This is a genomic window from Pseudomonas sp. BR20, assembly GCF_050780135.1.
GTDB lineage: Bacteria > Pseudomonadota > Gammaproteobacteria > Pseudomonadales > Pseudomonadaceae > Aquipseudomonas.
This window is the reverse complement of sequence record NZ_CP172012.1, coordinates 4,368,431-4,424,412: the sequence shown is the minus strand read 5'-3', so window position 1 is coordinate 4,424,412 and position 55,982 is coordinate 4,368,431. Positions and strand designations below refer to the sequence as shown.

Sequence of the window (55,982 nt, the reverse complement as noted above, 5' to 3'; positions counted from 1 at the left end):
CCCTCAGCGACCACAAGCGTGAAGACTTCGCCAAGTTCGAATCGAATATCCGCCTGGTGGACGAAGTGCTCGAGTGTCACCTGATCAGTGGTGGCTACGACTACCTGGTGCGTTTCATGACCCGCAGCATCCAGCATTACCAGGAAGTGGTTGAAAGCTTGCTGGACAAGAACATCGGTATCTCCAAGTACTTCAGCTATATCGTGATCAAGTCACCGGTGCTCAAGGATGGCGTGCCGTTGCGCAAGTTGCTGCGGCACTGACATACGCTCGCTTTCCTGTGGGAGGGGGCTTGCCCCCGATGGCCATAGGTATCTACACAACTTTGGCGCGGCCCTGAAGCTGTGGCGAGGGAGCTTGCTCCCGTGACGGCTCGGGAGCCGACGACTATCTAACGGATGCCCCACGACCTAAAGGTGGGAGCTGGCTTGCCTGCGATGCAGGCACCTCGGTACATCAGGTACACAGCTTTGCGCAGAACGTGGAAACGATCAAAGCTCACTGCTTTTGCACCTCAATTGGACACACCCACTCGTAGTCTTGGCTAAACGCCTCATCTCGACGCAACCCGCATAAAACACTTTTTTGGACCCTTAAACAGTGGTCTGCGCCGATCCGTGGGCGCAATTCGGCGCATACCGCAAAAGGGCCTGCGTTGTAATGCTTGCAGAGTGAGGGAGCGCAGGGCTGTGCGGTGTTTTCCAGCCGCGACAGCCTTGGGTTGAACACCACCAATCGGAGCGAAAAAAATGCGAATGAGCAACGCAAAAGCACTGTTGGGTTATGGGGCGTTCATGCTGGCAACCGCCAGCGAGGCGCATCAGATTTGGTACGAGCAACTTCCCGGCCAGCCCCTGGCCTTGTACTACGGGGAATATGACAAGAACGTGCTGGAGGTCACGCCGGGGGGAATGGACCGGTTCAGGCAACTCCAGGCGTGGTCGATGGCCGACCGGTCGGCACCGCTACAGCTGAGCCTGCAACGCCAGGCGTTCATGCTGGCTGAGCAGCCCAGTCCCGAGGATTCGTTGCTGGCGCAAGACCTGCACTATCCGATGTTCGATGTGCATGAAGGCACCAAGACCTTGAAAGCCGCTTGGACGCCGGCCACGCGTTGGGTCGGTGACCTGCGTGCCCGTAGCCCGGAGCTGATCCTGGATATCGTGCCCACCGGCGTTGCCGATGCGGGCCGTGCGCAGTTCCGGGTGTTCTTCGCGGGCAAGCCGCTGACGGGCCAGGAAGTGATGCTGGAAACCGCCTCCGGTGAAGTCTTCAAGCAGCGCAGCGATGCCGCCGGCAACGTCAGCTTCGAGCTGCCGTGGCAGGGGACTTACGTGGTGGCCGTCGAGTACCAGGACAACAGCCCTGGCGAGCGTCTTGATCTGGCGGGTAAACCCGAGCGGTTTGACGTCAAACGCTTCAGTTCGACGTTGTCGTTCCACCGCCAGCAAGGCCAGGCGCCGTTACCTCGCGCGCCGTCGCAACTGCCGGCATCGGAAGTCGCCAGGCTGAAAAAGTCAGCCTGATTCATTGCCTCCTTCATGAGTGATTGATATGACCCTTTCTTCAGGATTGGCCGGTCAGGCGGGCACTGTTGCGCCGACGCTTGCCCGCACGAACGTCACGGCGGCCACGCGCATGCTGGCTATCGATGCGCTGCGTGGTTTTGTGATGCTGTTGATGCTCATCGACCATGTGCGCGAAACCTTCTTGCTGCATCGGCAGGTCACCGACCCGATCGATGCCTTGAGTGTCACCCCGGACTTGTATTTCACCCGCATGCTCAGCGAGATCTGCGCCCCGGCGTTTATCTTTCTGACGGGCTTGTCGGCCTGGCTCTACAGCCAGAAACACAGCGCCCGCGAAACCTCGGTGTTTTTGCTCAAGCGCGGTCTGTTCCTGGTGTTCCTGGAAATCACCTTCGTGTGCTTTGCCTGGAACGCCGAGTTCCCACCCAAGACGTTGTGGCTGCAAGTGATCTGGTGTATCGGCCTGTGCATGATCGTGCTTGCCGGTTTGCTGCACTTCAAACGCGCCTGGCTGATCGTGCTGGGGGTGGCGATCGTTGCCGGGCATAACCTGCTCGATGGCGTGACAGTCGGGCCGGAGTCGCCGTTCTTCGTGCCCTGGTCGATCCTGCATCAGCGGGTGTTTATCGACATTACCGAATTCACCCGCGCCCGCACGACGTACCCGATATTGCCGTGGATCGGTGTGATCCTGCTGGGCTGGGGCATCGGTCCGTGGTTTGGCAAGGCGATGCCGTCGGCGGAGCGTATCTCCCGCCTGGTCAAGCTGGGTACAGGCTTGCTGGTCGCGTTTGTGTTTATCCGCTACCTCAACGTGTATGGCGAGAAACCCTGGGTGCAGACCGGTGATGCATTGCGCACCTTCATGAGCTTCATGAGCGCGAAGAAATACCCGCCGTCGCTGATGTTCCTGATGCCCACCCTGGGCCTGTCGCTGCTGTTGTTGGCACTGTTCGAGAAATGGCAGTCCCGCTGGGCTACCGCGACCCTGGCGATCTACGGTGGGGCGCCGATGTTTTTCTACTTGCTGCACCTCTACGTGCTCAAGGCCATGTACCTGGTCGCGCTGGCGATCTGGGGCGCTAACCAGGGCACGTACTACGGTTTTGACGACCTGCCGGTGGTGTGGTTGTGGAGCGTGATACTCGGGGTGTTGCTGTTCTTCCCGACGCGCTGGTTCGCCGGCCTCAAACAGCGTCGTCGCGACATCGCGATTCTCAAATACCTCTGACGGAACCAACGGTGTTCTGCGCCCTGCGGAACACCTTTGCCTGACACGTTCTGGAGTCAAACCGTGAAGATGCTATCGACCCGCACCCTGCTATTGGCACTGGGAGGGCAGAGCCTGCTCGCCTTCGCCGCCGAACAAGACACCGCCAAAGGCTTTATCGAGGACAGCCAGTGGAACCTGCTCAACCGCAGTGTCTACGACCGCCGCGACTACCAGCATGGCGCCCTGAGCAACGGCGCTCGCAACGCCTACAAACCTCGATCCCAGCGCAGCGACCTGGCGGAGGAATGGGCCTATGGCCTGATGGCTGACTACGCCTCGGGGTTCACCACCGGTACCCTGGGTTTTGGCCTGGATGCGCACGTTTATTCCGCCTGGCAACTGGACGGTGGCGGTGGACGTGCCGGGAAGGCACGGCTATTGGGGGTGGACAATGACGGCCACCCCAAGGACCAGTTCAGCCGCGGTGGTGCAGTTGCCAAACTGCGCTTTTCCTCAACCGAATTGCGCTATGGCGAGCAGCGGGTGAAAACCCCGGTGTTTGCCTCGTCCGACAGCCGCTTGCTGCCCGAAACCGCGACGGGATGGTTGTTGACCAGCCGCGAGTTGCCGGCCACCACCCTGTTCGCTGGGCACTTCAATGAGAGCACCGACCGCAACGCCAGCAGCCATGACCGAGGATTTGTCGTCAACTATTCCAACGGCAAGCAAGGCGATCGCTTTGACTTGGTGGGCATACGCAATACGGCAATCAAGGGGCTGAGCGCCAGCGTGTTCAGTGCTGTCTATGAAGACACCTGGCGCCAGCATTACCTGGGGGCGGTCTACACCCGGCCGCTGTTTCCCGGCCAGGCACTGACCGTTGACCTGAACCTGTATCGCACCCAGGACACCGGCAAGGCGCTGTCCGGGCGGATCGATAACACCACATGGAGCCTGCTCTCGACGTATCGGTTCGGTGCCCATAGTGTGGGCGTGGGCTATCAGAAAGTCAGTGGCGACACGCCGTTCGACTACGTGACGCGCGGAGCGATTTACCTGAGCAACGCCGTGGCGCTGTCCGATTTCAATGCCCCCCGGGAGGCCTCGTGGCAGGCGCGCTATGACTTGGACCTAACGGGCCATGGCATGCCCGGCCTGAGCCTGGCGGCGTTGTATGTACGCGGCAGTGGTATCGACGGCCGCCACATGGATCCTGGCGGCGGCTACTCATGGCTCGGATACGGTGATGGGGGCAAGCATTGGGAGCGTGACCTGCAAGCACGTTACGTGGTTCAGTCCGGTGTCGCGAAAAACCTCGCCTTTACCCTGCGCCACGCCGTGCACCGGGGCAATGCGGCCCAGGCGGAGTTGGATGCCAACCAGATCCGCCTGGCGGTCGAGTACCCGTTGGGCGGGCGCCTGCACTAGTCCGGCGTTATTCCTGCAACTGCAACGCCTGCTGCTTGAGCTGGCGTTTCTGCGCGAACGGCAGCTTTTCATCATCCCCATAGGGCGCGCTGTACCAGTTGCCATAGGTCGGGTTGGGCAGCAAAAACCAGCGCTGCCCCAGCCAGTTCACATAGGGTTCGACCGCCTTGCGCTGGGCCTCGAGGGTGTTGTGTTCGGCCTGGACGAAATCCCCCAGGGAATCACCGGCCATCAACAGCACGCGAGCCTGGCTGGCGACCCATTGGCGGCGGCAGTTCTTGCCGTAGCCGGCGCTTTCGCAGTGCCCGGTAGGCGTACTGGCGGCGAGCACCTGTTGATTGCTCTCTACCGGAAAACCGCGCAGGCGCAGGTTGGCCACAGTGGCCGCGACCTGGCTGTGTTCGCGGTTGGTCAGGTAGTAAACCGTGATGCCTTTTTGTTGCGCCGCTTGCAGGAACGCCACGGCACCGGGGAGGGCCTGGGCCTTGGCCTGGTCGACCCAGGTGTTCCAGCGGTCGTAGCCATACACCTGGTTATGGATGACGTCGCGGGCATTGAGCGGCACGTTGTCCAGCAGGGTTTCGTCAATATCCACCACCACTGCCGGTGGCAGGCCGCTCAGGTTGCGGGGCGGGAAGGGCAACGCGTCCCAGCTGGGATCGGCCAGCGCCACGTCGAGCTGGCGGGTGGCATCGGCGAAGACCTGGCGATAGATCAACTCGTGTTCGATGGAGGTCTGGGTCCAGAGTACCGCGTCGAGCTGGTCGTTGGCCGGCGGCGTTTGTTGGCAGCCTGCCAGCAGGCACAGGCTGGCGAAGATCAGGGGTCGCATGCAGAGGTCTCGCAGGGAAAGGGCGCGTGGGCGGCACCTTAGCCTAATCCCGCGTTGATGCACCACCGTCTTCAGCCTGGGCGCCGATGACTACTAAAACAGCCCGCCGTGCGTGATGCACGGCGGGCTGTTTTTTTACTGCGCTCTGTACTGGGGGCGCAGAGCCTCGTCAATCGTCCAGTGCGGTTGGCCGGGCCTGATGCACGTACCACCCACCCAGCGTTCGTGGCTGGCATGGTCGAGCCAGTACGCCTGCCCATTGAGCACTTCATGGCCCAAGGGCGTCAGCGCCAGCGGCCGACGCGGCCAGTCCAGATGCGTCTCGGTTTCCGTCAGCAACGGCTGCTCGCCATCGATCAACGGCCGCAACAGCGCATGAAACATCATGTCCCCCAGGAACGGCAGCGGGTCGCGCCTGGCCATCAGCTCGGCGAACACACGGCCAAATGGCAGCGCCCCGGCTTCGGCGAGGTAGGTCAGGGCCAGGCGTTCGGTCAGCGACAGGCCGTCCTGGGTGCCCGGCAGTTCCTGCAACTGACGCAACAGCGCCGGGGCCAGCAAGGGCAGGGCGGGGTGTTTACCATGGGCAAGCTTCGCCAACTTCGTCGGTGAGCTGTCGCAATAGGCCGACCAGGCCTGTTTGGCCAGTTGCACCGCATCGTCACCGATCAAGCGCCGCTGTGGCCATAGCCACGCCAATACATCGGGCGCCAGTTGGCCGATACCGATAAAGCGCTCGACACCGGGGATACGATCCACCTCGATCAGCTCCAGCTTGGGCGGTGCCTGCTCCAGGCCGGCCAGGGCACGGATCAGGAACAACTGGTCATAGGCGTCCGCCTCGCACCACAGCACGCTGTGCTCGGCGCTGCCCAAGGTGTGGAGCTGATCGTATTCATCGTCGACGCGGCGCGTGACGTCCGCTGCGGGCAGGGCAAAGGCCTGGCTGATGAAAGCGCTGCGCAGGGCGCGGAATTCTGCGGTGGGTACGTCGCGCACCGGGCCCATGCATAGCGGGTCGCTCAGCATGTGGAAGTGGCCCTTGAACCCGGCAATCTGAAGGCTATGGGCAATGTCATTGCCGCAGCGCCAGTGGGTGGTGCGTGCTTCGTCGCTGGCGGCAAAGTCGGGATGGCGGGCGGCGAAGTCAATGGCGTCGACATGGGCCTTGAGCTTGGGCCAACTGCTGAAACCCAGTTGCCTGGCGATCTCCCACTGAGCCTGGGACAGGGTGGCGCTGGGGTCCTGGGTTTTCAGCTGCCGCAACAATTCCTTGGCGCGCTTGCGCTGCTGCTCAAGGTTGAGACGGCCATCGGTGTTGGAGGATACAGGGCGTTGCGACATACGATCTCCTTGCACAAACCTTTTCCGCTTTAAGGTTGGGAGTCGTAGAAATGAGGTGGAGCTTGACTGTCTTGGGCGCAGCCCTTTCCGCGGAAGGTGGCGTAGAGAGCGCCAGGTGGGAAATATAGGCACTGCGGCGTTTGATTGCAAATCGGGCTTGGGATCAAAGCCGCACTCTTTTTTTGGGTTTGTACGGGATTAAATGTGGGAGGGGGATTTGCCCTCATGTCAGTCAGTGAAGACGTAGAAAGGGCCAAAAGTAACCTGTGGTGAGGGAACAGGCTCCCTCGCCACAGGTACGCTGTTCTGGATTATTTGTCCTTGCGTGCATCCATGGTTTTCTGGTGCTCGGCCAGGAACGGCTGCTCTGCCGGATCGAAGCGATCAATCCCGGCAGTAAAACGATGCCAGTACGGGTACAACGGTTGGCGCCGTGTCACCGCTTCAATGCGCGCGAACTGTTCTTCGGTGAGTTTCAACTCTGTGGCCGCCAGGTTGTCGCGCAGATGCGCTTCAGTGCGGGCGCCGACGATCAGGGAGGTAATCCCTGGACGGTCCTTGAGCCAGGCCAGGCAGGTGCGCGCCACCGACACGCCCTGTTCATCGCCCACGGCGGCGAGGGTCTCGATGATGTCCAGCGCACGTTCCTGGTCATGTACATAGGGTTCGGGCCAGCCGCTGCCCTGGCGGGTATTGGCCGGTGGCTGATGTCCGCGGCGGGTGGAGCCGGTCAGCAGGCCTTCGCCCATCGGCCCCCACACCAGAGTGCCCACGTGCTGGTCCAGGGCCAATGGCAGCAACTCGTACTCGGCCTCGCGGGATTCCGGCGTGTAGTAGATCTGCTGGGTGATGGGCTTGAGCATGCCGTGCAATTCGGCCTTGCCGAGGGTTTTCATCATCTGCCAGGCAGTAAAATTGCTGGTGCCGAAGTAACGGATTTTCCCCGACCCTACCAACAGCCGCAGGGCTTCGAGGGTTTCCTCGATGGGGGTCATGCCGTCCCAATTGTGCAATTGGTACAGGTCGATATGGTCAGTGCCCAGGCGCTTCAAACTGGCCTCGCAGGCGCGAATCAGGTGGTAGCGCGAAGAGCCTGAGTTATTCGGGTTTTTGTCCACCGGGCTGCGGCCCTTGGTGGCCAGCAGGATATCGTTGCGCTTGTCGCCCAGGGCTTTGCCGACGACTTCTTCGGCCAGCCCATGGGAGTAGAGGTCGGCGGTGTCGACCATATTCACCCCGGCGTCGAACGCGATATCGAACATGCGCCTGGCCTGGGGCACGTCTACCGACCCGCATTTTTCAAACTCGGCGCGACCGCCAAAGGGCACGGTGCCGAGGATGATTTCGGATACCAGCAGGCCCGAATGGCCCAGTTGTCGGTATTGCATGTAGTCTCCTACTTAACGTTGAACCTGAAGTTCTGAACGACGTGGGTGACGATAGTTTGAATTTTTTCATGAAAACTTCCCGCGCGGGCCTCACCATTACGCCCAACAGGTTTTAAGAGGAACACCGCGTCCATGCGCGCACTGATCGAGACCCACGCCCTCACAAGGCAGCCGATTTTTTGACGAAGAACGCGTTGGACCTGTCGGGTGGCGAGGCCTAGGTGGTCTCGCTGATCCGCACCCTGCAACTCAACCCCGAGGTGCTGCTGGACGAACCCACCACCGCCCTCGACCCCACGACCTCGACCAGGCCCGGCGCATGAGCGACATCCACTGGCAGATGAGTGCCGGGGTGTTGAGCGAGGCGGCCCAGCCGTGAACTATCAGAACCTCACCGCCCTGGACATGGGCATCGCTGCTTCGCTGATCCTGGTCAACGGTGCGCACCGCGGTGCAACTGTTGGCCATCGGTTACCTGCTGGGATGGGTGTTCGAGTTCGCCTACTGGTATGTGGTACTGCCGTTGATGTGCGCAATGACCCTGATCTCCGGGCTATCGGCGGCGGGGCGTGGGCGTCGCACGTACCGTGGGCAAAGGGTCGACAGCATCCTAGTTCTTGCAGGGATTGTTTGCAGAAAAATCCTACACTCAGGTCGCCACTTCGAGCTTGAAACTACCTATCCGTTCGGCTAGCTATTTGCCTGGGAAGTAATCTGTTAGCGTTCAAGTATTCTATGTCGAGGATAGGGGCTTCAGAATGGAGCTCGAAGATATTGGTGGTACGCCACTTGTAGAGTTGAAAACACTCTCGATAAATGGCAACAAGGTTTTTTCTAAGTGTGAGTTTTTGAATCCCTCAGGAAGTCACAAGGACAGGGCTTATCTAAATATTGTTAGCCGATTGGAAGAGACCGGCGTCATTTGGTCGGGCATGACCTTGATAGATTGTTCTACCGGGAATGGTGGAGCAGCACTTGCGTGGATCGGAAGGCTAAAAGGCTATAAGGTTAAAATCTTTATGCCGGAAGGTATGACTGAGGAACGGAAAGTTCAAATACGCTCTTATGGGGCTGAAATAGTTGAAACGCCAAGAGAAGGTTTTTTATCAGAAGCCGTACTTCGAGCCAAACGTTATCAAGCGGAGAACTCGGCGAGAGAAAGTTATTTTCTGGATCAGTCCAGCAATTTATTGAACAGGCAAAGTTGGAAGGTCTGTGGTGAAGAAATAGTACGGGACCTGAAGGTGCATGGCGTAGTACCTGATTTTTTTGTTTGCTCGATAGGCACGGGTGGAACGTTTTCTGGTATTGCTGAGGTCTTGAAGCGAGAGCACAGCGAAATTAGAACCGTAGGGCTTGAAGTCAATAATTCTGCTCCATTATTTGCAGAAAGGCATCACTTGGCTTTTGAACATCGACCTCATAACTTAATGGGGCTCGGTGCCGGAGTCTTGTCAGCTAATACAATCTCTGAACTCGTTGATGAGGTCCGAGTGATTGAAGGCTCAGACGCATGGGCTCGAATGAAGCTCTTTATTGACGAAGAAAAAATCCCAATTGGCCCGACCTGTGGTGCGAACTTGCTGGTCTGCGATGAGTTTGCACGAACCTTCCACAAAAAAAATACAGTCACCTTGTTTTTTGATAGTTCATGGAAGTACGCAAGTCGCTGGGATGGTGTTTATCCAGAATACAGTGAGGTGAATGATGTTACTTGAAGAGGTTTATAGGAATGCCAGAGTTGTGAACTCTGGTGCAGCATTGACTACCGTAAACGAGTTTACTGATCAGATTCCGGCATTAAGGCCGGAGGTATTAATGGAGGTGGCTCAAAAAATCGTTAGGCTCATAGATTTTAATGTTTCAAAAATTGTAACTGAAGAAGATAAAGGTGCTGCGCTTGCTACGACGGTCTCTTTGCTTACAGGTATTCCTATGGCAATGGCGAGATGGTATTCCTACAGTCTGGGGGATATCAATGAGCAGGTGGTTAATGTGCAGTCAGAGTATTTTCAAGGAAATATGTATCTTAATGGCGTTAATGCTGGTGATCGCGTAACTATTATTGATGATACGTTGAGTACTGGTGGTGCAGTGATTGCGTTGGTCAATGCAGTGAAAGGTGCTGGTGGCGAATTAGTGGACGTTATTTGTGCCGTTGAAAAGGTGGGGAATAATGGCGCTGAAAAGGTTAAAAAACAAACGGGTATTGATGTGAAAACCATTATGAAAATAGTGGTTAGAGACGAAGGTGTGAACGTGATTTCATAGGTCGGTATTTTTTCGGTTGATAGATATGCTTAGGGTGGGCGTAATAATTGGCTTGGTGTTTTGCTTGCTCAGTGCAGCATTCGATGTATATGTCGCTTATGTCACACAATCGATCAATACGCTGATCGTTGTTTTTTATTGTTTTGCAACGTCGGCAGTGTTTTTTATCGTGTGCGCACTGTATCGCGATGCAGGTTCTTTGGTTTCAAAGTTTAGATCCTGTTGGCCGTTTGTCTTTATCGTCAATATTGCAGTTCTACTCAACTGGGGAGGCCTGTTTTACGCGTTGCGTTATTTAGAGCCAGCAGTGGTCGGCGTCGCCTCAGTAGCCTGCGGCCCAGCCTTCACGTTGATTATCTCGCTGCTGACTAAACGCGGTGCTAAGGCTGCCTTCGCAGATACGCTGGTTTCATGTCTGGTGCTCACGTCGGTAGGGATCATGTTGTTCAATTCATTTGCCGGTGACAGCGGTGTGGTCGCTACTACCGTGGAGGAGCGACTGTTGGGTATTGGCAGCGTCATGGTTTGCGCGTTGGGTACCGTCATTTACACGGTTTTCTCCAAGGAGATGTTCGCTCGCCATTGGTCTGTCCATGAAATACTGGCTGTCAGGAGCGTGGCGATGATTGGTGTCTGCGTCATCGCAATTCCTGCTTCCGAGGTGAGTTTTTCGCTCGACCGCGAATTGATTCTGCCGATGGTGGTTCTGGTTGTGATCGGGCATTTGTTGCCGATTTACCTGATTCAGAAAACCATCTACTACCTCACACCCATCCATGTTTCCCTGGTTTTGCTGACACTTCCTGTCTTTGTACTGTTACTCCAATACCTGGATACCAGAGTGGAGTTTTCCATGGCCAGTGTGGTGGCGGTCAGCGTCATTGTGTTGTTGCTTTCGGGTCGGGCGATGTATGCAATCAGGAAGGAGGCAACATGATTAGAGTGGTCGTGGTTGATGGTTTCTCTTCGGGAAAATTTGTGGCGAAGCGGTTGAGTGAAAAGGGTTGTGTGCTCATGCATGTGGCGTCAACGGGAGCCTTGGAGAGTTACTACTACAAGGGCTTCGATCATTCGATTTATGAGCAGATGATTGTCAATAGCAATATGACGACTACCTTGGCGGGCGTCGAATGCTTCAAGCCTGACGTCATCATCGCCGGTGCAGAAACCGGTGTGCTCCTGGCTGACCTATTAAATGAAGGACTGCAACTGCCCTATCGTAATGACTTCGACAGGACCAATGCCCGCCGAAACAAGTACGACATGATTCAATGTGTTTCCCAGGCTCAGTTGCCCGCACCCCGACAGTTCGTTGCAGGCAGTTGGGCGTTGGCCGACGGCTGGATCAAAGACCATGGGCACTTTCCTGTCGTGGTAAAACCCCTCGACAGCGCAGGCGCCGATGGTGTGTTCATCTGCGCGGATAGGCAGGCCTGCGAGACTGCGGTGGGCAAGCTGTTGGGAGCAACGAATAAGCTGAGCCTGCCTAATACGCAGGTGCTGATTCAGGAGTACCTGGCGGGGACGGAATATGTGGTGAATATGGTTTCACTCAATGGTCAACAGCTTGTTACCGAGGTCGTGAGGTACCAAAAACAGCGCACAAAAGAGGGCGGCGTACTCTATGACATCGATGAATTGATCGGACCTGACTCATCGGTTTACCCGGTGCTGGTGGATTACACTCGGGCAGTGGTGCGGTGTCTGGGTATTCGCAACGGCCCCAGTCATGCAGAAGTCATGTTCACCGCAGAGGGGCCGAAACTGGTAGAAGTTGCTGCACGAACCGACGGTATTCTGCGTCCCGGTGTATCCAGGCAAACCACCGGTCTGGGGCAGATTGAAGCTGTGGTTTTATCCATCGCCGAGCCGGAGTTTTTTGCACAATTGCTGGCAAGGGAGGCCGACTATCCACTGTTGCAACATACCTATAATGTCTGCCTGATCAACCGTTCAAATGGCTGTTTCGATAAGGATCTATTTTTGAAAGAGCTGCTCAAACTTGAGTCTTTCTTCGATGCAGTTTTCTACGTCGAGAATGGACAACAAATGGGTGCGACGCAGGACGTGTTCAGTCAGCCGGGGACGGTGTATCTGGTTCATGTCGATCCTAAGGTGATCGCCGCAGATTACCTTAGGATTCGCGCACTTGAGGTCGAGGGGGGGTATCTGACCGAAAGCGGGTAGGCCTTACTCCACGTCCGCCACGCCAAAATCCAGCACCACCTTCATCGCCTGAGTCTTGTCCGCCGCCAGTTCAAACGCCTTCACCGCCTGCTCGAACGGCACCGTGTGGGAGATCACCGGGCGCACGTCGATGATCTGGCGATTGAGCAAGTCCACCGCCTGGGCAAATTCGCTGTGGAAGCGGAAGGTGCCGCGCAGGTCGATCTCGCGGCTGACCAGCAGGTTCAGCGGCAGCGACACCTCACCGCCCAAGCCGACAGTGACCAGCACGCCGCGCGGGGCGATGCAGTCCAGGCCGTTACGCAGGGCCTGGGCGCTGCCGGAGACTTCGAACATCACCTCGAAGTACCCCTTTTCGGCGGTGTAGCGCTTGAGCGCGTCGACGCCGTCGACGCCGTCGACGATGTTGTGGGTGCGCGTGGCGCCCATTTTTTCCGCGCAGGCCAGGGCGCTGGCGGACAGGTCCACCGCGACGATTTCAGCGGCACCGGCGGCGCGCAGGCTGCCGATCAGCAGGTTGCCGATGGGGCCGCAACCGGTCACCAGCACGCGCTTGCCGAACACTGCGCCGGCCCGTTGGATCGCATGCAACCCCACCGACAACGGCTCGGCCAGTGCACCTTCGGCGAGGCTGACGTGATCGGCCAGCACATGGGCCTGATGCGTCTCGATCACCAGGCTCTGGCGAAACGCGCCCTGGATATGCGGGAAGGGCATCGCGCTGCCGTAGAAGCGCATGTCCAGGCAATGGTTGGGCAGGCCTTGATGGCAATAACGGCAAGCGCCGCATGGACGCGACGGCGATACGGCAATGCGCTGGCCGACCTTGAATCGGCCGGCGTCCGCGCCCACGGCGTCGATCACTGCCGACACTTCATGGCCGAGCACCATCGGCTCGCGCAGGCGCACCGTGCCGAAGCCGCCGTGCTGGTAGTAGTGCAAGTCCGAGCCGCAGATACCGCCGCGGGCGATGCGCACGCGCAGTTGCTCGGGGCCCAGGGTGTGGGGTTCGTCCTGGGGGCTGACCCGCAGGTCTTTTGAGGCGTGGCAGACAATGGCGTGCATAAGGTTCTCCAGGGTTACAGCGACGCGGTGATGCCACCGTCGACATAGAGGATATGACCGTTGACGAAACTCGCGGCATCGCTGGCCAGGAACACCGCCGCACCGGCCAACTCGGCGACGTCGCCCCAGCGGCGGCTCGGCGTACGTTGCACCAGCCAGTCGCTGAACTCGGGGTTGGCCATCAGGTTGGCGTTCAACTCGGTCTTGAAGTAGCCGGGGCCGATACCGTTGACTGTCAACCCGTGCGGGCCCCAGTCGATGGCCATGCCCTTGGTGAGCATCTTCAACGCGCCTTTGCTCGCCGCATACGGCGCGATGCCGGGGCGGCCCAATTCGCTTTGCACCGAACAAATATTGATGATGCGCCCCCGCTTGCGCGGGATCATCGCGCGCGCCACAGCCTGGCCCACGAGGAAGGCGCTGTCGAGGTTGGTGCTGATCAGTTCGCGCCAGTGCTGCTCGCTGTAGTCTTCCAACGGCCCACGGCGCTGCATGCCCGCGTTGTTCACCAGGATGTCCAAGGGCCCGAGGCGTTCCTCGATAGCGGCCACGCCGGCTTGGATCGCCGCGCTGTCGGTCACATCGAACGCTTGGGTGTGCACCTCCAGGTCCTCAAGGGTCAGCACGGCGGCGGCGTCGCACAACGTGCTGCGGTTACGCCCGTTGAGCACCACCCGCGCACCGGCCTGGGCCAGGCCTCGGGCGATGGCCAGGCCGATACCGGCACTGGAGCCGGTGACCAGCGCCAGCCGGCCATCGAGGCGAAAGGTGTCTAGAACGCTTGGCATGGGCATATTTCTCCGGGCGCGCTTGTGATAATCAAAACGTTGGCTGATGGGCTTAACATCACGCCGGTATAGGGCGCAGGTCCAATGTTCATTTATGATCGGCTGATCAATATCTGTGATAACCGTGGAGGCTGGATGGAACTCAAGCACTTGCGCGCCTTTGTGGTACTGGCCCAGGAGCTGCATTTCGGCCGGGCGGCGGCGCAGTTGTCGATTGTGCAACCGGCGCTGAGCATGCAGATCAAGCTGCTCGAAAGTGGCCTGGGCGTACGCTTGCTGGACCGTAATCGCCACTCGGTGACCTTGACCGATGCCGGTCGGGTGTTCCTGCCCGAAGCCCAGGCGACCCTGCACCAGGCCGCGCGGGCGGCGGATGCAGCACGAGCCTCCAACCGGGGGGAAGTCGGCCGGGTGCGCCTGGGCTTTGTGTCGTCGGTATTGCCTCAACTGTTGCCCGAGTTGATCCGCACGGTGCATCAGCGCTACCCGCGGATCGAGCTGGAGCTCAAGGACATGCCCGGCCCTGATCAAGCCGCCGCGTTGAAAAATGGCCGCCTGGATTTCGGCTTGATGCGCCTGCCCGCCGCCTACCCTGGGGTGCAGACCCGCGTGGTGTTGCGCGAGCCGTTCTGCGTGGCCTTGCCGATGGATCATCCGTTGGCCACGCAGGATTCGATCCAGCCCGGTGACCTGCTCGACGTGCCGGTGTACATCCTCGCGCGGCGGTATGCGCCGGGGTTCTACGACGAATTTATCCAGGCCGTGGGCATCCCCCTGCAGATCGCGTCCGAACTGGGCGAGTTCACCACCATGCTCGCGCTGGTCTGCGCCGGGTTGGGCGTCGGTGTATTGCCACAGCAGGCCGCGCGGGCGTTGCCAGCCAATTGCGTGTCGCGGCCGCTGGTGTTGGGAGCGTTCCAGGCCAGCACGGGATTGGCCTGGACCGAGTTGGACAGCGCAGTGAAGACCACGCTGTTTACGCTGATCGTCGAATTGTTTGGCGAGTGATTGTTTCACCCGCTGAAATGCTGGATTGTAAAACCTGGTAATTCCAGTGATCGGCGCCGCATCAGGGCATTCAACTTGAGGTGATCACCATGAACCCCGTCGAACAATCCCCCTGGCATGCCGGCGAACGGCAGTTACAAGCAGCGGTCGGCGTGGCCGAGCGCATGGCCGTGGTCGGGCCCAAGGTGATACGCGATCACCTGCCGGAGCAGCATCGGGATTTCTATCCCTTGTTGCCGTACCTGGTGCTCGGCGTGGTGGATGAACAGGGGATTCCCTGGGCGACCCTGATTGAAGGCGCGCCGGGGTTCGTCCACTCTCCCGATCCTTATACTTTGCAGATAGACAGCCTGCCGTCTGCCAGCGACCCGGCCCGCGCGGCCTTGCACAAGGGCGCCGCAGTGGGCCTGCTCGGCATCGACCTGAACACCCGTCGCCGCAACCGTATGAACGGCCGTGTCGGCGCGCTCGATCACGATGGCCTGTCGGTCGACGTGGTGCAGAGCTACGGCAATTGCCCCAAATACATCCAACTGCGGCCGGTCGATGGGATCGCGCGTAAACCTGGCACCCAGGTCGAACGCCTGGGCAGCCTCGACGCCGCTGCCGAAAGCATGATCCGCAACGCCGACACCTTCTTCGTCGCCAGCTACGTCGAGGTCAACGATGAACGCTCGGTGGACGTTTCCCATCGCGGCGGCAACACCGGCTTCGTGCGCGTGGAGGGCAACGTGCTGACCATCCCGGATTTTGCCGGCAACCTGTTCTTCAACACCTTGGGCAACCTGGCGACCAACCCGGTGGCGGGGCTGTTGTTTATCGACTTTGAAACGGGGGATGTGCTGCAGATCGCCGGGCATACCTCGCTGATCCTCGACGGCCCTGAAGTCGCCCGCTTCGAAGGCGCGCAGCGGTTATGGACGGTGACCGTGGACCACGTGGTCCGCCGCCCGGCGGCGTTGGCGTTACGGTGGCAGTTCGCGGAGTTTTCGCCGTTCAGCCTGGCGATGGGAGGTTGGTAGCGTCAGCGTATTTATCCTGCTCGACGTAGCGCTGCCGCGCAGCAAACGGGGACCTCTGTGGCGAGCGGGCTTGTCCCGCGTTGGGCTGCGAAGCGCCCCTGATGAAGACGAATGCGGTGTATCAGGCACGCCTCTGCGCCTGGTTTTGGGGCTGCTGCGCAGCCCAACGCGGGACAAGCCCGCTCGCCACAGGAATGCGGTCGCCTGAAATTGTGTATGCAAGACTCACGACGTCAGGGTGAAATTTTAACCCTTTTAAATCAGTAAGTTATTTGAAGTTAAGAGCTGTCGAGCTTTAGCTCGACAGCTCCCACTGGGGCTCTGCTGTGCTGCTTGAGTTTGCGCTGTGTGATCAGGCCGCCGGGCATTCCCGGTTAAGGGCTTCATCCACCAATAACTGCGTAATCTCGATCATCTGCACCACTGCCAGCACCTGCCTGCGGTGGTGACTGTCAAGACGTTCGGCGCAGTCGTACGCGCAGACCGTGGCCGATTCAAGCATCTCGCTGGCGTTACTCAAGGCGGCTTCCGTACTCAGGCCGGGACGGGCGGTGAAGATGGCATCGGGGGGTATTTGCGGATTGTCATCCGAGGTGGATGGCGGGGGATTGGGTGTGACTTTCTTCATGGCGAAGCTCCTATGAATGAGCACCTCCATTTCGCTACCACACGAAGTCAGGAGGCGACTGTACACGGGGTGGTAGACCGGTCATAGAAACCCGGCAGGCCGAAGCCTCCCATGCACAGCCGCCACAAAGCAGCCCGCACAAAAAAACGCCCTTGAGCGTTTTGGGGTCTATGAAAGAACTGGGCTACCACACCCATTCGCTGAATTTGCAGCGACCCGCGAAGGTTAGCGGCGAGGTGGATCAGACGCAACCCGAAAGTTGCGTAAGAGCGGTCCCATGGGCCTGCTCATCGTCATCACCCAAAGCCCTCTCCTGGAGACGTAAGACTTTTAACGTTAGCCTTGCACTCCTACCGACAACAAGGACGCGTCATGCAACCCAAGGTCATCAATCCCAAGAGCGTATTCAACTCCTTGCAATACGGCTTCAGCCAAGCCATCGAAGTGCCTGATGGCCGGCGTATTCTGCTTTCCGGCCAGGTAGGTGTGGATGCCCAGGAGCGTACCGTGGGGCCAGGCATGGCCGAGCAAACCGCTACGGCGTTGGACAATATCGAAAAGATCCTGGCCGAGGTCGAGGGTGACTTGTCCCATGTGGTGATGCTGCGGCTGTATATCGTCGAATCCGCGCGTGATCAGCAGGAACTCATAGCCCGGGCGCTCCGTGAGCGCTTCCCCCATAACCCGCCGCCGTCGTCCTGGATTATTGTCAGTGGGCTTTCGTTGCCGGAGTGGTTGATCGAAATAGAGGCGGAGGCGGTGGTTCCACCGAAATAAGGCCACAAAAAGCCTGTTCACCCCAAAACCTGTTTGCCATGATCAAGCGGCTCACTGTCCCCACGCCCCGCCCAGCGCGGTACAAGCACACCTGATACGCAGCTATCAGCGTGACGCAGGGATAAACGCGACACTGCCCTCGTCACGCTTGTGAAACAGCCGCTCGCCATTGTCCGGCCGGGTCGTGATCACCTGATGATCCGCACCCAAATACGCCAGCGGCGTCGGATCGTCCTTGGAGAACTGCGCGACGATGATCGTACGTTGCGGGTCAAAGCCTTGGCCGCTGGTTTTTTCCAGCCAGGCCATGAAGGCGGCTGTGTCACCCTGGCGGGGAAAGTCCTGGGTCTCGGCGATGTAGTAGAACGGCTTGCCGCCATTTTGCAGGTACATCGGGACCTTGTTGTCGACTTCCACCAGCACCATCTGCCATTGGTTCCAGGGCGCGCTTTTCACGGCCTCGGCTTGCACATCTTCGGCGAAGCGGGTCACGCCGCCGTTGCCGTTAGACCAGGGATAGGCCACGCCGAGTATCAACAGCATGAGTGCGGCAGCGATCCCCAGACCCTTCTGCCAGCGCGGCCAGATGGCGGGCTTTTTCAACACGCGCTCGCTCAGCCACCACGCCGCCAGCAATTGGGCAAAGGGCACCAGCGGCAGCACGTAGTAGCTGCGCCGGCTGCCGCTGGCGGTGAAGAACACAAACAGCAGGCCCAGGCCCCACACCAGCCAGCGCGCGTTCGGCGCGGTGTGGCGCCAGTGGCGCACGGCCAGCCACAGGCCGAGCAACCAGCACGGAGTCCAGGGCAGCGTGTAGGCGGGCAGGTAGATCAGGTAGGTGTAGATCGGCCCCATATGGTCGAACGGGTCGAAGAAACGCACCACGTTTTCCCGGAACACCAACGCCAGGCCGCTCGCGCCATAGGTCGGTGCGCCGTAGACGTGCGACAGCACGAACGGCACCGCATACACCGCGGCGGCGATCAGCACGGCCAGCACCAGGCGCAGGTTGAGGTGGCGCTTGTAGCGTTGCTCGCCGAGCAGGTGCGGCAACAGCACGAGGCCGGGCAGCACAAAGCCGATCAGGCCCTTGAACAACGACGTCAGGGCCAGCAACAGGAAAAACACCGTGTAGCGCCACAGCCGCGTGTCGTCGGGGCCACGCCAATACCAGGCGACGGCCGCCAGCACGCCGCACACGGTGAGCACATCCGCCGTGGCCACGCGTGCCCAGAACAGGAAGTAGAACGTGGTGGCGAGCATCCAGCCGGCGATCAGCCCCGTGCCCTTGCGGAACAGGCGTTCGCCGATCAGGTACACCAGCCACACACTCAACCACGCGCCGATCACCGACGGCAGGCGCAACGACCAGGGACCAAGGCCCCCCATCAGGTGGGCCGCGCCGGTGATCAGCCAGTAGGAGGGCAGGGGTTTGTCGTAATACGGCAGGCCCTTGAGGTACGGGTCGAAATAGTCACCGCTCTGCAGCATCTGCAAGGCGATATTCGCCCAGCGGGTTTCCGGGCCCCACAGGTCACGCGCGCCCAGGCCGGTGAGCAGCAGCAGGGCCGAGACGCCCAGCAACAGCAGCAGGGCGCCGCGTTCGGTCTTGAAATAACCCGGCATCATGGCGCCTGCGGGTAGAGGATAAGTTCCAGGTAGCCCTTGTGATAGCGTTTGCCTCCGGGCGGCAATTGCCCGGCCTCGCGCATTTCACTGGTGCTGTTGACCCGCAGCAGCACGCCGACCGAGCCGTGCTGGCGTGCTTCTTTGAGCCAGCCCTGAACCTGTTCCAACTCCACTTTGCGTTTTACGGCACCAGCGTACTGCAAGCCGTAGCGCAACTCGCCTTCGGTGTCATACAGCACCACGTCGGCGCGTTGCAGGCGCCAGGCCAATGCGCTGGCGCTCTCCAGTTCATTGCTCAGCAGCGCGTGGGTGTGCTGCAACTCATCCAGATGCTCCAGCACAAATTGGTCGGGCATTTCGTTATCCGCGATCTGCGCCGGCATGCTCGCCGGCAGCAGGATCACCAGCAGGCCGATGCCCAGGGCCGGCATCGCCCACAACGTCAGCGGACGCAAGGCCTGCAGCAGGTTGGCAAGGATCCAGCCCAGCAGCACGATAAACGCCAGCGACAGGCTGAACATCTCGGCATGGCTGTTGCTGTACAGCGGCCTGGCGATTTGCAGGTAGATCAGGCCGATCATGGCGGCCATGCCGATCACGAAGTTGAACAGGCCATTGAGGCACAGGGCTTGGGTTTTGCCTTGGCTGACCAGATCGCTCAAGGTATGCCCCATCAGCAACGCCAGGGGCAGCAGGCACGGCATGATGTAGGTCGGCAGCTTGCCGTTGCTCAGGCTGAACAAGCCCAGGGGCAACAGCAGCCACAGGGCCAGGAAGGCGATCGCCGGGTGGCGCTTTTCTTTCCAGGCCTGGTGCAGGGTGTTGGGCAGCAGCCCGGCCCACGGCAGGCAAGCCACCGCCATGATCGGCAGGAAGAACCACCAGGGCCGCACGTGTTGCGCGTTGTCGGCGCTGAAACGGCGAATGTGCTCATTCCAGAAAAAGAAGCGCCAGAAGTCCGGTTCCTGAGTGTGGATCGCCAGTACCCAGGGCAAACAAACCAGCACGGCCACGCCGATTGCCAACGGGCCATACCGCAGCAGCTCGCCCAGGCGCCGTTGCCAGAGCATATAAGGCACGGCAATCAGTACCGGCAGCGCCCACGCCAGGAAACCCTTGGTCATGAACCCCATGGCACAGGCGAATCCCAGCACGGCCCAGGCGCCCAGACGGCTGCGCAGGGGGCTGCTGTCGAGGGCAAACCACAGCGCCACCAGGCTCAGGTTGACCCACAAGGTGAATTGCGGATCGAGGTTGGAGTACCCCGCTTGCCCGGCCACCAGGCCAAAGCTCAGGTAGAGCAGGGCGCAGGCGAAACTCTTGCGTGGGTCGTTCCACAAGCGGCGGGCGATCAGGTACGCAAGCAGCACGCTCAACCCAGTGGTCAGGGCCGAGGCGATGCGTACACCGAACAGGTTCTGGCCAAACACGGCCTGGCCCAAGGCGATCAGCCAGTAACCGGCAGCGGGTTTTTCGAAATAACGGATGCCCATGAAGTGCGGCGCCACCCAGTTGCCGCTCAGGAGCATCTCCTGGCTGATCTGGGCGTAGCGGGTTTCATCCGGTATCCACAAACCGTGCAGGCCCAGGGGCAATAGATAAAACGCGACGAAGGCCAGTAATAACACCGTCAGGGGTTTCAGGCGGGTCATGAAAACGTCGCTCCCTGACGTCTGATGGTAGTTTTTTCAACTAATGAAGTAATGGCGAAAGTCGTCACAGCGTTCACTAAATAACAGGAAATAGTCATAACGACCTTAATTAAAGGGCGCAACTAAACATGCCAGAACAGGGCTGTCTTTTTGCTGAACATAGGCCGTAGGGGCGGGAAGGGAACGACTTAGATTTGTTTAAGTGCGGCTGGCCAATCCTGGTTTTTCATGATGCCCAGGGCCTTGAACTTGCCATTGGCCAGCACCTGTACGAACAGCGCGCTGCCGTACTCGGAAAACTTGGCGTGGGGGAAGCCCAGGGCGGTTTCGAAGTCGGCAATGCAACCGCTGTGGGTGACGAATATGAGGTTGCGTCCAGCCTGTTTGTGGCTGAGCAGTTCTTCGCCGATGGCCCTGCCGCAGACGGCGCCTTCACCGGCGGTCATTTCAGTTTTTTCGGTTTGGCCGAACATGAAACGCGAGGTCTGGGCCGTGCGAATGGCGGGGCTAGAGAGTACGTCGGTGCCGTCCATGCCCAGTGATTTAAAGGCTTTGCCCAGGTTTTCGGCGTGTTGACTGCCATTGATCGTCACGCCTTCCACCGGGCCCAGGCAAGGGTTGGTCGAACGGTCGCAGCGCTCTTCATGACGCACCAGCACGATCAGGTCGCCGTCACGCCACAGCGGCAGCACTTGGGAGGTCATCAGGCGATTGCCTATGCCCAGGTCCCGTGGCGATGTCGGCCAGAACAGGGCGCAGGTGAGCAGCACGGTGACCACGGCAAGCCCGAGCCAAAGCGGTTTGAGGCGCTTGAAAAAGGCCCGGCGCGAGCGTGGTTTAATCAGGGTAAGGTCAACCACTTCATTCACCTTGGACGCTGTTGGCAATGTTGTATTAGTTAGGCACAACGTGTTGGCGAATAGCCGTAGTGGAGCAGAAGGCTGTCACAGGGCGGCTGTCTTTTCGCTGAACATGCTGCGGTTAAAAGTTGCCAGGCGTGGCAACTAATAAGTTGCCGACGAGTGACGCTTGGCCGGTAATTTAAAGTGGGACGGGTGGGCGGCCGGTGAAAACCATGTGAAAAATTTGCGTGGCCTTGATCCTCAGCCGTTATTCTCGATTGCCAGCCATCAGATGAGTGTTCCCATGTTGCAGGTGCAAGGTGTCTTCAAAAGCTACGCCACCCCCCAGGGGCCGTTAGCGGTATTGGCGGGGGTCGACCTGCACCTGGGGGCGCGCAGCAGCCTGGCGTTGATGGGTGAGTCCGGCAGCGGCAAGAGCACCCTGCTGCACTTGGTTGCCGGGCTTGATCGGGTGGACGGCGGCAGTATCCAAGTGGCTGAGCAGCGCCTCGACCAGATGAGCGAGGCGCAATTGGCCCACTGGCGGCGTACCGAGATCGGCCTGGTGTTCCAGCAGTTCAACCTGATCGGCAGCTTGCGCGTCGACGACAACCTGGCGTTCCAGGCCCGCCTGGCGGGGCGTTTTGATCCGCAGTGGCAGGCGCAATTGGTCGAACGCCTGGGCCTGGGGGACTTGCTCAAGCGCTATCCGGAACAACTCTCGGGCGGCCAGCAGCAACGGGTGGCGGTCGGACGGGCGTTGGCCTCGCGCCCGGGTTTGCTGTTGGCCGACGAGCCCACCGGCAACCTCGACGAAGCCACCAGCGACGAGGTGCTGCAATTGCTGCTGGACCTGCTGCGCGACAGTCCCACCAGCCTGTTGATGGTCACTCACAGCCCACGCATCGCCGCCCGCCTGGACCGGCAAGTGGTGCTGCATCATGGAAAGGTCGTGCCGACGTGAGCGTGTTTTACTGGGCCATGCGCGCCTTGCTCAGCCATTGGCGACGCCATCCGGTGCAGTTCTTCAGCGTGCTCACCGGCCTGTGGCTGGCCACCGCGCTGCTGACCGGGGTGCAGGCCCTCAATAGCCAGGCCCGCGACAGTTACGCGCGCGCCAGCCAATTGATCGGCGGTGAACCCCAGGCCAGCCTCAGTGCGGCGGACGCCGCCAGTTTCCCGCAAACGCTGTTTGCCCAACTGCGCCGCGCCGGGTGGCCGGTGTCGCCGGTGGTGCAGGGGCGGCTGCAACTCAAGGGGCATGAGGACGTGCGCCTGCAGTTGATGGGCATTGAGCCGCTGTCGTTGCCCGGCAGCGGCGCGGTGGCGGGGCAGCGCTTGAGCCAGGCGCAGATGCTGGCCTTCTTTGAACCGCCGGGGCGTACCTGGATTGCGCCGCACACCTTGCAAGCCCTGGGGCTGCGCGCAGGCCAGCAACCGCTCACACTGAATGGGCAGCGCCTGCCACCGTTGCAGGTCCAGGCGGATATGGCGCCCGGCCTGTTGCTCACCGATATCGGTTTTGCCCAGCCGCTGCTGGAGATGCCCGGCCAGCTCTCGCGCCTGCTGGTGGACAAGGCCTTCGCCGCTCGCCATCCCACACCGCCCGCCGGGCTGCAACTCAAGCAGGGCGAGGAGAATAACCTCGCGCGGTTGACCGAGAGCTTTCACCTGAACCTTGATGCGTTGGGCTTCCTGTCTTTTGTGGTGGGGCTGTTTATCGTGCACGCGGCCATCGGCCTGGCCCTGGAGCAGCGGCGCGGGTTGTTGCGCACGTTGCGCGCCTGTGGGGTGAGTGCGCGGATGTTGATCCTCGGCCTGGGGGTGGAGTTGGGGGCGTTGTCGCTGCTGGGGGGCGTGCTCGGCGTCGCCAGCGGTTACCTGCTGGCCAGCCTGTTGCTGCCGGATGTGGCCGCCAGCCTGCGCGGCCTGTATGGCGCCGAGGTACCGGGCCAATTGAGCTTGAACCCAGGGTGGTGGGCAGCGGGGCTGGGCTTGAGTTTGCTCGGTGCCTTGCTTGCCGGCGCCAGCAGCCTGTGGCGCGCGGCACGTTTGCCGTTGCTGGCGCTGGCCAATGCCCAGGCCTGGCACGAGGCCCATGGGCGCTGGTTGCGGCGCCAGGGCTGGGTCGCGGCTACGGCCTTACTGATCGCGTTGTTGGCGTTATGGTTGGGCGATAGCCTGGCGGCGGGCTTTGTGTTGATGGCGGGGTTGTTGCTCGGCGCCGCCCTGGGGTTGCCGGTTGTGCTCAATGGGCTGTTGAAGGTCGTATTGGGGCGCAGCCGTTCGGTACTCGGCCAGTGGTTCCTGGCTGACTGCCGTCAACAACTGCCGGCCCTGAGCCTGGCATTGATGGCGCTGCTGTTGGCCCTGGCCGCGAATATCGGCGCGGGCTCCATGACCTCGGGCTTTCGCCACACCTTCAATAATTGGCTGGAGCAACGCCTCACCGCCGAGCTGTACCTCAACCCGCAAAATCCGGCCCAGGCAGAACACCTCGGTGCCTGGCTGGCGCAGCAACCGTTGGTACAAACCGTGTTGCCCACCTGGCAGGTCGCGGTGCAATTGCAGGGCTGGCCGGCGGATCTGTTTGGCGTGGTCGACGACCCTACCTATCGCCAGCACTGGCCGTTGCTGGAAGCGGTGAGCGCGCCTTGGGACCAGTTGCAGCAAGGCGAGACCCTGATGCTCAGCGAACAACTGGCGCGGCGGCTCGGTGTGAAGCTGGGTGACACAGTGAGCATTCCCACGCCGCACGGTGTGTGGTCGCCGACCGTGGTGGGGGTGTACGCTGATTACGGCAATCCCAAGGGCCACGTGCTGGTCAATTCCCGCCACCTGCTGGCCCACTGGCCGACACTGACGCCGGCGCGTTTCAACCTGCGGGTATTGCCGCAAAACGTGGCGCCGCTGGTGGGTGAAGTGCAGCGCGCCTTTGCCCTGGAAGACAGCCGTATCGTCGATCAACAGCAACTCAAGGGCTGGTCGAGCCAGGTGTTCGAACGCACCTTCGCCGCCACCGCCGCGCTCAACAGCCTGACCTTGGGCGTGGCCGGTGTGGCGCTGTTCATCAGCCTGCTGACCCAGAGCCAGAGCCGCCTCGGCCAACTCGCTCCGCTGTGGGCATTAGGGGTGACGCGACGGCAATTGATGTTGCTGAACCTGGGGCAAACCTGGTTGCTGGCGGTGCTTACGCTGGTGCTGGCATTGCCCTTGGGTCTGTTGCTGGCGTGGTGCCTGGATGCGGTGATCAACGTGCAGGCCTTTGGCTGGCGCTTGCCGTTGCAAGTGTTCCCGTGGCAGCTCGCACAATTGCTGGGGCTGGCGCTGCTGGCCACGCTGTTGGCATCGGCCTGGCCGCTGTGGCAGCTGTACCGCAGTCGTCCGGTGGATTTGTTGAGGACGTTTGCCCATGAAGATTAAGTCGTTGATGTGCGCCGTATTACTGCTGGTGGCCTGTGACAAAGTCCCTGCGCCACAGGAAAGCTTCGCCGGGCTGGGCAGTGACGCGGCCGACTTTGCCCAGGTGCTGCCCGGCAAGGTCTTCAGTTTTCCCGAGGACCACGGCCCCCACGATGGCTTTCGTATCGAGTGGTGGTACGTCACCGCCAACCTCAAGGACGCCCAAGGCAATGTGTTCGGTGTGCAATGGACGCTGTTTCGCAACGCCCTCAAGGCCGGACCGACGCAAGCCGGCTGGCACGACTCGACCGTATGGCTTGGCCACGCCGCCGTCACCTCCGCCACCCATCACTACGCCGCCGAACGCTTCGCCCGCGGCGGCGTCGGCCAGGCCGGGGCGCAGGCAGTGCCGTTCAACGCGTGGATCGACGACTGGAATTTCGCCAGCCAGCCCGGCGCCGCGAGCGCGTTGGCGGACATGCAGCTCAAGGCCAGCGGTGCGCAATTTGCCTACGACCTGCGGCTGACTTCCAGCCGCCCGCTGGTGCTGCAGGGCGACAACGGCTACAGCCGCAAATCCGACCAGGGCCAGGCGTCGTACTACTACAGCCAGCCCTTTTTTACCGCCGATGGCAGCGTCAGCATCGACGGCAAGACATATCAGGTCAGCGGCCCGGCGTGGCTCGACCGCGAATGGAGCAGCCAACCGTTGACCGCCAGTCAGACCGGTTGGGACTGGTTCTCCCTGCACCTGGACCGTGGCGAGCAGTTGATGCTGTTTCGCGTGCGGCAAACCGACGGCGCGTCCTACCTGACCGGCACCTGGATCGACCGCGAAGGCCACACCCAGACCCTGCACAACGCCGATATCCAACTGGCACCGCTGGACACAACAGCCATCGACGGACGCCAGATTCCCACACGCTGGTCGCTGAAGATTCCCAGCAAGCAGCTGGATATCACCACCCAGGCCGTCAACCCCAACGCCTGGATGAACCTGAGTATTCCGTATTGGGAAGGACCGGTGCGGTTTGAGGGTGGGGTGGGTTACCTGGAGATGACCGGTTATTAGGGTTGTTTCTGTAGGCCTAGTTTCTTCGTGAAGTAGGCAACTTCCCAAATGCAGTTCGACCCACCTGCGCTTGTGTTCGGGGCGTAGGTGCTTGCTTATATTTCGACGCCATCTTCTTTGCATCTCGGATGTAGGGCATGGCGCAGAGCTATATCAACGACCGCGCAACGGACTACAACAGCTTGAAATCCCGCCTGATGGGCGCTGCCCCGAGCCGACAACGTTCTGACCATTTTGATGTGCTGAACCGGCACCTGCGCCCCGGCCTGGTCGCGCCGGGGCAACTGGTGATTATTCCCGATGCCTACAGCGTGAGCTGTTCCGGCGAGGAAGCCTGGTTAATGCGCCATGCCGAAACAGTTCGTCGCAACCTGGAAATGAATACCTCGGCGGGCACGGAGTTGATCGGCAACTATGACTTGCTGCAGAGCTTCATGGCCTACGGCTCGATTGGTATCGGCAGTGCGACATCGGCTTGGTCGCGGCATCTGAATGAGGTGGCGCAGACCCTGGAGGAAATCGAGCGGTTGCATCAGCGCTTGAAGGACGGTGCGTTGGACCGGGATGGCTTTATCAAACAGCGCCAGGCCTTGTTCCGGCGCTTGGATCTGCAACTGCAAGGCGCCGCACGGTTCGGCACGGGGTTGCAGGGCAATGAGTCGTTGAAGAAGGTGCTGGGGATTTCGACCAAAAGCTATCTGCATAAAGGCGAGATCGCGGGGTATGCAAAGCGCATGCGCGAGATTGCGCAGATGTCCAAGTGGTTGGGAAACGGGACTTTCATGGGGATCGCGCTGGATGTGGGCGTGACCGGGCTGGAGATCAAGGAGGCGTGTGTGACGGGACGGGAGGCGCAGTGCAGGAGGGCGAAGTATGTGGAGACGGGGAGGTTGGTGGGGGGAGTGGCTGGGGCTGCTGGAGCTGGGGGATTAGGCGCTGAACTGACTCGTCGCGCATGCACCATTTTTTTAGGTGTGGCGACTAGGGGAAGTGGCGCACTCACCTGTGGAGTTATCGGTGGGGCTGCGGGAGGGTATATAGGCGGCAGTAAAGGCGGCGATGCTGGGGCGTTCCTGGGCGGAAGGATCATAGAGATTGATGGTGATTTGATATTTCAACCAGAAGGCGCTTAACGATGTCGTTTTTTCTCGTCTACACCCTTGTGATGATCATTGGAACGTTCGTTGTTTTGGGCCTGATGCTATATGCCGGGCGTACAAAGCTCGACGAGCTGGAAAGTTATTTCAGTGAAAACGCGGAGGTTCGTAAATATTGGCAACGCTGGGAACGAAACCAGCAGCTCAATCGGGGTAATCGCATGGCGCTGTTGATTGACATCCTTCGCACACCAAAACGCTCCGTGAAAGACGGTCTTGTGACCGAGGTAGAGCTAGCCGCCATCCCCCTTGCCCTCAAGCGTTGGGCCGTATGGCCTTATCGGCTTGTGATGTTTTGGGCTGTCAGTTGGGGATTTTGGGGTACTTGGCTCTAGAGGAAGCCAGTTTTTTCCTACGCGTATTTTTCCTTAAAGCCACATTCCTCTGAAAAAATACTGTACATCCATCCAGTCTTATCCTACATTCCATCCCAGGTGACCGGATGTCACCTGACCTTCAGTTTTTAACTATGGATGGATAAAAAATGAAATCGAAAAAAGCCTTTATGCTGGGCGCGGCCATGGCGGCCTCCTGCTTTGTCTCGGCCTTTACCCTGGCCGAGCCAACCCTCCCGAAACTCAGCGCGGGCACGCTCAAGCAGGCCGTGGAAAAGGCGCTGAACCCCGGCGGCACGCTGCAAGCGCTGCCGGTCTCGAATGCGCTCAAGCAAAAACTCAACGCGGCCAAGGCCGGCAAGGCCAAGGCGCCTGCGAGCAAGGCGGCCTACAGCAACATGGCGGTCGACACTGCGGTGAGCGAGCTGAACAAGTCTGACCAGGCGCAAGGTAAAGAGGCTGCGGTTGCGGCTTTCACACCGCTGTTTCCGACCCTGGACATCAATACGCTTTACACCCTCACGGGGGTGGAGACCGGCGCGCAAATCGCCTACCACTTCAACTTGCCGAAAAACGCGCGCATCCAGGTCCAACTGCTGAACCAGAGCGCGGGGACCGACATGTCGCTGACCCTGTTCCACGATGACGGCCAGGGGAACCTGACCCCCCTGGGCACTTCCGACAACAGTGGCAACGCCGATGAATACCTCGACGGCGTGCTGCCGGCTGGCGACTACTACTGGTTCATGGTGGCCAATACCGCGAGCAACGCGCAATTCAGTTTCGGCGTGGCGGTGAACAGCAATATCGATGCCTTTGAGCCCAACGACACTGCGCAAACCGCGTTTGCATTGCCGGATGCGATGAACCAGGTGAGGGGCAACCTCGACAGCGTCAACGATGTCGATTATTTCGACTTCACCTCGCTGCGTGGCCAGGGTGTGGGCATTTACCTGACCGATGAGAATGCGGGGACGCGCAACCAGTGGATCTTCGAGCGGTTCGATGGCAGCAACTGGGTGGTGATCCAGCCGGAAAACACCTCGATCTACTCGAACCTGACCCCGGGCTACACCGTCAAGGTGCGTGTGCGGGCGAACCCAGGCGTGGCCCTGAATCCACAGGCGCAATACACGTTGAGCCTGGGCTCGCTGCCACGCCTGAACCAGAACAACGTGAACGGCGACAACGTGGTGCGTATCCCCAGCTCGATCTTCCAACTGGCCACGCAGGCGGCCAGGAGCTTGAGTTGGAGCACCCAATGGTCCGATAGCACCGGCGAGCCATTGCGCGGTGTCACTCCGGTACTCAAGGTCGACAAGCACTACGATGGCAGCATCAATTACAACTGGGTCAACTACGAGGCCAAGACCGGCATCACCGGAGCCGCCTCAGGCAATGTCGACCTGGGCACCTGCTCCGGTGATTACCGTGTGGTCTACCCGGACAGTGCGTCCGGCCAGACGTATAACTGGGAAACCTGGTTCAACGAGGGCGGCTGGCGCATCGAGCTCAAGGAGTTCCCGGGTGTGGGCGTGGGCGGCAACATCGTGCGGACCGTCAGCCTGGGTCATATCTGCAGCCAGCGTATCGTGCGCTGATCGATTCATCTGAGTGAGGCAGGGGCAGTCCATGGGGCTGCCCCTTTTTTTGCGTGTGTGGGGGGCTCATTGCAGGTTACCGAACAGGGCCTTCATCAGCGGTGAGATGTTATTGAAATGCGTCCTCTTGCTCATCGATAAGGCTGCGCAAGCACACACCCACAGGCGAGGGGCGGCGAATCACATCAACGGATCCCAGCGCTGCGACCAGTCACTCTCGGCCTTGACCACTTCACGCAGCAGCCCCAGCGCCTGTTGCAACACCGCCGAATCCCGCGCCCGTGAGTACACCAGGAACGTCGGGAAGCTGAACTCAGGGGCCTTGGGCACGCGCTGCATCACGCCGCTGTCCAGGTAGCTTTGCACCACGCGTGTGCGGAAATAGCCCGCACCGCCATGTTCGAGGATGTACTGCAACGCCAGCGGCCCGAGGTTGAAACTCACCGCAGCGCGGGCCCTGTCGGGCAGGGCGGCGTCGTGCTGCTGGCGAAAACCCGGGCCCCAATCGATGTAGACGTACGGGTCCGGCTTGCTGACCAACTGCACCAGGATCAGTTTTTCTTCCAGCACCTGCTCCACCTGCAATCCCGGCCAGTACTGCGGTTGGAACACCAGCGCCGCGTCGAGTACCCCCAGTTCCAGTTGGCGCAGCAGGTATTCACCTTCACGTACTTCGGTGCGCAGCGCATGCCCGGGAATCTGTTCGCGCAGCGCCTGCGCCCAGCCGAGCATCAACGGGTTGCACAGGCTGACTTCACCGCCGATATGCAGCACATTGCGATAACCATCGGGCAACGGCAGGTCGCGGCGCGCGGCTTCCCAGGTTTGCAGCAACTGGTTGGCGTACGCCACAAATGCCTCGCCATCGGCGGTCAGGCGCGCACCAGCGCGGTTGCGCACGAACAGCGTACAGCCCAGCTGGTTTTCCAGGTTTTTGACGCGTGCGGTGATGGCGGTCTGGGTGACGTGCAATTTCTCGGCGGCGGCGGCCAGGCTGCCGCAGCGGGAAATTTCCAGGAAGGTGCGTGCCAGTTCGATGTCCATGAAGCCCCCGGGGATGAATGCGGACATTGTAGAGGCAGGGGATTGGAATGCGGTCAGAAAATGTGGGAAGGGGCAAGCTCCTCCCCACATTTGGATCTCGGTGTTGGGGTGATCGGTCTCTGTAAGTGCCGGGTCGGAAACGCCTTGGCATACACCCGGCACACTCGCAACACGTGCTCATCGGCAAACCGCGCGCCCACCACATGCAACCCCACCGGCAAACCATTCGCCGCCAAGCCGCACGGCACCGACGCTGCCGGCTGCTGGGTGAGATTGAAGGGGTAGGTGAACGGCGTCCACTCGGTCCATTCCTGCATCCCGGAACCGGGCGGTACGTTGTGCCCGGCCTCGAACGCGGTGATCGGCATCATCGGCGACACCAGCACATCGTAGTGTTCGTGGAACGCCGCCATCCGTGCCACCAGTGCAGCGCGGGCTTCGAGGGCCGCGTTGAAGTCATCCAGGCTCAACCGCTCGCCACGCTGGGCAATGCGCAGCAGCCCAGGGTCCAGCAGCTGTTTCTGCACGTCGCTCATGGATCCGGTCAGGCGTGCCGCGCCCGCCGCCCACAAGATGCTGAACACCTCCAGCGGGTCGCTGAAACCAGGGTCGATCTGCTCGACATGGGCACCCAACTGCACCAGGCCTTCGACTGCCTGGGCGACTACCCTGGCCACCTGCGGGTCGACATCCACGTAGCCAAACGTTGGGCTGTAGGCCACGCGCAGGCCTTTCAAATCCGTCTGCGGCGTGAGCCATGGGGTGGTCCTCGGCGCACCGATCAGGCCATCCCGCGCATCCGGTTGTGCGACGGCTTGCAGCATCAACACGCTGTCTTCCACGGTGCGGGTCATCGGCCCCAGGTGCGAGAGGATGGTCATCGAACTGGCCGGCCATTGCGGCACGTAGCCGAACGTCGGCTTGATCCCGAAGGTGCCGGTAAACGCGCAGGGGATGCGGATCGAGCCGCCGGCATCGCTGCCCTGGTGCAGCACACCCAGGTTCAACGCGGCTGCCGCGCCCGCACCGCCGGATGAGCCGCCCGCGGTGGTGCGGGTGTCCCACGGGTTGCGCGTGATGCCGTACAGCGGGTTGTCGGTGACGCCTTTCCAGCCGAACTCCGGGGTGGTGGTCTTGCCCAGCAGCACCGCGCCGGCCTTGCGCATAAAGGCCGGGAAGGGCGCGTCGACGTCCCACGGCCCCTCGGCCGACGAGGTGCGTGAGCCCTTGCGGGTGGGCATGCCGATCGTCAGCGTCAGGTCTTTGATCGATGCGGGCACGCCATCCAGGGCACCGCAGGGCTCACCCTTCAACCAGCGTTGCTCCGACGCCCGCGCGGCGCGCAGCGCACCCTCGGGGTCCACATGGCAGTAGGCGTTGACCACCGGGTTGTAGCGTTCGATACGCAGCAGCGCATCTTCGGCGACGTCCACCGGCGATAAGGTCTTGTTACGGAAATGCTCCAGCAGTTGCACCGCTGTCAGTTGGCCCATCTCACTCATGCCCTGTCCCCCTGCGCCGCATTGACCATGGCGCGCAGCAATACCGCGCAACCGGCCGCCAGGTCATCCGGCGCGGCGTTCTCGATTTCGTTGTGGCTGATGCCGCCTTCGCACGGCACAAAGATCATTCCGGCCGGGCCCAGTTCGGCGACGAAAATCGCGTCATGCCCGGCGCCGCTGACAATATCCATATGGCTCAAACCCAAGGCCTGGGCACCCTCGCGCACGGCAGTGACGCAGGCCGGGTTGAAATCCAGCGGTGGGAAATCGGCGGTGGGTGTCAGTTCGAAGATCAACCCGTGCCGGGCGGCTGTGGTTTCGATCACGTCGCACACTTCATCGACCATGGCTTGCAGCTTATCGGCATGCAGGTGGCGCAGGTCGATGGTCATGTGCACCTGGCCGGGAATCACATTGCGCGAGCCCGGGTGCAGGCTCAGGCAACCGACGGTGCCGCAGGCGTGAGGTTGTTGCTGATGGGCGATGCGGTTGACCGCGCTGACCACCTCGGCGGCGCCGACCAGGGCGTCCTTGCGCAGGTGCATGGGCGTCGGGCCGGCGTGGGCTTCCACGCCGGTGAGGGTCAGGTCGAACCACTTCTGGCCCAGGCAACCCATCACCACGCCAATGGTGGTGGCCTGGTCTTCCAGCACCGGGCCTTGCTCGATATGCGCTTCGAAATACGCGCCGACCGGGTGGCCCAACACCGCGCGCGAACCGGCATAGCCGATGCGCTGCAATTCAGCGCCCACCGACAGGCCCTGGTCGTCGCGTTTGTCGAGGGTATCCTGCAAGTCGAACTTACCGGCAAATACCCCGGAGCCCATCATGCACGGCGGGAAACGCGAGCCTTCTTCGTTGGTCCACACCACCACTTCGAGCGGCGCTTCGGTTTCGATCTTCAAGTCATTGAGGGTGCGGATCACTTCCAGGCCGGCCATCACCCCGTAGCAGCCGTCGAACTTGCCGCCGGTGGGTTGGGTGTCGATGTGGCTGCCGGTCATCACCGGCGCCAGGGTGGGGTTACGCCCGGCACGGCGCGCGAAGATATTGCCGATAGCGTCGACACTGACGCTGCACCCGGCGGCTTCGCACCACTGTACAAACAGATCACGGGCCTGGCGGTCCAGGTCGGTGAGGGCCAGGCGGCACACGCCGCCCTTGACCGTGGCACCCAGTTGCGCCAGGTCCATCAGCGATTGCCACAGGCGGTCGCGGTTGATCAACGGGGCGTTGCTCTGGAGCGGTTGCGCAAAACTGTTCATCTGCAATCTCCCGTCAGGCGCTCAGCGCCAGGTAGCGGTTCTTGATCGTCGGGTCGGCGCGGAAGGCGGCGGCGCTGCCCTCGTAGACCACGCGGCCCTGTTCGAGGACGTAATGGCGGTCGGCGAGCTTGTCGCAGACCATCAGGTTCTGTTCCACCAGCAGCACCGGCAGGCCGTCGTCCTTGACCTTGCGCAGGATCTTCACCAGCTCGTCGACGATCACCGGGGCCAGGCCTTCGGTGGGTTCGTCGAGGATCAGCAGTTTTGGATCATTGAGCAGGGCGCGGGCGATGGCGAGCATCTGTTGCTCGCCGCCGGAGAGCGCATGGCCGGCGTTCTTGCGCCGCTCCTTGAGGCGCGGGAACATGCCGTACACGTCTTCGAGCTGCCAGCGGCTGGTCTTGCGGACGGCGATGCGCAGGTTTTCCTCGACGCTCAGCAGGCGGAAGATCCCGCGATTCTCCGGCACCAGCGCCAGGCCCTGGCGGGCGATCTCAAAAATCTTCCGACCCACCAGCGCCTGGCCGTTGAAGTGGATCTGCCCTTGGCGCGGGCAGATGATGCCGAGGATGCTGCGCAGGGTGGTGGTCTTGCCGGCACCGTTGCGCCCGAGCAGGGTCACCAGTTCGCCGGGGTTGACGCTCAGCGACACGCCTTCAAGCACGTGGCTCTTGTCGTAGTAGGAATGGATATTCTCGACGATCAGCATCAGGCGGCCTCCCCAAGGTAAGCACTGCGCACGCGTTCATCGGCACGCACGAACTCCGGCGTGCCTTCCACCAGGATCTGCCCGTGGCTCATCACGGTGATGCGTTGGCTGATGGACATGACGATGCTCATGTTGTGTTCGATCAACAGCACCGTGTGGTCGCGGCCGAGGTCGCTGATCAGTTGGGTCATGATCGGGATGTCATCGATGCCCATGCCCGAGGTGGGCTCGTCGAGCATCAACAGTTTCGGCTTGGAGCAGATCGACATGCCCACCTCCAGTACCCGTTGCTGGCCGTGGGACAACTCGCCGGCCAGGGTCTCGGCGCGGGCCGTAAGTTGCAGGCGTTCGAGCACCTGGTCGGCCATCTCCAGATGTTCGCGCTTGCTGTCCACGCGGCGCCAGAAATTCAGCGCACGTGCACCGTCGCGGCCCTGGGCAGCGAGGCGCAGGTTCTCGCGCACGCTGAGGTTCTGGAACAGGCTGGTGAGCTGGAACGAGCGCGCCATGCCCAGGCCGACGCGGCCGTGGGCCGGCTTGCGCATCAGGTTCCTGCCGTCGAAATGAATCGCCCCGGCCGTGGCCTGGCGTTCACCGGTCAGGCAGTGGAACAGGCTGGTCTTGCCCGCGCCGTTGGGGCCGATGATGGTGTGGATGGTGCCGGCTTCGACCTTGAGGTTCACGCCGTTCACTGCCCGGAACGCGCCATAGGCCAGTTCCAGGTCTTGGGTTTCCAGCAGGATGCTCATAGCCCTTCCTCCTTGGCGACGACGGCTGCCTTGCGACTGCCGCGCACGCGCTCGAACAACGCGGCCAGGCCGCCCCACAAACCGCCGCGCATGAAGATCACCACCAGGATCAGGATCACCCCCAGCAGCATCAACCAGCGCGGCCACAGGTCGGAGAGAAAATCCCCCAGCAGTACGATGGAACCGGCGCCCAGCAACGAGCCGAACAGCGAACCGGTGCCGCCGATAATGGTCATGATCAGGATGTTCTCGGACATCGCCAGGTCGATATTCGACAGCGGCACAAAGTGCAGCAGCATAGCGTACAGCGCCCCGGCGATGCCGGTGACCGCGCCGGACAGCACGAACACCAGGATCTTGAAGTGCCGCGTGTCGTAGCCGATGGCCGAGGCGCGGGTTTCGTTTTCGCGGATCGCCATCAGCGTGCTGCCGAACGGCGAGGCGATCACCCGGCGTGCACCAACGAAGATCAACAGGAACAGCACCGCGACAAAGCCATAGAACGCACGGGCGTCGGCCAGGGACAGCAGCACGGTGTCACCGAGGCGAATCTCGGGGCGTGGCACGCTGAGCAGGCCGTTGTCGCCGCCGGTCCAGTCGCTGAGGGTGTAGGCGACAAAGTAGGCCATCTGGCTGAATGCCAACGTGAGCATCACGAAGTAGATGCCGGTGCGTCGGATTGCCAGGGCACCCACCAGCAAGGCCAGGAAGCCACCAGCGATGGCGGCACCCAGCAGCGCGGTGAACAGGCCCAGTTGCAGGTGGATCATCAGCAGCGCCGCGCAGTAGGCGCCGGCACCAAAGAAGATGCCTTGGCCGAATGACAGCAGCCCGGTGTAGCCCAGCAACAGGTTGCAGGCCAGGGCGGCCATGGCGAAGATCAGTATCTCGGTGGCGAGGGTCGCCGAGGGCAATATCAAGGGCAGGCCGATCAGCACCGCCACTACCCACAGCAACATGGCGCGCGATTGCGTTTTGGCAAACGGCAGGGGATTTTTCTCGCTCATGTCAGGCTCTCCCAAACAGGCCGTAAGGACGTACCAGAATCACCACGGCCATGGCGCCGTAGATCATCAGGCTCGCGCCTTGGGGCCAGAGTGTGGTCATCAGGCTTTGCACCACGCCCACCAGTAAACCGCCGACCAGTGCACCGCTGAACGAGCCCATGCCGCCTATCACCACCACCACGAAGGCGATGCCGAGAATCTCCGGGCCCACGAACGGCTGGGCGCCGCGCAACGGCGCGAACAGCACACCGGCCATGCCGGCCAGGCCGACGCCGAGGGCGAAGGTCATGGAGAACAGGCGGAAGATATTCGTGCCGAGCAGCGACACGGTCTCGGTGCTTTCACTTCCGGCGCGCACCAGGGCGCCAAAGCGCGTGCGCTCCAGCAGCAGCCACAGGCCCAGGCCAACCAACCCGGAAAACACAATCAGGAACAGGCGGTAGTAGGGGTAGACGAAATCACCCACCACCAGCACGCCGCGCAGCAGTTCCGGCACGGCGACGCTTTTGCCCACCGGGCCCCAGATCATCACGCTGGCTTCCTGGATGATCAGCGCGATGCCCAGCGTGACCAGGATCTGGAACATGTGCGGCAAGTGATAGATCCGCTGGATCAACACACGCTCGATCACCCAGGCCAACGCGGCCACCACCAGCGGCGCAATCAGCAGCGCCAGCCAGAAGTTGCCGGTGAGGCTCACGGCGGTGTAGCAGATGTAGGCGCCCAGCAGGAAGAACGCGCCGTGGGCGAAGTTGACGAAGTTGAGCAGGCCGAAAATGATCGTCAGGCCGACCGCGATCAGGAAGTAGATCATCCCCAATCCAAGGCCGTTGAGTATCTGGAACAGGTAAAGATTAAGCATGCAGGAACCCTCGAACAGGTGGCCGCCGGGGCGGCCCTGCCGTGTACAACCGGTGAAGTTTTAGCGGATCAGGCGAGCGTGCAGCCCGTGGCTTCCAGCGGCGGGAATGACTGGCCGGCGTTGAGCACCTTGGCCAGGTCATCCTTGTCGGCCATGTCGCCGGCGGCCTTGCCGACCAGCAGGTAGTAGTCCTTGATCACCTGGTGGTCGCCGGCGCGAATCGACTCCTTGCCGGTGGGGCCTTCGAAACTCAGGCCCTGCATGGCCTTGGCCACGGTCGGCCCGTCGAAGCTGCCGGTGGCGATGATGGTGTCGAGCATGACTTTGGTGCTGATGTAGTCGGCGGCCAACGGGTAGGTGGGGTTGATGCCGTACTTGGCCTGGGTCAGCTTGACCAGCTCGCGGTTGAGCGGGGTGTCGACCTGATGCCAGTACTGCGCGCCGAGGTACACGCCTTCGAGGATGTCGCTGCCCAGTTCCTGGAACTGGTCGAGTCCGGCGGACCATACCAATAGCACTTTCATGCGCTCCTTGATGCCGAAGTTCACCGCCTGGCGCAGGGTGTTGGACGATTGGCTGCCAAAGTTGAGCAACACCAGCACATCCGGCTTGGTGGAAATGGCATTGGTCAGGTAGCCGGAGAATTCCTGTTCCTGCAGCGAGTGGTAGCTGTTGCCGACGTGTTCCAGGCCGTGTTCCTTGAGCACGTTTCTGGCGCCTTCGAGCAGCGCTTCGCCGAACACATATTGTGGCGTGATGGTGTACCAGCGCTTGGCGTCCGGCAGCAGCTTGATCAGCGGCACCATGGTTTCGCGGATGGCGCCGTAGGTAGGTACCGACCAGCGGAACGTGGCGTGGTTGCAGTCTTTGCCGGTGACTTCATCGGCCCCGACCGGGGTCATGAATACACCGCCGACCTTGTCGACTTCCTTGGCCACCGCCAGCGCCGACGACGACAGCGTGCAGCCCTGGAAGAACCGCGCGCCGTCCTGCTGGATTGCCTCCTGTACCTTGCGTACGGCTTTGCCGGCGTTGCCCTCGGTGTCGATGACCTTGTAGTTCAATGGGCGGCCCAGGAGCTCGGTGTGTTGTGCCACCGCCAGGCGCGAACCCATGTCGGCAAACTTGCCATAGCTGGCAAAGGCGCCGGACATGGACTTGAGGCCGTAAAAGGTAAAGGGCTCGGCGGCGAATGCGGACCGTACGCTCAGCGGAAGGCTGAGGGCGGCGGCCGCAGTAAGACTGGCTTTCAATAACGTACGACGCTGCATGGGGTGACTCCCTGGTTTAGTTATTGGCAGGAGTAGCAATGGCGATACGGTGGAGCAGGGCCTGTGGGCAGGCCTGTTATTGGGGTAACGCAATGTGCGGTTTGTAATGCAGTCAACTGTGGGAGGGGGTGTTCTTAAGAGTGATCGAACTCCAGTAGAAAGTGCGGGCTGACCTGGCCTTCCAGCGCGGTCATATGGTGTTCGGCGTCGCACATGTGTTCATGCATCAGGCTGCGTACCGCGCCTTCATCGCCGGCGCGAAAGGCGCTCAGCAGTTGCTTGTGATAGTCGAGGTTGGCGGCGTCGAACTGCTTGCGCTTGGGCTTGTAGGCTTTTTTCAGCACCACCAGGTCGCGCAGCAGATCGTTGAGAAACTGCGCCATAAAGCTCAGCAACGGGTTAGGGCAGGCCTTGGCCAGCAGGTTATGAAACTCCAGTTCCGCCAGGCGTTGCTCGCGCTGGCCGGCTTCGCTGTCTTCGGGAGCGCTGCAGAAATCCACGTTGTCCTGCAGGGCCTGGTAGTCGTCTTCACTCAGGCGCCCGAGCACCGACACCGCCAGTTCCACTTCGATGACCTTGCGCAATTGGTACACCTGCTCGCCATCCAGGTGCTGGAAGTGCAGGTAGTTACGCAGCGCACGGCTGGCGGGTTCAGTGCCGGCCTGGTTCAGGTAGGCGCCGCCGCTGGGACCGGTGCGGGTACTCACCAGCCCCTCGACCTCCAGGGCCTTGAGCGCTTCACGGGCCGAGCCCTTGGAGCACTGGAAGCTTTCCATCAGCTCACGCTCGGTGGGCAGGCGGTCGCCGGGCTTCAAGGCATCGGTGACAATGGAGCGCTTGACCGACTCGACAATCACGTCGGACAGCTTCTGGCGTTTGCGGCGTAGCGGGCGAGTCAGCATGGGGTCGATTTATCGTATTAATGCGGATAAATAGCACTTAATAACGATTGAGACAGAGCGTCAACGCAGGGTGTCGTTTTCGGCGGCAACAGGTCGTAAATGACGCCCTACTCCCAATTACCCGAATCCAGGCAGCGCGTAGAAGGGGGTGGTTGCTTGCCATAGGCCAGGAAGTCGCCGACCCACTGGTTGACGCAGCCGCTGGTCCCCGTCTGAGCCGCCTCCTTGAGGTGCAGTTGTTCGACCAGGGGCGCGGCCTTTTCTCCGTATGGGGCATTGACCAGCACCATGCGCGCGACGCGTTCCGGATACAGCGTCCCGTAGCGGTTGCCCAGCCGCGAGGCGTCAGCATTGCCCAGGTAAAGCAGCTGCGCATCGCCGAGTTGGGCACGTACGAACTCCATGTCCCGTGCGGCCTGTTCGACGCTTTTGTCGTGCTTGAGGTCGCGGGGGCTGAGTTCGATGACGTCATAGTAATTGAGCAGCCTGCGGTAAGCCTGAGTGGAGTAGTCGCCCCAGCGGCTGGCCAACTGAATGGCGAAGGTGCCGCCGGTGTTGCTTCTCGAGGCGTTGCCGGCCTGGGCAAAGACCAGGCCGGCGCGGTTCAGCGGCTCGCGGGCGCCCACACGGGTAAGGTAAAGACGGATGCTGCCTTGACGCGGCGCCGCGTAATTGCGCGGTACGGTCACGATGCCACACTGGGTGCGCGACAGCACCTCGGGGTCCAGCCGTTCGGCGGCGGGAAGGGGGCAATCGAGCAGCCAATCAATGGCGGTGGGTTTGATCAGTGGCTCTGCCTGGCCAAGGTTTGCCATCAAGCAGAAACAGCCGCACGCGAGGTATTTTGCAACATTCATTCAGTGGTCCCTGGCAGCCGTGTGATAGCGGCATTTTTTTACCAAGGAACCTGGGTAGAAGAATGTAGGGGCGGTAGACGACTCGTGTACGAAATTGGAGTTTTGTTTATCAGATGTTGGTTTTCCAACCGCCGCCCAATGCCTTGTACAGCGCGATGCTGGCCTGCAGGCGCGACAGGCGCAATTGCACGTTCAAGTCCTGGGCGGCATACAGGGTGCGCTGGGTTTCCAGCACGGTGAGCAAGTCTTCGGCACCCGCCTGGTAGCGGCTTTCGGCGATCTGGAAGGCGGTTTGGGCCTGTTGCAGTTCTTCCGTTTGCCATTGGCGCTGCTGGTCCAGGCGCGTGATGCTGCTGAGGGCTTTTTCCACATCGGCAAAGCCATTGATGATCGCGCCTCGGTAGGTTTGCAACAGCTCATCCTGGCGGGCGCGCGCCTTGTCGCGCTCGGCGCTTAAACGGCCGTTGTTGAAGATTGGCCCGACCAGGCCGGCCGTCAGTGTGTAGTAGGGGCTGCGCAGGACGTCCAGGGCCTTGTAGGCGTCGGAGCCGAGTGTGGCGCCGAGGGTCAGGACCGGCAGCATGGCGGCGCGGGCCACGGTGACGTCCGCCTGGGCCGCCGCCAGTTGGGCCTCGGCCTTGGCGATGTCCGGCCGGCGGCTGAGCAGCTGGCTGGGCACGCCGGCACCGATGGTTGGCCAGGTCAGGTCCTGGAAAGGTTCGGCGCCCAGGTCCAGGCCCTGAACCGGCTGGCCGAGTAGGGCGGCAAGGGTGATCTGGGATTCTTCGGCCAGTTGTTGAATCAACGGCAGTTGGCGTTGCTGGCTGGCCACCAGGCTTTTCTGCTGGGCCAGTTCCAGAGCCGTGGCGGAGCCTGCGTCGTAGCGGGTCTGCACCAGGTCGAGCACGTTACGCGCATTGGCCAGGTTCAACTCGGCGATCTGCTGGCGCTGGCGGGCCGCGAGGGTTTGCGCATAGCGGTCGGCTACGCTGCTGAGCAAGGTCAGCTCCACGGTGGCCTGGTCGAACTCGCTGGCGCGCAGGCTGTGCAGGGCGCTGTCACGGGCAGCGGCGCGGCCGCCCCAGAAGTCCACCTCATAACTGGCGGTAAGGTTGACACCGAAATTGTCGACGGCGTCATCGCTTTGCGAGGCGTCCAGGTCCGGTCCGCCCGGGCCGTGCAACAGTTTCTGGTGGCTGGTGGCGAGGTTGAACTTCACCTCGGGCAACAGTGGCGCCCCGGCGATTACCGCACTGGCCTGGGCCTGGCGCACGCGGGCCATGGCGGCGGCCACGTCGAAGCTGTCACGTCGGGCCTGGTCGACCAGGCGGTTCAACTGCGGGCTGCCGAACTGCGTCCACCACCGCTGGTTGGTGGCCTGGGCGGCGTCGCGTTCGGCGAACTGCCAGGCGGCCGGCGGCGCGATACCGCTGTCCACGGTGGGCGGGTCACCGGCGCAGGCCGTGAGCAGCAGGCACAGGCCGAGTGCGGGCAGGTGCGCGGGGATGGATCGTTTATTCACTGGTCAACGCCTTAACCGGATCGAGCCGGGCAGCTTTACGGGCCGGCATGAAGCCGAATACGACGCCGGTGACCAATGCGCAACCGAATGCGCCAAGCACCGCCACCAGGGAAAACTGCACCGCCACCTGGGCCAGCACCAGCACGCCGCCCACCAGCAGGGCCAGGGCAATGCCACACAGGCCGCCGACCACCGACAGCATCACCGCCTCGGTCAGGAACTGGCGCAGGATGTCGCGCTGGCGCGCGCCGGTGGCCATGCGGATGCCGATCTCGCGGGTGCGTTCGCGCACGGTCATCAGCATGATGTTCATCACGCCAATGCCGCCTACCAGCAGGGAAATCGCGGCAATCGAGCCGAGCATCAGCGACAGGGTGTTCTGGGTGCGCGCCTCGGCCTGGATCATCGCCGCGTTGTTGGTCAGCTCGTAGTCGCGCTTGCCGTTGTGCAGCCTTTGCATCAACTGGTCGATGGCCACCTCGGCCTCGCGGACCTTGCGCGCATCGGCGGCGGCAATCACCACGTACTCGGGGTTGTAGCTGCCGAACAGGCGCACGCTGGCGGCGGTGTAGGGGATGGCGATACGGTCATCACTGTCCTTGTTGCCGGAGCTGGCGCCTTTTTCCGCCAGCACGCCGATCACCTGGAACGGGACGTTCTCAATCAGGATGTATTGGCCGATGGGGTCGACCTCACCCTTGAACAGCTTTTCACGCACACGGTGTCCGATCACGGCCACGGTGGCGGCGGCGCGCTCGTCGGCCGCGGTGAAGTAACTGCCCTCGACCACCGGCCAGTTGAAAATCACCGGGAAGTTGGTGTCATTGCCGCCCACATAGGCCATGTAGTCGACGTTGCCGAAGCGCACGCCGGCTTCGCTGCCGTTGACCGGCATGATGCGCTGGACCTGGGGTAATGCCGCCAGTGCGTGGACGTCGTCGAGGGTCACGATACCCAGCGGCGTGCGCGGGTTGGGCGATGATCCACTGAGGTAGATAATGTTGGAGCCGAACGCCCCCATCTGCGCCATGACCTGGCGCTTGCTGCCTTCCCCGACCGCCAGCATCACCACCACCGAGGCCACGCCGATGATGATCCCCAGCAGGGTCAGTGCGGTGCGGAAGCGGTTGATCCACATCACCCGCCACGCAGCCTGGACGGCGTCCACCAGTTCGGCCCTCCAGGCACCGTTGTGTTCGGCGCCGTCGGCCAGGCGCTGGCGCAGGTCCACGGCTTGCAACGCGCCGCCGGTGGCCGGTGGGGGCGCGGCACCGTCATCGGCCGAGTCACTGATGATCAGGCCATCGCGAATCTCGATAATGCGGTTGGCCCGCGCCGCCACTTCACGGTCGTGGGTAATCAGGATCACCACATGGCCCTGGCTCGCGAGTTCATCGAGCAGGGTCATCACCTCGGCGCCGCTGTGGCTGTCGAGGGCGCCGGTGGGTTCATCCGCCAGGATGATGTGGCCGCCGTTCATCAGTGCGCGGGCAATCGAGACGCGCTGTTGCTGACCGCCGGACAACTGGTGCGGACGGTTGCCGGTGCGCTCGGCCAGGCCCAGGCGGGTGAGCAGGGCGTGGGCGCGGGCATGGCGCTCGGTAGCGCTGATGCCGGCATAGATCGCCGGCATCTCGACGTTCTCCTGGGCCGAGCCCGAGGGGATCAGGTGGTAGCCCTGGAACACAAAGCCGAACGCCTCGCGGCGCAGCCAGGCCAGTTCGTCGCTGTCCAGGTGGGCGACGTTTTCCCCCGCGAACAGGTACTCGCCTGTGCTTGGGCGGTCGAGGCAACCGAGGATATTCATCAGCGTGGACTTGCCGGAACCGGAAGCGCCGACGATGGCGACGAATTCCCCGGCATGGATCGACAGGTCGATGCCGCGCAACACGTCAACCTGCGGGCTGTCGCCACCGCCGTAGGATTTGCGGATGTTCTTGAGTTCGATCAGGGGTGTGGTCACCTCAACCCCCGTTGCCGTCGGCCGGGCCGATCAGCAGGTGATCGCCTTCGTGCAGGCCGTCGAGCACTTCGACCCGCAGGCGATCGCTGATGCCCAGGTGCACTTCACGTTCTTCGATGCGGCCGTTGGTGGCGACCACGCGGGCGATCTGTTTGTCGGCACTTGAGGTGCCCAGCAGCGCGGCCACCGGTGCGGTGAGGACATCCTTGACCTGGCTGGCGACGAAGAATACCTGGGTGGTCATTTCGGCCATCAGCGCGTTGTCGCTGTTGTCCACGTCCAGCAGCACGGTGTACAGCACCACGCGCCCGCTGCCGCTCTTGCTGGAACTGTTGGGGCTGCCGCTGCCCTGGGTTTCATTCAGCGGCTTGGGCGGGATCGGCAGGATCTGCCGCACGGTACTGGACCAGCGCCGGTTGCCGCCGCTGAGGGTGGTGAAATAGGCGGTCATGCCGGGTTTGACGTGGCCGATGTCGGCTTCCGAGACTTCCGCCCACACGGTCATCGGCGACAACTTGGCGATCCGCAGGATCAGCGGGGTCTGCTGCTGGGCGTTAAGGGTCTGGCCGACCCGCGCATCCACCGCCACCACGGTGCCGGTCATCGGTGCGTAGATGCGCGTATAGCCCAGTTCCGCTTCATCGCTGCGCAGGCTGGCCTGGGCCTGGAGAATCTGCGCCTGGAACATGTCCATCCGGGCCTGGGTGGCGCTCAGTTCTGCCTTGGCGGTTTGCACATCCTCCTCGCGGGTGGCGTTGCCGGCGGCCAGGCGCTGTTGGCGCTGGTACTTCTGGCGCGCCAGTGCGTGCTGGGCTTTCTGCTCCTGCAGCTGCGCCTTGAGGTTTTCGATGGCATAGCGGCTGGCGTCGAGCTTGGCTTTTTGCGTCGAGGGGTCGATCTCCACCAGCAATTGGCCTTCCTGGACCTGGTCGCCGGCTTCGACGTGGATCTTGCGAATCTGTCCGGACGCCTGGGCGCCCACGTCGACATACCGGCGCGGTTGCAGGGTGCCCAGGGCCGTGACGCTGTTTTCGATATTGCCGCGGGTGACGGTAACGGTGGTCAGGGTCTCACCCCCCGTCGGCAATACCTGCCAGGCGGCGACGGCGATGATGGGAATCAGGCACGCAATAGCTAGCAAGGCGCGTCGGGCAGGGCGAGGGCGTTTCATGCTTAGGTTCCAGCCAGGAAAGTTCGGAGCGCAGTTGCGCAGAGCTGACAGTTAAACGAGAGAATTGCCCAAAGATTTAGGCTGATACATAAGCGGTTACAGGTCGTGTGCAGAAAAAAATCGGCCTGTAGATGCAAGTCTTGTTTAAAAGTAGATGAGAATTACTATAAATTGCACCTACCCAAACTGCCATTACTGAATGGCCTGTATTTGTTGTAGGAGCGAGCTTGCTCGCGAAGAGCTCAGGGACGCCGCGTTCACTCTGGTTTCCCGCGTTATCGTTGAGGTACTTCGCGAGCAAGCTCGCTCCTGCAGGACCAAATGCCGCCGCCCGGGGGCCAGGAGTCATGTTGGAAAACTACTATCGCGAGCTGGTGTGCTTCCTCAACGCCAAGCTGGGCAACCGCCAGGTGGCCGAGGATGTGGTGCATGACGCTTATGTCCGGGTGCTGGAACGTTCCAGCGAGACGCCCATCGAACAGCCCCGTGCGTTTTTGTATCGCACCGCGCTGAACCTGGTGATCGATGGTCACCGGCGTAACGCCTTGCGCCAGGTCGAACCCCTGGATGTACTCGACAGCGAGGAGCGCTTCGCCGCCGGTTCGCCCCATGCCACCCACGACTACGGCCAACGCCTGGCTATGCTCGAACGCGCCCTGGCCGAGCTGCCGGCGGCCTGTCGCGACAGCTTCCTGCTGCGCAAACTCGAGGGCCTGAGCCACCTGCAAATCGCCGAGCGCCTGGGTATTTCCCGCACCCTGGTGGAAAAACACATTGTCAATGCCATGAAGCACTGCCGGGTGCGGATACGCGAGTGGGACGCGCACTGATCACTGATCAGGTAAATTTTATTTCATTGTCCTCGTTTCCTATCAACACATGACCTGTTGTGCAGGTCTCGAAGGTATTCCCGCCCCACCGCCAAGGGGCTTATCCAGAGGACACTGGAATGACACAGGCAATTGCTTCGCCCGCGGTTCACGACCTGATCGGTATCGGTTTTGGCCCTTCGAACCTGGCGCTGGCCATCGCCCTGCAGGAGCGCGAAAAGGCGCAGGGCAAACTGGACGTGCTGTTTCTCGACAAACAGGCCGACTATCGCTGGCACGGCAATACCCTGGTGACCCAGAGCGAATTGCAGATTTCGTTCCTCAAGGACCTGGTGACCCTGCGCAACCCCACCAGCCCGTACTCCTTCGTCAATTACCTGAAAGCCCACGACCGCCTGGTGGACTTCATCAACCTGGGCACCTTCTACCCGTGCCGCATGGAGTACAACGACTACCTGCGCTGGGTTGCCGGGCAGTTCCAGGCCCAGGCCCGCTACGGCGAGGAAGTGCTGGCCATCGAGCCGATCCTGCACCAGCAGCAGGTTGAGGCGCTGCGCGTGATTTCCCGCGATGCGCTGGGCGAGCAGCATGTGCGTACCACCCGTTCGGTGGTGGTCAGCGCCGGCGGCACACCGCGTATTCCCGAAGCGTTCAAGGCCCTCAAGGGCGACAGCCGGGTGTTCCACCATTCCCAGTATCTGGAGCGCATGGCCACCCAGCCTTGCGTGGACGGCAAGGCGATGCGCGTCGCAATCATCGGCGGTGGCCAGAGTGCGGCCGAAGCCTTTATCGACCTGAACGACAGCTTTCCCTCGGTGCAGGTCGACATGATCCTGCGCGGTTCGGCACTCAAGCCGGCCGATGACAGCCCGTTCGTCAATGAAGTGTTCTCGCCGGCCTTTACCGACCTGGTGTTCCAGCAGGTCGGTGCCGAGCGCGAGCGCCTGGTCGCCGAGTACCAGAATACCAACTATTCGGTGGTCGACCTCGACCTGATCGAGCGCATCTACGGGATTTTCTACCGCCAGAAAGTCTCCGGCATCGCCCGCCAGGCCTTCCGCACCATGACCGTGGTCGAGAAGGCTACCCCCGGCCCCCTGGGCATCGAACTGGCCCTGCGCAACAACGCCAACGGCGAAACCAGCGTCAACCATTACGACGCGGTGATCCTTGCCACCGGCTACGAGCGCGAGACGCATCGCGCACTGCTGGCGCCGCTGGAGGAGTATCTGGGTGATTTTGAAGTGGCGCGCGACTACCGCATCGTCACCGATGAGCGCTGCAAGGCCGGTATCTACATCCAGGGCTTCAGCCAGGCCAGCCATGGCTTGAGCGATACGCTGCTGTCGGTACTGCCGATTCGTGCGGATGAGATTGCGGCGTCGCTGTTTGAAAACGACCGTAGCCGCGGCAAGGCGCGTTCGGTGCAGGATCTGCTCCTCGCCACCGCCAGCTGACAAGCTGCACTTGTGACACGGGGGGCTGGCTGATACTGTACAAAAAACCAGTATCGGTAGCCTTCCATGCAGTTGATCGAAAAACTCAGCATCCTCGCCGACGCCGCCAAGTACGACGCCTCCTGCGCCAGCAGTGGCGCGCCCAAGCGCAGTTCGGAAGGCAAGGCGGGGCTGGGCTCAACCGATGGCATGGGCATCTGCCACAGCTACACGCCGGACGGTCGCTGCGTATCTTTGCTCAAGGTACTGCTCACCAACTTCTGTCTCTACGACTGCCAATACTGCGTCAACCGCCGCTCCAGCGACGTGCCCCGTGCACGCTTCAGCCCGGAGGAGGTGGTCACCCTGACCCTGGATTTCTACAAGCGCAACTGCGTCAGCGGGCTGTTCCTCAGCTCGGGCATCATTCGTTCGGCCGACTACACCATGGAGCAGTTGGTGCGGGTGGCCAAACTGCTGCGCGAAGAGCATGACTTTCGCGGTTACATCCACCTCAAGACCATCCCCGAAGCCGACCCGGCGCTGATTGCCGAGGCCGGGCGCTACGCCGACCGCCTCAGCGTGAATATCGAACTGCCCACCGATGCCAGCCTGCAAACCCTGGCGCCGGAAAAACAGATCGTCTCGATCAAGCAGGCCATGCAGACCATCTACACCGGCGAGCAGACGGTCCTGAACGAACCCCGCGCGCCGCGTTTCGCCCCGGCGGGTCAGAGCACCCAGATGATCGTCGGCGCCGACGAGACCGACGACAGCACCATCCTCCACAGTGCCGAGGCGCTGTATGGCAACTTCAAGCTGCGCCGCGTGTACTACTCGGCCTTCAGCCCCATCCCCAACAGCCCGAAAAGCGTACCCCTGGCCGCGCCGCCGTTGATGCGCGAGCATCGCTTGTACCAGGCCGACTTCCTGCTGCGCAGCTACGGCTTCAGCGCCAACGAACTCTTTGAAGGCCCTGGCCACCTGGCCCTGGACATTGATCCCAAGCTGGCCTGGGCCCTGGAACACCGCGAGGTGTTCCCCCTGGACCTGAACCGCGCCGAGCCGACCTTGATCGCCCGCATCCCAGGGATCGGCCTTCGCACCACCCAGCGCCTGGTGGACCTGCGCCGCGAACGCAAGATCCGCTTTGAAGACCTGGCACGCATGCGTTGCGTGCTGGCCAAGGCCAAGCCGTTTTTCATCACCAGTGACTACCACCCGCAACAGGCCGACAGCACCAGCGTGCTGCTGCGCGAACAACTGCGTGACCGCCCGCAGCCGCAGCAGATGGGGTTGTGGGGATGATCAGCCTGGAATGCGACAACCTTTTCAGCACCTGGCGCGAACAGGCGCGCTGGCTGCTCAGCCATCAGGTCGACCCGAGCCAGGTGAGCTGGGGCGAGGTGCAGGCGGCGGACCTGTTTGCGACCGATGAGCCGATCCCCGAAGGCTTGGGGCCGTTCCAGGCGCGAATTCCCAAGGCGCTGCTGGAATTGCTGGAGTCGGCCGCCTGCTACCAAGGCGATCAGCGTTGGAGTCTGTTGTACGAGGTGTTGTGGCGCGTCAGCCATGGCGACCGCACCGCGATGTTGGCTGGGGACAAGCTCGGCAGTGAGCTGCAGCGGCGCATCAAGCAGGTGAGTCGTGAGGCCCATCACCTGCATGCGTTTGTGCGCTTTATCGCCCTACCGGCCGAGGCGGGGCCGGAGCTGCCGGAGTACGTGGCCTGGCATGAACCGGCCCATGACATTCTCAAGTCGGCCAGCCAGCATTTTGTCGGGCGCATGGGGCGCCATCGCTGGATGATCGCCACGCCGTTGGACGGGGTGTACTACGACGGCGAGCAATTACTCCACCAGCGTGAGTGCCCCGAGGCGTGGCGGCAGCTGGCGCAGAACGTCGAGGATCCCCACAGCGCGATGTGGCTGACGTACTACAGCCACATCTTCAACCCGGCGCGGTTGAACCCCAAGGTGATGGAGGGGCACTTGCCGAGCCGGTTCTGGAAGAATCTGCCGGAGGGCAAGCTGATCCCAGGGTTGATCAGCGAGGCGCGTACAGGGAAGCAGAAGGATGGGCAGGCGAAGCTGGTGGGGGCGCGCCAAGGTAAGAAAATCTTAAGCGGGCATGGTTAAAAATGTGGGAGGGCGGTGCGACGATTCGACTTGCTCCCACATTCGATCCTCATTGGCTTGGCGAGTGGGGCTCAGGCCAGTTCGACGGCGGTATTCTTCACCACCGCCAACTCCGGATGCGCCACCAACTTATCGATGTGCAACTCATCGTTGTTCAGCCAGATCTCCGATACCACCCGGTAGTGCTCCATATCCCGGCAGCGCATGCGCAGGCTGTAGTCGAACGGCCCGCTGATCAGCTGGCATTCGAACACCTGGGGGCAGGCCTTCATACACGCTTCGAAGGCCTTTTGCGCCGAGCGCCCGCTCTGGTTGGACAAGGCCACCAGCACCAGCAGCGACAGCCCTGGCGAGACCATCTGCACATCGATGATTGCCCCATACCCACGAATCACCCCGCGTCGCTCCAGCTTGCGCACCCGCTCCAGGCAGGGCCTGGGGGTAAGGTGCACCAGTGACGAGAGCTTTTCGTAGGTGATACGCCCCTGATGGCGCAGCACTTCGATGATCGCCTCATCGATGCGATCCAGCGCAGGGGCGGAGTGGGGTCCGTTGGCCTTGGTATCCATGGGGTTCACTTCAAACGGTTGGGAAGAAGGGTGAGCAAGCGTTCATCGGTTGCGTGACAAGTATGGTACGGCCTTCCCTGGCCAACGTCTGCATGACTTTGCCACTGGGCCTGCACGTGTCAGGCGCGTTTCTTCTGTTGCGCGGCAGGCTGCAGGGTCAGGCGAGCAAATAGGTCCTTGGGGTCGTCCAACGCGGGCACCAGTTCCAAGTCGCTGCCCAGGTCCAGTGCCTTGGCTGCATCCAACACATAACGAAGCGCCGAATAGTCCTCGATGGCAAACCCGACTGAGTCGAACAGCGTGATCTGTTGCGCATGTTCGCGGCCAGGGAGCTGGCCGTTGATCACCTGCCACAGTTCGGTCACTGGTGAGTCGTGCGGCATGTGCTGGATCTCACCTTCGATGCGGCTCTGGGGTTCGTACTCGACAATCACACGGGCGCGCTCGACGATACGTCGGTCCAGTTCGGTCTTGCCCGGGCAGTCGCCGCCCACGGCGTTGAGGTGCATGCCCGGCTCAATCATCTTGTCGGTCAGAATGGTGGCGTAGGCTTTGTCGGCGGTAACGGTGGTGACGATATCCGCGCCTTTCACAGCGTCTGCCACGCTGGCGGCGAGGATCACCTTGATCGCCGGGAACGCTTTGAGGTTGGCTGCGAGCTTGGCGGTGGCCTTGGTGTCGATATCGAACAGGCGAATCTCGTCGATGCCGAGCATCGCGTGGAAGGCCAGGGCCTGGAACTCACTCTGGGAGCCGTTGCCGATCAACGCCATGCTGCGGCTGTTGTCACGGGCCAGGTAGCGCGCCACCAGTGCCGAGGTGGCGGCAGTGCGGATGGCGGTGGTCAGGGTCATTTCGGCCAGCAGCAACGGTTTGCCGGTGTCCACATCGCCCAGAGCGCCGAATGCCATGACCGTGAGCATGCCCGCCAGCGTGTTTTTCGGGTGGCCATTGACGTACTTGAAGGCATACAGCGAGGCGTCGGACACCGGCATCAGTTCGATCACACCCTCCGGGGAGTGATTGGCCAGGCGTGCGCACTTCTCGAAATCCTGCCAGCGCAGGTAGTCGGCGCGAATGTACTCGGCCATTTCGATGATGCAGGTTTGCAGGCCTTTTTGCGCGACCAGATAGCTGAGGTCGTTGACGTCGATGTAGCGTGTCATGGAGAGGCTCCTTGTTGTTCGAGAGGGGCTGCGGTGAACGCGGCGAGCGTTTTCTGCTGTGCGTAGCTCGGCGCAGCAAGCGTGGGCAGCCGGGCTATTGTCTGCGTTCGGGCCGATGAATCCCGGCTGAAACAAGGGGCGCGCCCAGCGGGTAAAGCTGAAAAGGTGGGTGATGCAGCCGAATCGGCTGTGAGGTCTGTAATGGGATCAAAAGGCGGGAGAGGGTATTGTGGTATTTGCCATAGCTGTCTCAGCCAGGAGGAATCATGTCTACCGTCGTACGTCTCGCCCAATCCGCCGATGCCGAAGGGATCAGCCAGGTCATCCTGGCGGCCTTGCACAGCAGCAATGCGCGGGATTATCCGGCGGATGTGATTGCCCGGGTGGCCAGCAACTTCACCCCGGACGCGGTGCTGGAGCTGCTCAAGCGCCGGGTGGTGCTGGTGGCGGTCCAGGACCGGGTGATCGTCGCCACGGCGGCCCTGGATACCAATGTGGTGCGCTCGGTATTCGTCAATCCGGCGGCGCAAGGGCAGGGCGTTGGCCGGTTGCTGATGATTGAAATCGAACTGCGCGCGCGGGAGGCGGGGGTGACGACGCTGAGTGTGCCGTCTTCGCTGACCGCCGAGCCGTTCTACACCAAGCTGGGGTTTCACACGGTACGCGACGTCTACCACGGCAATGAGCGCACGCTGGTGATGGAAAAGGCGCTGTTGTCGCGCCATCCCATCGGGCCGTACCGCGACCGTCAGCACCGGGCGCAAGTGGTGGCGTTATGGCAGGAGGCGTTTGGTTATGACACGGCGCATAACCTGCCGACCTTGGCGATCGATAAGAAACTGGCGGTCAATGACGGGCTGTTTTTTGTGGCGACGGACAAGAAAACCGTGATCGGGACGATTCTTGCCGGCTACGACGGCCATCGCGGTTGGCTGTATTCGGTGGCCGTTCACCCCGACTATCGGCGTCATGGCCTGGGTTCCTCGCTGGTGCGGCATGCGGAACAGGCATTGACGGCCCTGGGCTGCATGAAGATCAACCTGCAGATCACCAGTGGCAATGAGGCGGTGGCGGGGTTCTACGAGGCGCTGGGGTATGGGGTGGAGGCGAGGATCAGCATGGGCAAGAAGGTTGCCGAGAATATTCCGACTCAATCCTAAGAACACTGCAAAACAAATGTGGGAGGGGGCAATCCCCCTCCCACATTTGATGTGCGGTGTTGCGGGTTTAGACTTTTACGATCCAACCCGCTGGCGCTTCGACGTCGCCGGTCTGCACGCCGGTCAGCTCTTTGTAGAGCTTCTGGGTGATCGGGCCGACTTCGGTCTCGCTGTGGAACACATGCAGTTGACCGTTGTACTGGATACCGCCGATCGGCGAGATCACCGCAGCAGTACCGCAGGCGCCGGCTTCCTTGAACTGATCCAGCTTGTCGATGAACACTTCGCCTTCGACCACTTCCAGGCCCAGGCGGGTCTGGGCCAGTTCGATCAGCGACAGACGGGTGATGCCTGGCAGCACCGAAGGCGACTTCGGTGTGATGAACTTGTTGTCGTGGGTGATCCCGAAGAAGTTGGCCGAGCCGACTTCTTCGATTTTCGAGTGGGTCATCGGGTCCAGGTAGATCGCATCGGCGAAACCGGATTTCTTCGCTTCCGAGCCCGGCATCAGGCTGGCGGCGTAGTTGCCACCGACCTTGGCGGCACCGGTGCCCTGTGGCGCGGCGCGGTCGAAGGTGGAAATCTGGAAGTTGTGTGGCACCAGGCCGCCCTTGAAGTAGGCGCCGACCGGGATGCAGAACACCGAGAAGATGAACTCCGGCGCGGTGCGCACGCCGATGTTGTCACCGGTGCCGATCACGAACGGGCGCAGGTACAGCGCGCCGCCGCTGCCGTACGGCGGGATGAACCGCTCGTTGGCCTTGACCACTTGTTTGCATGCGTCGATGAACGCGTCGGTCGGGACGTGCGGCATCAACAGGCGGGCGCAGCTGCGCTGCATGCGCGCGGCGTTCTGGTCCGGACGGAACAGGTTGATCGAACCGTCCTTGCAACGGTAGGCCTTGAGGCCTTCGAAGCACTGCTGGCCGTAGTGCAGGGCGGTAGAGCCCTCGCTGATGTGCAGCACGTTGTCGTCGGTCAGGGTGCCGGCTTGCCATTCGCCGTTTTTCCAGACTTGGAGAAACCGCTTGTCGGTCTTGATGTAGTCAAAACCCAGCTTGTCCCAATTGATGCTTTCGTTACCCATGACACCCTCTATCTTTGGTCAAGTCGGTTTTTTTCTGAATGGGCGCAACAATACTTCATTCGCAGGCCCGTTCGCATCCCCCGCGTCCCTTGCAGGAGCGAGCTTGCTCGCGAAAATCGTCAACGATAACGCGTGAAACCAGAATGAACGCTGCGCCCTCAGGTTCTTCGCGAGCAAGCTCGCTCCTGCAGGGGGGTGTTTATTTACAGGTGCAGCGCATGCCCCAGCGCCCTGAGCGCAGCTTCCTGCACCGCCTCGCCAAGCGTCGGATGGGCGTGGATGGTGCCGGCCACGTCTTCCAGGCGTGCGCCCATTTCCAGGCTGAGGCCGAAGGCGGTGGACAGCTCGGACACGCCGGCGCCCACCGCTTGCCAGCCGACAATCAGATGATTATCGCGGCGTGCCACCACCCGTACGAAGCCGGTTTTCGACTCCAGGGTCATCGCGCGGCCGTTGGCGGCAAACGGGAAACTCGACACGATGCAGTCCAGGCCGGCGGCCTTGGCTTCATCGGGCGTCTTGCCGACCACCACCAGTTCCGGGTCGGTAAAGCATACCGCCGGGATCGCGGCCGGGTTGAATTCGCGGTGTTGACCGCTGATCAGTTCGGCAACCATTTCGCCCTGGGCCATGGCCCGGTGCGCCAGCATCGGCTCGCCGCTCAGGTCGCCGATGGCGTACACATTGCGCATGCTGGTCTGGCAGCGGCTGTCGATCTTGATCGCCGCGCCGTTCATCTCCAGGTTCAGCGCTTCGAGGTTCCAGCCCTGGGTATTGGGTTTACGACCAACGGCCACCAGCACCTGGTCCGTCGCCAGCGACAACGTGTCGCCATTCGGGTCGCGCACCTGCAGGCTGTTGTGCTCGAAACCGGTGACGCTGTGCTTGAGGTACAGCTTCACGCCCAACTGCTTGAGCGATTCGTTCACCGGTTGCGTCAGCTCGGCGTCGTAGGCCGGCAGGATGCGGTCCTGCGCCTCGACCACACTGACCTCGGCGCCGAGCTTGCGGTAGGCAATCCCCAGCTCCAGGCCGATGTAGCCGCCGCCCACCACAATCAGGCGCTTGGGCACGCGGGTCGGCGCCAGGGCTTCGGTGGAGGAGATGATCGGCCCGCCAATCGGCAGCATCGGCAGGTTGACGCTTGTCGAACCGGTGGCCAGCAGCAGGTGTTCGCACTGGATGCGCTGGTCGCCGACGTCGACGGTCTTGCCGTCCACCACCGTGGCCCAGCCGTGGATCACCTGCACTTTGTGCTTTTTAAGCAGTGCAGCGACGCCCGTGGTCAGGCGGTCGACGATGCCGTCTTTCCATTCCACGCTTTTGCGGATGTCCAGGGTCGGCACATCCACCTCGATTCCCAGTTGGGAACCTTGGCTGTGGTGCACGGTTTGCTGGAACTGCTCGGCCACGTGAATCAAGGCCTTGGACGGAATGCAGCCGATGTTCAGGCAGGTGCCGCCCAACGCCTGGCCTTCCACCAGGATCGTCGGGATGCCCAATTGGCCGGCACGAATGGCGGCCACATAACCGCCAGGGCCGCCGCCGATAATCAGCAGCGTGGTATGCAATGTCTGAGTCATGTCCTTACTCCAGAAACAGGCTGGCGGGTTGTTCGAGCAGGCCGCGAATGGCCTGGATGAATTGCGCCGCGTCCATGCCATCGACCACGCGGTGATCGAAGGAGCTGGAGAGGTTCATCATTTTGCGGATCACGATCTGGCCCTTGATCACCATCGGCCGCTCGACGATACGGTTGACGCCAACGATGGCCACCTCCGGCAGGTTCAGCACCGGGGTGCTGACGATACCGCCCAGGGCGCCCAGGCTGGTCAGGGTAATGGTCGACCCCGACAGTTCATCGCGACTGGCCTTGCCACTGCGCGCGGCGCTGGCCAAGCGCGCGATTTCCTCGGCGTTGCCCCATAGGCTGCGCGCTTCGGCGTGACGCACCACCGGCACCATCAGGCCCACGTCGCTCTGGGTGGCGACGCCCACATGCACCGCGCCGAGGCGGGTGATGACCTGGGCTTCGTCGTCGTAACGCGCGTTGATCTGCGGGAAATCCCGTAGCGCCACGACCATGGCGCGCACGATAAACGGCAGCAACGTCAGCTTGCCGCGCGTGGCGCCGTGCTTCTCATTGAGGTGCACGCGCAGCTCGTCGAGGGCGGTGACGTCGATCTCTTCCACATAGCTGAAATGCGCGGCACGCCGGGTGGCGTCCTGCATGCGCTGGGCGATCTTGCGGCGCATGCCGATCACCGGGATCTGTTCTTCGTCGTTGCGTTCGGCGTAAGGGTTGGCTGCCGTCGAAGCTTTTGACGCCCCTTGTTGCAGGTAGGCGTCAAGGTCTTCGTGCAGGATCCGCCCGGCGGGGCCGGAGCCTTGTACCAGACGCAGTTGAATCCCGGCATCCAGCGCGTGCTTGCGCACGGCGGGGGAGGCCAGGGGGCGGTCGTCGACATCGCGGGCCACAGGGGCCTGTGCGGTCACGACGGGCGCGGGCTGGCTTTCAACCGCCGGTGCCGGTTTGGCCTCGACAACGGGAGCAGCTTTCACCGGCTCCGCCACCACGGGCGCTTCCTTGGCGTTGCCCGCACCTTCCACTTCAATGCTGATCAGAATACTGCCCACCGCCATGACTTCACCCGGCTCGCCGCCGAGGGAAATCACCTTGCCATGGACCGGCGAGGGAATGTCCACCATCGCCTTGTCGGTCATCACATCCGCCAACACCTGGTCTTCGACGACCAGGTCGCCGACCTTCACATGCCACTGCGACAGTTCAACTTCCGCGATGCCTTCGCCAATGTCCGGCATCTTGATAACGTGCGTGCCCATTCAGACCTCCATGACCCGTTTCAACGCCGCGCCCACTCGGGACGGGCCTGGGAAATACGCCCACTCCTGCGCGTGCGGGTAGGGGGTGTCCCAACCGGTGACGCGTTCGATCGGCGCTTCCAGGTGGTGGAAGCAATGCTCCTGCACCAGCGCCACCAGCTCGGCACCAAAGCCGCAGGTGCGGGTGGCTTCGTGCACCACCACGCAACGGCCGGTCTTCTTCACGGATTTGACGATGGTTTCCAGGTCCAGCGGCCACAGGCTGCGCAGGTCGATGACTTCGGCGTCGATGCCGGTTTCTTCGGCGGCGACCTGCGACACATACACGGTGGTGCCGTAGGTCAGCACAGTGACGGCTGAGCCCGGACGCACGATGGCGGCCACGTCCAGCGGCACAGTGTAGTAACCGTCCGGCACTTGCGCCTGCGGGTGTTTCGACCACGGCGTTACCGGGCGGTCGTGGTGGCCGTCGAACGGGCCGTTGTACAGGCGTTTGGGCTCGAGGAAGATCACCGGGTCATCGTTTTCGATCGAGGCGATCAGCAGGCCCTTGGCGTCATAGGGATTGGACGGCATCACCGTGCGCAAGCCGCAGACCTGGGTGAACACCGCTTCGATGCTCTGGCTGTGGGTCTGGCCGCCGTAGATGCCGCCGCCGCAGGGCATGCGCATGGTCAGCGGTGCGGTGAACTGGCCGGCCGAGCGATAACGCAGGCGCGCCGCTTCGGAGATGATCTGGTCGGTGGCGGGGTAGACGT

50 protein-coding genes and 2 pseudogenes (2 of these 52 running past the window's edge) are annotated in these 55,982 nt (G+C 61.8%); 24 read left to right on the top strand and 28 right to left on the bottom strand.

Annotated elements, in window-relative coordinates:
* The 4 genes from ACHPFG_RS20140 to ACHPFG_RS20125 form a co-directional block, all read left to right on the top strand.
* Positions 1-263, top strand: partial view of an Lrp/AsnC family transcriptional regulator gene (locus ACHPFG_RS20140; RefSeq protein WP_010449292.1) — the 3' portion only. The gene continues 226 nt to the left of window position 1, outside the view; only the last 263 of its 489 coding nucleotides appear in the window; the start codon falls outside the window, past its left edge; the stop codon is at positions 261-263.
* A gap of 492 nt (positions 264-755) precedes the next feature.
* Entirely contained in the window at positions 756-1,526 is a 771-nt protein-coding gene (locus ACHPFG_RS20135) for a DUF4198 domain-containing protein (RefSeq protein ID WP_431700257.1), read from the top strand.
* Positions 1,527-1,554: 28 nt separating this feature from the next.
* Positions 1,555-2,760: a DUF1624 domain-containing protein gene (locus tag ACHPFG_RS20130; protein WP_167655757.1), complete on the top strand. Its 1,206-nt coding sequence runs from the start codon at positions 1,555-1,557 to the stop codon at positions 2,758-2,760.
* Positions 2,761-2,829: 69 nt separating this feature from the next.
* Positions 2,830-4,170, top strand: coding sequence for an OprD family porin (locus ACHPFG_RS20125; RefSeq protein WP_431703503.1), 1,341 nt, complete (start codon positions 2,830-2,832; stop codon positions 4,168-4,170).
* Positions 4,171-4,177: 7 nt separating this feature from the next.
* Here ACHPFG_RS20125 and ACHPFG_RS20120 read toward each other — a convergent pair whose 3' ends face one another.
* The 3 genes from ACHPFG_RS20120 to ACHPFG_RS20110 all read right to left on the bottom strand — a co-directional run bounded on the left by ACHPFG_RS20120 (position 4,178) and on the right by ACHPFG_RS20110 (position 7,734).
* Positions 4,178-5,002, bottom strand: coding sequence for a 5'-nucleotidase, lipoprotein e(P4) family (locus ACHPFG_RS20120; protein ID WP_431700256.1), 825 nt, complete (start codon positions 5,000-5,002; stop codon positions 4,178-4,180).
* Positions 5,003-5,137: 135 nt separating this feature from the next.
* Entirely contained in the window at positions 5,138-6,346 is a 1,209-nt protein-coding gene (locus ACHPFG_RS20115) for a DUF1835 domain-containing protein (protein ID WP_431700255.1), read from the bottom strand.
* A gap of 311 nt (positions 6,347-6,657) precedes the next feature.
* Entirely contained in the window at positions 6,658-7,734 is a 1,077-nt protein-coding gene (locus ACHPFG_RS20110; RefSeq protein WP_145336234.1) for an aldo/keto reductase, read from the bottom strand.
* Between the two features lie 164 nt (positions 7,735-7,898).
* Here ACHPFG_RS20110 and ACHPFG_RS20105 point away from each other — a divergent pair.
* From ACHPFG_RS20105 to ACHPFG_RS20080, 6 genes and pseudogenes are all read left to right on the top strand, one after another.
* Positions 7,899-8,113: pseudogene (locus tag ACHPFG_RS20105) on the top strand (ABC transporter ATP-binding protein); the annotation flags it as partial.
* Positions 8,110-8,359: pseudogene (locus ACHPFG_RS20100) on the top strand (ABC transporter permease); the annotation flags it as partial. The pseudogenes ACHPFG_RS20105 and ACHPFG_RS20100, both read left to right, overlap by 4 nt.
* A 133-nt stretch (positions 8,360-8,492) precedes the next feature.
* Complete coding sequence (locus tag ACHPFG_RS20095) at positions 8,493-9,452, top strand: cysteine synthase family protein (RefSeq protein ID WP_431700254.1); 960 nt, start codon at positions 8,493-8,495, stop codon at positions 9,450-9,452.
* On the top strand, positions 9,439-10,005 hold the full coding sequence (locus tag ACHPFG_RS20090; RefSeq protein ID WP_431700253.1) for a phosphoribosyltransferase family protein: 567 nt from the start codon (positions 9,439-9,441) through the stop codon (positions 10,003-10,005). The genes ACHPFG_RS20095 and ACHPFG_RS20090 overlap by 14 nt, the downstream gene beginning before the upstream one ends.
* Before the next feature lie 55 nt (positions 10,006-10,060).
* Entirely contained in the window at positions 10,061-10,942 is an 882-nt protein-coding gene (locus tag ACHPFG_RS20085) for an EamA family transporter (RefSeq protein ID WP_256663451.1), read from the top strand.
* On the top strand, positions 10,939-12,192 hold the full coding sequence (locus tag ACHPFG_RS20080; RefSeq protein WP_431700252.1) for an ATP-grasp domain-containing protein: 1,254 nt from the start codon (positions 10,939-10,941) through the stop codon (positions 12,190-12,192). The genes ACHPFG_RS20085 and ACHPFG_RS20080 overlap by 4 nt, the downstream gene beginning before the upstream one ends.
* A 3-nt stretch (positions 12,193-12,195) precedes the next feature.
* Here ACHPFG_RS20080 and ACHPFG_RS20075 read toward each other — a convergent pair whose 3' ends face one another.
* Together ACHPFG_RS20075 and ACHPFG_RS20070 are read right to left on the bottom strand one after the other, a co-directional pair.
* Entirely contained in the window at positions 12,196-13,257 is a 1,062-nt protein-coding gene (locus tag ACHPFG_RS20075) for an L-idonate 5-dehydrogenase (protein WP_431700251.1), read from the bottom strand.
* 14 nt (positions 13,258-13,271) lie between these two features.
* Complete coding sequence (locus ACHPFG_RS20070; protein ID WP_431700250.1) at positions 13,272-14,045, bottom strand: glucose 1-dehydrogenase; 774 nt, start codon at positions 14,043-14,045, stop codon at positions 13,272-13,274.
* 135 nt (positions 14,046-14,180) lie between these two features.
* On the opposite strand from ACHPFG_RS20070, the gene ACHPFG_RS20065 reads away from it, so the two are divergent.
* Positions 14,181-15,053: a LysR family transcriptional regulator gene (locus ACHPFG_RS20065; RefSeq protein WP_431703502.1), complete on the top strand. Its 873-nt coding sequence runs from the start codon at positions 14,181-14,183 to the stop codon at positions 15,051-15,053.
* 89 nt (positions 15,054-15,142) lie between these two features.
* Positions 15,143-16,075, top strand: coding sequence for a pyridoxamine 5'-phosphate oxidase family protein (locus ACHPFG_RS20060; RefSeq protein WP_431700249.1), 933 nt, complete (start codon positions 15,143-15,145; stop codon positions 16,073-16,075).
* 352 nt (positions 16,076-16,427) lie between these two features.
* Here the strand turns inward: ACHPFG_RS20060 and ACHPFG_RS20055 are convergent, their stop codons facing one another.
* Positions 16,428-16,703 (bottom strand): DUF6124 family protein, encoded by a 276-nt coding sequence (locus ACHPFG_RS20055; RefSeq protein WP_431700248.1) that lies wholly within the window; start codon positions 16,701-16,703, stop codon positions 16,428-16,430.
* Between the two features lie 372 nt (positions 16,704-17,075).
* On the opposite strand from ACHPFG_RS20055, the gene ACHPFG_RS20050 reads away from it, so the two are divergent.
* Positions 17,076-17,480, top strand: coding sequence for a RidA family protein (locus ACHPFG_RS20050; protein WP_131698213.1), 405 nt, complete (start codon positions 17,076-17,078; stop codon positions 17,478-17,480).
* A gap of 105 nt (positions 17,481-17,585) precedes the next feature.
* Here ACHPFG_RS20050 and ACHPFG_RS20045 read toward each other — a convergent pair whose 3' ends face one another.
* From ACHPFG_RS20045 to ACHPFG_RS20035, 3 genes are all read right to left on the bottom strand, one after another.
* The gene (locus ACHPFG_RS20045) at positions 17,586-19,106 is read right to left on the bottom strand and encodes an ArnT family glycosyltransferase (RefSeq protein ID WP_131698212.1); all 1,521 of its coding nucleotides are present in this window, start codon (positions 19,104-19,106) and stop codon (positions 17,586-17,588) included.
* Positions 19,106-20,761, bottom strand: coding sequence for a lipid IV(A) 4-amino-4-deoxy-L-arabinosyltransferase (gene arnT, locus ACHPFG_RS20040; protein ID WP_431700247.1), 1,656 nt, complete (start codon positions 20,759-20,761; stop codon positions 19,106-19,108). The genes ACHPFG_RS20045 and arnT overlap by 1 nt, the downstream gene beginning before the upstream one ends.
* Positions 20,762-20,949: 188 nt before the next feature.
* On the bottom strand, positions 20,950-21,630 hold the full coding sequence (locus ACHPFG_RS20035) for a histidine phosphatase family protein (protein WP_431700246.1): 681 nt from the start codon (positions 21,628-21,630) through the stop codon (positions 20,950-20,952).
* Between the two features lie 277 nt (positions 21,631-21,907).
* Between ACHPFG_RS20035 and ACHPFG_RS20030 the strand changes: the two genes are divergently transcribed.
* The 6 genes from ACHPFG_RS20030 (at position 21,908) to ACHPFG_RS20005 (ending at position 29,170) form a co-directional block, all read left to right on the top strand.
* The gene (locus ACHPFG_RS20030) at positions 21,908-22,567 is read left to right on the top strand and encodes an ABC transporter ATP-binding protein (RefSeq protein WP_431700245.1); all 660 of its coding nucleotides are present in this window, start codon (positions 21,908-21,910) and stop codon (positions 22,565-22,567) included.
* Entirely contained in the window at positions 22,564-25,026 is a 2,463-nt protein-coding gene (locus ACHPFG_RS20025) for an FtsX-like permease family protein (RefSeq protein WP_431700244.1), read from the top strand. The genes ACHPFG_RS20030 and ACHPFG_RS20025 overlap by 4 nt, the downstream gene beginning before the upstream one ends.
* Entirely contained in the window at positions 25,016-26,077 is a 1,062-nt protein-coding gene (locus tag ACHPFG_RS20020; protein WP_339543296.1) for a lipocalin-like domain-containing protein, read from the top strand. Before ACHPFG_RS20025 ends, ACHPFG_RS20020 begins: the two co-directional genes overlap by 11 nt.
* A 137-nt stretch (positions 26,078-26,214) precedes the next feature.
* Positions 26,215-27,210, top strand: coding sequence for a hypothetical protein (locus ACHPFG_RS20015; protein ID WP_431700243.1), 996 nt, complete (start codon positions 26,215-26,217; stop codon positions 27,208-27,210).
* A 2-nt stretch (positions 27,211-27,212) separates the two neighbouring features.
* The gene (locus ACHPFG_RS20010; RefSeq protein ID WP_431700242.1) at positions 27,213-27,569 is read left to right on the top strand and encodes a hypothetical protein; all 357 of its coding nucleotides are present in this window, start codon (positions 27,213-27,215) and stop codon (positions 27,567-27,569) included.
* Positions 27,570-27,718: 149 nt separating this feature from the next.
* Positions 27,719-29,170 (top strand): hypothetical protein, encoded by a 1,452-nt coding sequence (locus ACHPFG_RS20005; RefSeq protein WP_431700241.1) that lies wholly within the window; start codon positions 27,719-27,721, stop codon positions 29,168-29,170.
* 180 nt (positions 29,171-29,350) lie between these two features.
* Here ACHPFG_RS20005 and ACHPFG_RS20000 read toward each other — a convergent pair whose 3' ends face one another.
* The 13 genes from ACHPFG_RS20000 to ACHPFG_RS19940 form a co-directional block, all read right to left on the bottom strand.
* Complete coding sequence (locus ACHPFG_RS20000) at positions 29,351-30,214, bottom strand: LysR family transcriptional regulator (protein ID WP_431700240.1); 864 nt, start codon at positions 30,212-30,214, stop codon at positions 29,351-29,353.
* A gap of 53 nt (positions 30,215-30,267) precedes the next feature.
* On the bottom strand, positions 30,268-31,716 hold the full coding sequence (locus ACHPFG_RS19995) for an amidase (RefSeq protein ID WP_431700239.1): 1,449 nt from the start codon (positions 31,714-31,716) through the stop codon (positions 30,268-30,270).
* Positions 31,713-32,981 (bottom strand): Zn-dependent hydrolase, encoded by a 1,269-nt coding sequence (locus ACHPFG_RS19990; RefSeq protein ID WP_431700238.1) that lies wholly within the window; start codon positions 32,979-32,981, stop codon positions 31,713-31,715. The genes ACHPFG_RS19995 and ACHPFG_RS19990 overlap by 4 nt, the downstream gene beginning before the upstream one ends.
* 13 nt (positions 32,982-32,994) lie before the next feature.
* Entirely contained in the window at positions 32,995-33,690 is a 696-nt protein-coding gene (locus ACHPFG_RS19985; RefSeq protein WP_184742948.1) for an ABC transporter ATP-binding protein, read from the bottom strand.
* Complete coding sequence (locus ACHPFG_RS19980; RefSeq protein WP_184742945.1) at positions 33,690-34,439, bottom strand: ABC transporter ATP-binding protein; 750 nt, start codon at positions 34,437-34,439, stop codon at positions 33,690-33,692. Before ACHPFG_RS19980 ends, ACHPFG_RS19985 begins: the two co-directional genes overlap by 1 nt.
* Positions 34,436-35,446, bottom strand: coding sequence for a branched-chain amino acid ABC transporter permease (locus tag ACHPFG_RS19975; protein WP_339543304.1), 1,011 nt, complete (start codon positions 35,444-35,446; stop codon positions 34,436-34,438). The genes ACHPFG_RS19980 and ACHPFG_RS19975 overlap by 4 nt, the downstream gene beginning before the upstream one ends.
* 1 nt (position 35,447) lies before the next feature.
* The gene (locus ACHPFG_RS19970) at positions 35,448-36,308 is read right to left on the bottom strand and encodes a branched-chain amino acid ABC transporter permease (protein ID WP_141606794.1); all 861 of its coding nucleotides are present in this window, start codon (positions 36,306-36,308) and stop codon (positions 35,448-35,450) included.
* Positions 36,309-36,376: 68 nt separating this feature from the next.
* The gene (locus tag ACHPFG_RS19965; protein WP_167655740.1) at positions 36,377-37,579 is read right to left on the bottom strand and encodes an ABC transporter substrate-binding protein; all 1,203 of its coding nucleotides are present in this window, start codon (positions 37,577-37,579) and stop codon (positions 36,377-36,379) included.
* A gap of 134 nt (positions 37,580-37,713) precedes the next feature.
* Entirely contained in the window at positions 37,714-38,481 is a 768-nt protein-coding gene (locus ACHPFG_RS19960) for a FadR/GntR family transcriptional regulator (RefSeq protein ID WP_131698191.1), read from the bottom strand.
* A gap of 107 nt (positions 38,482-38,588) precedes the next feature.
* The gene (locus ACHPFG_RS19955; RefSeq protein ID WP_431700237.1) at positions 38,589-39,338 is read right to left on the bottom strand and encodes an alpha/beta hydrolase; all 750 of its coding nucleotides are present in this window, start codon (positions 39,336-39,338) and stop codon (positions 38,589-38,591) included.
* Between the two features lie 109 nt (positions 39,339-39,447).
* Entirely contained in the window at positions 39,448-40,860 is a 1,413-nt protein-coding gene (locus ACHPFG_RS19950; protein ID WP_431700236.1) for an efflux transporter outer membrane subunit, read from the bottom strand.
* A complete protein-coding gene (locus tag ACHPFG_RS19945) occupies positions 40,853-42,823 on the bottom strand; it encodes a MacB family efflux pump subunit (RefSeq protein WP_431700235.1) in 1,971 nt (656 codons plus the stop codon). Before ACHPFG_RS19945 ends, ACHPFG_RS19950 begins: the two co-directional genes overlap by 8 nt.
* Position 42,824: 1 nt before the next feature.
* Positions 42,825-43,994: an efflux RND transporter periplasmic adaptor subunit gene (locus ACHPFG_RS19940; RefSeq protein ID WP_431700234.1), complete on the bottom strand. Its 1,170-nt coding sequence runs from the start codon at positions 43,992-43,994 to the stop codon at positions 42,825-42,827.
* A gap of 347 nt (positions 43,995-44,341) precedes the next feature.
* Between ACHPFG_RS19940 and ACHPFG_RS19935 the strand changes: the two genes are divergently transcribed.
* From ACHPFG_RS19935 to ACHPFG_RS19920, 4 genes are all read left to right on the top strand, one after another.
* Positions 44,342-44,824 carry a sigma-70 family RNA polymerase sigma factor gene (locus tag ACHPFG_RS19935; protein ID WP_131698186.1) on the top strand — a complete coding sequence of 161 codons (483 nt, stop codon included), beginning with the start codon at positions 44,342-44,344 and terminating at the stop codon, positions 44,822-44,824.
* A 119-nt stretch (positions 44,825-44,943) separates the two neighbouring features.
* On the top strand, positions 44,944-46,281 hold the full coding sequence (locus ACHPFG_RS19930) for a lysine N(6)-hydroxylase/L-ornithine N(5)-oxygenase family protein (protein WP_431700233.1): 1,338 nt from the start codon (positions 44,944-44,946) through the stop codon (positions 46,279-46,281).
* A 66-nt stretch (positions 46,282-46,347) separates the two neighbouring features.
* Positions 46,348-47,568: a putative DNA modification/repair radical SAM protein gene (locus ACHPFG_RS19925; protein ID WP_027606175.1), complete on the top strand. Its 1,221-nt coding sequence runs from the start codon at positions 46,348-46,350 to the stop codon at positions 47,566-47,568.
* Positions 47,565-48,398 (top strand): TIGR03915 family putative DNA repair protein, encoded by an 834-nt coding sequence (locus ACHPFG_RS19920; RefSeq protein ID WP_431700232.1) that lies wholly within the window; start codon positions 47,565-47,567, stop codon positions 48,396-48,398. The genes ACHPFG_RS19925 and ACHPFG_RS19920 overlap by 4 nt, the downstream gene beginning before the upstream one ends.
* A 71-nt stretch (positions 48,399-48,469) precedes the next feature.
* On the opposite strand, the gene ACHPFG_RS19915 is transcribed toward ACHPFG_RS19920, so the two are convergent.
* Both ACHPFG_RS19915 and ACHPFG_RS19910 read right to left on the bottom strand, forming a co-directional pair.
* On the bottom strand, positions 48,470-48,967 hold the full coding sequence (locus tag ACHPFG_RS19915; protein ID WP_131698183.1) for an Lrp/AsnC family transcriptional regulator: 498 nt from the start codon (positions 48,965-48,967) through the stop codon (positions 48,470-48,472).
* Positions 48,968-49,086: 119 nt separating this feature from the next.
* Positions 49,087-50,133: an ornithine cyclodeaminase gene (locus ACHPFG_RS19910; protein WP_431700231.1), complete on the bottom strand. Its 1,047-nt coding sequence runs from the start codon at positions 50,131-50,133 to the stop codon at positions 49,087-49,089.
* Positions 50,134-50,399: 266 nt separating this feature from the next.
* Here ACHPFG_RS19910 and ACHPFG_RS19905 point away from each other — a divergent pair, with 266 nt between their 5' ends.
* A complete protein-coding gene (locus ACHPFG_RS19905) occupies positions 50,400-51,293 on the top strand; it encodes a GNAT family acetyltransferase (RefSeq protein ID WP_184742927.1) in 894 nt (297 codons plus the stop codon).
* 67 nt (positions 51,294-51,360) lie between these two features.
* Here the strand turns inward: ACHPFG_RS19905 and ACHPFG_RS19900 are convergent, their stop codons facing one another.
* The 4 genes from ACHPFG_RS19900 to ACHPFG_RS19885 all read right to left on the bottom strand — a co-directional run.
* Positions 51,361-52,380 (bottom strand): branched-chain amino acid aminotransferase, encoded by a 1,020-nt coding sequence (locus ACHPFG_RS19900; protein WP_131698180.1) that lies wholly within the window; start codon positions 52,378-52,380, stop codon positions 51,361-51,363.
* A 203-nt stretch (positions 52,381-52,583) separates the two neighbouring features.
* Positions 52,584-53,963 (bottom strand): dihydrolipoyl dehydrogenase, encoded by a 1,380-nt coding sequence (gene lpdA / locus ACHPFG_RS19895; protein WP_431700230.1) that lies wholly within the window; start codon positions 53,961-53,963, stop codon positions 52,584-52,586.
* A gap of 4 nt (positions 53,964-53,967) precedes the next feature.
* Complete coding sequence (locus ACHPFG_RS19890; protein ID WP_431700229.1) at positions 53,968-55,224, bottom strand: dihydrolipoamide acetyltransferase family protein; 1,257 nt, start codon at positions 55,222-55,224, stop codon at positions 53,968-53,970.
* Positions 55,225-55,982, bottom strand: the 3' portion of a protein-coding gene (locus ACHPFG_RS19885; protein WP_032888135.1) for an alpha-ketoacid dehydrogenase subunit beta. 301 nt of this gene lie beyond the right edge of the window; only the last 758 of its 1,059 coding nucleotides appear in the window; the start codon falls outside the window, past its right edge; its stop codon occupies positions 55,225-55,227. It lies immediately after the preceding gene.

What these genes read in the sequence shown, in the direction of transcription:
- ACHPFG_RS20135 (WP_431700257.1), top strand. Translation starts at nt 756, where the DNA reads ATGAGCAACGCAAAAGCACTGTTGGGTTATGGGGCGTTCATGCTGGCA.
- ACHPFG_RS20130 (WP_167655757.1), top strand. Translation starts at nt 1,555, where the DNA reads ATGACCCTTTCTTCAGGATTGGCCGGTCAGGCGGGCACTGTTGCGCCG.
- ACHPFG_RS20125 (WP_431703503.1), top strand. Translation starts at nt 2,830, where the DNA reads ATGCTATCGACCCGCACCCTGCTATTGGCACTGGGAGGGCAGAGCCTG.
- ACHPFG_RS20120 (WP_431700256.1), bottom strand. Translation starts at nt 5,002, where the DNA reads ATGCGACCCCTGATCTTCGCCAGCCTGTGCCTGCTGGCAGGCTGCCAA.
- ACHPFG_RS20115 (WP_431700255.1), bottom strand. Translation starts at nt 6,346, where the DNA reads ATGTCGCAACGCCCTGTATCCTCCAACACCGATGGCCGTCTCAACCTT.
- ACHPFG_RS20110 (WP_145336234.1), bottom strand. Translation starts at nt 7,734, where the DNA reads ATGCAATACCGACAACTGGGCCATTCGGGCCTGCTGGTATCCGAAATC.
- ACHPFG_RS20095 (WP_431700254.1), top strand. Translation starts at nt 8,493, where the DNA reads ATGGAGCTCGAAGATATTGGTGGTACGCCACTTGTAGAGTTGAAAACA.
- ACHPFG_RS20090 (WP_431700253.1), top strand. Translation starts at nt 9,439, where the DNA reads ATGATGTTACTTGAAGAGGTTTATAGGAATGCCAGAGTTGTGAACTCT.
- ACHPFG_RS20080 (WP_431700252.1), top strand. Translation starts at nt 10,939, where the DNA reads ATGATTAGAGTGGTCGTGGTTGATGGTTTCTCTTCGGGAAAATTTGTG.
- ACHPFG_RS20075 (WP_431700251.1), bottom strand. Translation starts at nt 13,257, where the DNA reads ATGCACGCCATTGTCTGCCACGCCTCAAAAGACCTGCGGGTCAGCCCC.
- ACHPFG_RS20070 (WP_431700250.1), bottom strand. Translation starts at nt 14,045, where the DNA reads ATGCCAAGCGTTCTAGACACCTTTCGCCTCGATGGCCGGCTGGCGCTG.
- ACHPFG_RS20065 (WP_431703502.1), top strand. Translation starts at nt 14,181, where the DNA reads ATGGAACTCAAGCACTTGCGCGCCTTTGTGGTACTGGCCCAGGAGCTG.
- ACHPFG_RS20060 (WP_431700249.1), top strand. Translation starts at nt 15,143, where the DNA reads ATGAACCCCGTCGAACAATCCCCCTGGCATGCCGGCGAACGGCAGTTA.
- ACHPFG_RS20055 (WP_431700248.1), bottom strand. Translation starts at nt 16,703, where the DNA reads ATGAAGAAAGTCACACCCAATCCCCCGCCATCCACCTCGGATGACAAT.
- ACHPFG_RS20050 (WP_131698213.1), top strand. Translation starts at nt 17,076, where the DNA reads ATGCAACCCAAGGTCATCAATCCCAAGAGCGTATTCAACTCCTTGCAA.
- ACHPFG_RS20045 (WP_131698212.1), bottom strand. Translation starts at nt 19,106, where the DNA reads ATGCCGGGTTATTTCAAGACCGAACGCGGCGCCCTGCTGCTGTTGCTG.
- arnT (WP_431700247.1), bottom strand. Translation starts at nt 20,761, where the DNA reads ATGACCCGCCTGAAACCCCTGACGGTGTTATTACTGGCCTTCGTCGCG.
- ACHPFG_RS20030 (WP_431700245.1), top strand. Translation starts at nt 21,908, where the DNA reads ATGTTGCAGGTGCAAGGTGTCTTCAAAAGCTACGCCACCCCCCAGGGG.
- ACHPFG_RS20020 (WP_339543296.1), top strand. Translation starts at nt 25,016, where the DNA reads ATGAAGATTAAGTCGTTGATGTGCGCCGTATTACTGCTGGTGGCCTGT.
- ACHPFG_RS20015 (WP_431700243.1), top strand. Translation starts at nt 26,215, where the DNA reads ATGGCGCAGAGCTATATCAACGACCGCGCAACGGACTACAACAGCTTG.
- ACHPFG_RS20010 (WP_431700242.1), top strand. Translation starts at nt 27,213, where the DNA reads ATGTCGTTTTTTCTCGTCTACACCCTTGTGATGATCATTGGAACGTTC.
- ACHPFG_RS20005 (WP_431700241.1), top strand. Translation starts at nt 27,719, where the DNA reads ATGAAATCGAAAAAAGCCTTTATGCTGGGCGCGGCCATGGCGGCCTCC.
- ACHPFG_RS20000 (WP_431700240.1), bottom strand. Translation starts at nt 30,214, where the DNA reads ATGGACATCGAACTGGCACGCACCTTCCTGGAAATTTCCCGCTGCGGC.
- ACHPFG_RS19995 (WP_431700239.1), bottom strand. Translation starts at nt 31,716, where the DNA reads ATGAGTGAGATGGGCCAACTGACAGCGGTGCAACTGCTGGAGCATTTC.
- ACHPFG_RS19990 (WP_431700238.1), bottom strand. Translation starts at nt 32,981, where the DNA reads ATGAACAGTTTTGCGCAACCGCTCCAGAGCAACGCCCCGTTGATCAAC.
- ACHPFG_RS19985 (WP_184742948.1), bottom strand. Translation starts at nt 33,690, where the DNA reads ATGCTGATCGTCGAGAATATCCATTCCTACTACGACAAGAGCCACGTG.
- ACHPFG_RS19980 (WP_184742945.1), bottom strand. Translation starts at nt 34,439, where the DNA reads ATGAGCATCCTGCTGGAAACCCAAGACCTGGAACTGGCCTATGGCGCG.
- ACHPFG_RS19975 (WP_339543304.1), bottom strand. Translation starts at nt 35,446, where the DNA reads ATGAGCGAGAAAAATCCCCTGCCGTTTGCCAAAACGCAATCGCGCGCC.
- ACHPFG_RS19970 (WP_141606794.1), bottom strand. Translation starts at nt 36,308, where the DNA reads ATGCTTAATCTTTACCTGTTCCAGATACTCAACGGCCTTGGATTGGGG.
- ACHPFG_RS19965 (WP_167655740.1), bottom strand. Translation starts at nt 37,579, where the DNA reads ATGCAGCGTCGTACGTTATTGAAAGCCAGTCTTACTGCGGCCGCCGCC.
- ACHPFG_RS19960 (WP_131698191.1), bottom strand. Translation starts at nt 38,481, where the DNA reads ATGCTGACTCGCCCGCTACGCCGCAAACGCCAGAAGCTGTCCGACGTG.
- ACHPFG_RS19955 (WP_431700237.1), bottom strand. Translation starts at nt 39,338, where the DNA reads ATGAATGTTGCAAAATACCTCGCGTGCGGCTGTTTCTGCTTGATGGCA.
- ACHPFG_RS19940 (WP_431700234.1), bottom strand. Translation starts at nt 43,994, where the DNA reads ATGAAACGCCCTCGCCCTGCCCGACGCGCCTTGCTAGCTATTGCGTGC.
- ACHPFG_RS19935 (WP_131698186.1), top strand. Translation starts at nt 44,342, where the DNA reads ATGTTGGAAAACTACTATCGCGAGCTGGTGTGCTTCCTCAACGCCAAG.
- ACHPFG_RS19930 (WP_431700233.1), top strand. Translation starts at nt 44,944, where the DNA reads ATGACACAGGCAATTGCTTCGCCCGCGGTTCACGACCTGATCGGTATC.
- ACHPFG_RS19925 (WP_027606175.1), top strand. Translation starts at nt 46,348, where the DNA reads ATGCAGTTGATCGAAAAACTCAGCATCCTCGCCGACGCCGCCAAGTAC.
- ACHPFG_RS19920 (WP_431700232.1), top strand. Translation starts at nt 47,565, where the DNA reads ATGATCAGCCTGGAATGCGACAACCTTTTCAGCACCTGGCGCGAACAG.
- ACHPFG_RS19915 (WP_131698183.1), bottom strand. Translation starts at nt 48,967, where the DNA reads ATGGATACCAAGGCCAACGGACCCCACTCCGCCCCTGCGCTGGATCGC.
- ACHPFG_RS19910 (WP_431700231.1), bottom strand. Translation starts at nt 50,133, where the DNA reads ATGACACGCTACATCGACGTCAACGACCTCAGCTATCTGGTCGCGCAA.
- ACHPFG_RS19905 (WP_184742927.1), top strand. Translation starts at nt 50,400, where the DNA reads ATGTCTACCGTCGTACGTCTCGCCCAATCCGCCGATGCCGAAGGGATC.
- ACHPFG_RS19900 (WP_131698180.1), bottom strand. Translation starts at nt 52,380, where the DNA reads ATGGGTAACGAAAGCATCAATTGGGACAAGCTGGGTTTTGACTACATC.
- lpdA (WP_431700230.1), bottom strand. Translation starts at nt 53,963, where the DNA reads ATGACTCAGACATTGCATACCACGCTGCTGATTATCGGCGGCGGCCCT.
- ACHPFG_RS19890 (WP_431700229.1), bottom strand. Translation starts at nt 55,224, where the DNA reads ATGGGCACGCACGTTATCAAGATGCCGGACATTGGCGAAGGCATCGCG.